This is a genomic window from Deltaproteobacteria bacterium (assembly GCA_035063765.1).
In the GTDB taxonomy this organism is placed as follows: Bacteria; Myxococcota_A; UBA9160; order UBA9160; family PR03; genus CAADGG01.
In genome coordinates this window covers 1-57,041 of record JAPSFT010000020.1, presented here as the reverse complement: position 1 = coordinate 57,041, position 57,041 = coordinate 1, and the positions used below count along the sequence as shown (strand labels likewise).

50 protein-coding genes and 1 other RNA gene (1 of these 51 running past the window's edge) are annotated in these 57,041 nt (G+C 75.1%); 34 read left to right on the top strand and 17 right to left on the bottom strand.

What is annotated here, in order from left to right:
• The 14 genes from OZ948_14965 to OZ948_14900 form a co-directional block, all read left to right on the top strand.
• Positions 1-774, top strand: partial view of a penicillin-binding transpeptidase domain-containing protein gene (locus OZ948_14965; protein ID MEB2346028.1) — the final stretch only. The gene continues 1,182 nt to the left of window position 1, outside the view; only the last 774 of its 1,956 coding nucleotides appear in the window; its start codon lies off the left edge, out of view; the stop codon is at positions 772-774.
• 4 nt (positions 775-778) lie between these two features.
• Complete coding sequence (locus tag OZ948_14960; protein MEB2346027.1) at positions 779-2,344, top strand: UDP-N-acetylmuramoyl-L-alanyl-D-glutamate--2,6-diaminopimelate ligase; 1,566 nt, start codon at positions 779-781, stop codon at positions 2,342-2,344.
• Positions 2,341-3,783 (top strand): UDP-N-acetylmuramoyl-tripeptide--D-alanyl-D-alanine ligase, encoded by a 1,443-nt coding sequence (locus tag OZ948_14955; GenBank protein MEB2346026.1) that lies wholly within the window; start codon positions 2,341-2,343, stop codon positions 3,781-3,783. The genes OZ948_14960 and OZ948_14955 overlap by 4 nt, the downstream gene beginning before the upstream one ends.
• Complete coding sequence (gene mraY, locus OZ948_14950; protein ID MEB2346025.1) at positions 3,783-4,859, top strand: phospho-N-acetylmuramoyl-pentapeptide-transferase; 1,077 nt, start codon at positions 3,783-3,785, stop codon at positions 4,857-4,859. Before OZ948_14955 ends, mraY begins: the two co-directional genes overlap by 1 nt.
• Position 4,860: 1 nt before the next feature.
• A complete protein-coding gene (murD, locus tag OZ948_14945; protein MEB2346024.1) occupies positions 4,861-6,261 on the top strand; it encodes a UDP-N-acetylmuramoyl-L-alanine--D-glutamate ligase in 1,401 nt (466 codons plus the stop codon).
• Positions 6,258-7,454 carry a putative peptidoglycan glycosyltransferase FtsW gene (locus tag OZ948_14940; GenBank protein MEB2346023.1) on the top strand — a complete coding sequence of 399 codons (1,197 nt, stop codon included), beginning with the start codon at positions 6,258-6,260 and terminating at the stop codon, positions 7,452-7,454. The genes murD and OZ948_14940 overlap by 4 nt, the downstream gene beginning before the upstream one ends.
• Positions 7,451-8,566: an undecaprenyldiphospho-muramoylpentapeptide beta-N-acetylglucosaminyltransferase gene (gene murG / locus OZ948_14935; GenBank protein ID MEB2346022.1), complete on the top strand. Its 1,116-nt coding sequence runs from the start codon at positions 7,451-7,453 to the stop codon at positions 8,564-8,566. The genes OZ948_14940 and murG overlap by 4 nt, the downstream gene beginning before the upstream one ends.
• Positions 8,566-9,969 (top strand): UDP-N-acetylmuramate--L-alanine ligase, encoded by a 1,404-nt coding sequence (murC, locus tag OZ948_14930; GenBank protein MEB2346021.1) that lies wholly within the window; start codon positions 8,566-8,568, stop codon positions 9,967-9,969. The genes murG and murC overlap by 1 nt, the downstream gene beginning before the upstream one ends.
• Complete coding sequence (gene murB, locus OZ948_14925; protein MEB2346020.1) at positions 9,966-10,883, top strand: UDP-N-acetylmuramate dehydrogenase; 918 nt, start codon at positions 9,966-9,968, stop codon at positions 10,881-10,883. Before murC ends, murB begins: the two co-directional genes overlap by 4 nt.
• Positions 10,880-11,845 carry an FtsQ-type POTRA domain-containing protein gene (locus OZ948_14920; protein ID MEB2346019.1) on the top strand — a complete coding sequence of 322 codons (966 nt, stop codon included), beginning with the start codon at positions 10,880-10,882 and terminating at the stop codon, positions 11,843-11,845. Before murB ends, OZ948_14920 begins: the two co-directional genes overlap by 4 nt.
• 32 nt (positions 11,846-11,877) lie before the next feature.
• On the top strand, positions 11,878-13,116 hold the full coding sequence (gene ftsA, locus OZ948_14915) for a cell division protein FtsA (GenBank protein ID MEB2346018.1): 1,239 nt from the start codon (positions 11,878-11,880) through the stop codon (positions 13,114-13,116).
• Positions 13,117-13,412: 296 nt separating this feature from the next.
• Positions 13,413-14,711, top strand: coding sequence for a cell division protein FtsZ (gene ftsZ / locus OZ948_14910; GenBank protein ID MEB2346017.1), 1,299 nt, complete (start codon positions 13,413-13,415; stop codon positions 14,709-14,711).
• A gap of 30 nt (positions 14,712-14,741) precedes the next feature.
• Positions 14,742-15,569 (top strand): enoyl-CoA hydratase/isomerase family protein, encoded by an 828-nt coding sequence (locus OZ948_14905; protein ID MEB2346016.1) that lies wholly within the window; start codon positions 14,742-14,744, stop codon positions 15,567-15,569.
• Between the two features lie 137 nt (positions 15,570-15,706).
• Positions 15,707-15,865: a hypothetical protein gene (locus OZ948_14900; protein ID MEB2346015.1), complete on the top strand. Its 159-nt coding sequence runs from the start codon at positions 15,707-15,709 to the stop codon at positions 15,863-15,865.
• Between the two features lie 34 nt (positions 15,866-15,899).
• On the opposite strand, the gene ndk is transcribed toward OZ948_14900, so the two are convergent.
• Together ndk and OZ948_14890 are read right to left on the bottom strand one after the other, a co-directional pair.
• On the bottom strand, positions 15,900-16,340 hold the full coding sequence (gene ndk / locus OZ948_14895; GenBank protein ID MEB2346014.1) for a nucleoside-diphosphate kinase: 441 nt from the start codon (positions 16,338-16,340) through the stop codon (positions 15,900-15,902).
• A 62-nt stretch (positions 16,341-16,402) separates the two neighbouring features.
• A complete protein-coding gene (locus OZ948_14890) occupies positions 16,403-17,383 on the bottom strand; it encodes an NAD(P)H-quinone oxidoreductase (GenBank protein MEB2346013.1) in 981 nt (326 codons plus the stop codon).
• 56 nt (positions 17,384-17,439) lie between these two features.
• On the opposite strand from OZ948_14890, the gene OZ948_14885 reads away from it, so the two are divergent.
• The 5 genes from OZ948_14885 (at position 17,440) to OZ948_14865 (ending at position 25,571) form a co-directional block, all read left to right on the top strand.
• Entirely contained in the window at positions 17,440-20,097 is a 2,658-nt protein-coding gene (locus OZ948_14885) for an ATP-binding protein (protein ID MEB2346012.1), read from the top strand.
• Between the two features lie 343 nt (positions 20,098-20,440).
• A complete protein-coding gene (locus tag OZ948_14880) occupies positions 20,441-22,039 on the top strand; it encodes a tetratricopeptide repeat protein (GenBank protein ID MEB2346011.1) in 1,599 nt (532 codons plus the stop codon).
• Positions 22,040-22,793: 754 nt separating this feature from the next.
• The gene (locus OZ948_14875) at positions 22,794-23,408 is read left to right on the top strand and encodes an RNA polymerase sigma factor (protein ID MEB2346010.1); all 615 of its coding nucleotides are present in this window, start codon (positions 22,794-22,796) and stop codon (positions 23,406-23,408) included.
• On the top strand, positions 23,405-24,091 hold the full coding sequence (locus OZ948_14870; protein MEB2346009.1) for a hypothetical protein: 687 nt from the start codon (positions 23,405-23,407) through the stop codon (positions 24,089-24,091). The genes OZ948_14875 and OZ948_14870 overlap by 4 nt, the downstream gene beginning before the upstream one ends.
• 55 nt (positions 24,092-24,146) lie before the next feature.
• Complete coding sequence (locus tag OZ948_14865) at positions 24,147-25,571, top strand: S8 family serine peptidase (protein MEB2346008.1); 1,425 nt, start codon at positions 24,147-24,149, stop codon at positions 25,569-25,571.
• Between the two features lie 14 nt (positions 25,572-25,585).
• Here the strand turns inward: OZ948_14865 and OZ948_14860 are convergent, their stop codons facing one another.
• Positions 25,586-26,830 carry an acyl-CoA dehydrogenase family protein gene (locus tag OZ948_14860; GenBank protein MEB2346007.1) on the bottom strand — a complete coding sequence of 415 codons (1,245 nt, stop codon included), beginning with the start codon at positions 26,828-26,830 and terminating at the stop codon, positions 25,586-25,588.
• Between the two features lie 41 nt (positions 26,831-26,871).
• Positions 26,872-28,011, bottom strand: coding sequence for an acyl-CoA/acyl-ACP dehydrogenase (locus tag OZ948_14855; GenBank protein MEB2346006.1), 1,140 nt, complete (start codon positions 28,009-28,011; stop codon positions 26,872-26,874).
• 194 nt (positions 28,012-28,205) lie between these two features.
• On the opposite strand from OZ948_14855, the gene OZ948_14850 reads away from it, so the two are divergent.
• The 3 genes from OZ948_14850 (at position 28,206) to OZ948_14840 (ending at position 30,329) form a co-directional block, all read left to right on the top strand.
• Positions 28,206-28,691 (top strand): hypothetical protein, encoded by a 486-nt coding sequence (locus OZ948_14850; GenBank protein ID MEB2346005.1) that lies wholly within the window; start codon positions 28,206-28,208, stop codon positions 28,689-28,691.
• 29 nt (positions 28,692-28,720) lie between these two features.
• A complete protein-coding gene (locus OZ948_14845) occupies positions 28,721-29,497 on the top strand; it encodes a glutathione S-transferase family protein (GenBank protein ID MEB2346004.1) in 777 nt (258 codons plus the stop codon).
• A gap of 76 nt (positions 29,498-29,573) precedes the next feature.
• The gene (locus OZ948_14840) at positions 29,574-30,329 is read left to right on the top strand and encodes a hypothetical protein (GenBank protein MEB2346003.1); all 756 of its coding nucleotides are present in this window, start codon (positions 29,574-29,576) and stop codon (positions 30,327-30,329) included.
• A gap of 72 nt (positions 30,330-30,401) precedes the next feature.
• Here OZ948_14840 and OZ948_14835 read toward each other — a convergent pair whose 3' ends face one another.
• The 3 genes from OZ948_14835 to OZ948_14825 are packed head-to-tail and all read right to left on the bottom strand — an operon-like array spanning position 30,402 to position 33,377.
• Positions 30,402-31,580, bottom strand: a complete 1,179-nt coding sequence (locus OZ948_14835; GenBank protein ID MEB2346002.1) for an acyl-CoA dehydrogenase family protein — start codon at positions 31,578-31,580, stop codon at positions 30,402-30,404.
• Positions 31,581-31,590: 10 nt separating this feature from the next.
• On the bottom strand, positions 31,591-32,700 hold the full coding sequence (locus OZ948_14830) for an acyl-CoA dehydrogenase family protein (protein MEB2346001.1): 1,110 nt from the start codon (positions 32,698-32,700) through the stop codon (positions 31,591-31,593).
• Positions 32,697-33,377: a winged helix-turn-helix transcriptional regulator gene (locus OZ948_14825; protein ID MEB2346000.1), complete on the bottom strand. Its 681-nt coding sequence runs from the start codon at positions 33,375-33,377 to the stop codon at positions 32,697-32,699. The genes OZ948_14830 and OZ948_14825 overlap by 4 nt, the downstream gene beginning before the upstream one ends.
• 177 nt (positions 33,378-33,554) lie before the next feature.
• Here OZ948_14825 and rnpB point away from each other — a divergent pair.
• Both rnpB and OZ948_14815 read left to right on the top strand, forming a co-directional pair.
• Positions 33,555-34,016, top strand: an RNA gene (rnpB, locus tag OZ948_14820) — RNase P RNA component class A.
• Between the two features lie 586 nt (positions 34,017-34,602).
• Entirely contained in the window at positions 34,603-35,664 is a 1,062-nt protein-coding gene (locus tag OZ948_14815; protein MEB2345999.1) for a TIGR03617 family F420-dependent LLM class oxidoreductase, read from the top strand.
• A gap of 3 nt (positions 35,665-35,667) precedes the next feature.
• Here the strand turns inward: OZ948_14815 and OZ948_14810 are convergent, their stop codons facing one another.
• Positions 35,668-36,768 carry a GNAT family N-acetyltransferase gene (locus tag OZ948_14810; GenBank protein ID MEB2345998.1) on the bottom strand — a complete coding sequence of 367 codons (1,101 nt, stop codon included), beginning with the start codon at positions 36,766-36,768 and terminating at the stop codon, positions 35,668-35,670.
• 521 nt (positions 36,769-37,289) lie between these two features.
• On the opposite strand from OZ948_14810, the gene OZ948_14805 reads away from it, so the two are divergent.
• Positions 37,290-38,669 carry a sigma-70 family RNA polymerase sigma factor gene (locus OZ948_14805; protein MEB2345997.1) on the top strand — a complete coding sequence of 460 codons (1,380 nt, stop codon included), beginning with the start codon at positions 37,290-37,292 and terminating at the stop codon, positions 38,667-38,669.
• Between the two features lie 93 nt (positions 38,670-38,762).
• Here the strand turns inward: OZ948_14805 and OZ948_14800 are convergent, their stop codons facing one another.
• Entirely contained in the window at positions 38,763-41,897 is a 3,135-nt protein-coding gene (locus OZ948_14800) for an efflux RND transporter permease subunit (protein MEB2345996.1), read from the bottom strand.
• A gap of 4 nt (positions 41,898-41,901) precedes the next feature.
• On the bottom strand, positions 41,902-43,059 hold the full coding sequence (locus OZ948_14795; protein MEB2345995.1) for an efflux RND transporter periplasmic adaptor subunit: 1,158 nt from the start codon (positions 43,057-43,059) through the stop codon (positions 41,902-41,904).
• Positions 43,060-43,177: 118 nt separating this feature from the next.
• On the opposite strand from OZ948_14795, the gene thrH reads away from it, so the two are divergent.
• From thrH to rfbB, 3 genes are read left to right on the top strand one after another with little or no spacing between them, the layout of a single operon-like run.
• A complete protein-coding gene (gene thrH, locus OZ948_14790) occupies positions 43,178-43,789 on the top strand; it encodes a bifunctional phosphoserine phosphatase/homoserine phosphotransferase ThrH (GenBank protein MEB2345994.1) in 612 nt (203 codons plus the stop codon).
• Positions 43,786-44,613, top strand: a complete 828-nt coding sequence (locus tag OZ948_14785; GenBank protein MEB2345993.1) for a phytanoyl-CoA dioxygenase family protein — start codon at positions 43,786-43,788, stop codon at positions 44,611-44,613. Before thrH ends, OZ948_14785 begins: the two co-directional genes overlap by 4 nt.
• A gap of 19 nt (positions 44,614-44,632) precedes the next feature.
• Positions 44,633-45,751: a dTDP-glucose 4,6-dehydratase gene (rfbB, locus tag OZ948_14780; GenBank protein MEB2345992.1), complete on the top strand. Its 1,119-nt coding sequence runs from the start codon at positions 44,633-44,635 to the stop codon at positions 45,749-45,751.
• 79 nt (positions 45,752-45,830) lie between these two features.
• Here rfbB and OZ948_14775 read toward each other — a convergent pair whose 3' ends face one another.
• Both OZ948_14775 and OZ948_14770 read right to left on the bottom strand, forming a co-directional pair.
• Positions 45,831-46,766 (bottom strand): peptidylprolyl isomerase, encoded by a 936-nt coding sequence (locus OZ948_14775; protein ID MEB2345991.1) that lies wholly within the window; start codon positions 46,764-46,766, stop codon positions 45,831-45,833.
• Positions 46,763-48,163, bottom strand: a complete 1,401-nt coding sequence (locus tag OZ948_14770) for a Gfo/Idh/MocA family oxidoreductase (protein ID MEB2345990.1) — start codon at positions 48,161-48,163, stop codon at positions 46,763-46,765. The genes OZ948_14775 and OZ948_14770 overlap by 4 nt, the downstream gene beginning before the upstream one ends.
• A 20-nt stretch (positions 48,164-48,183) precedes the next feature.
• Between OZ948_14770 and OZ948_14765 the strand changes: the two genes are divergently transcribed.
• Together OZ948_14765 and OZ948_14760 are read left to right on the top strand one after the other, a co-directional pair.
• The gene (locus OZ948_14765; protein ID MEB2345989.1) at positions 48,184-48,636 is read left to right on the top strand and encodes a hypothetical protein; all 453 of its coding nucleotides are present in this window, start codon (positions 48,184-48,186) and stop codon (positions 48,634-48,636) included.
• Entirely contained in the window at positions 48,633-49,463 is an 831-nt protein-coding gene (locus OZ948_14760; protein ID MEB2345988.1) for a protein phosphatase 2C domain-containing protein, read from the top strand. Before OZ948_14765 ends, OZ948_14760 begins: the two co-directional genes overlap by 4 nt.
• Here the strand turns inward: OZ948_14760 and OZ948_14755 are convergent.
• Entirely contained in the window at positions 49,460-50,614 is a 1,155-nt protein-coding gene (locus OZ948_14755; GenBank protein MEB2345987.1) for an NAD(P)/FAD-dependent oxidoreductase, read from the bottom strand. The two genes, OZ948_14760 and OZ948_14755, sit on opposite strands and share 4 nt — an antisense overlap.
• A 10-nt stretch (positions 50,615-50,624) precedes the next feature.
• Positions 50,625-51,563, bottom strand: a complete 939-nt coding sequence (locus tag OZ948_14750; GenBank protein MEB2345986.1) for a carbohydrate kinase family protein — start codon at positions 51,561-51,563, stop codon at positions 50,625-50,627.
• Between the two features lie 125 nt (positions 51,564-51,688).
• Here OZ948_14750 and metF point away from each other — a divergent pair, with 125 nt between their 5' ends.
• Together metF and purN are read left to right on the top strand one after the other, a co-directional pair.
• Entirely contained in the window at positions 51,689-52,555 is an 867-nt protein-coding gene (gene metF, locus OZ948_14745) for a methylenetetrahydrofolate reductase [NAD(P)H] (GenBank protein MEB2345985.1), read from the top strand.
• Complete coding sequence (gene purN / locus OZ948_14740) at positions 52,552-53,175, top strand: phosphoribosylglycinamide formyltransferase (protein ID MEB2345984.1); 624 nt, start codon at positions 52,552-52,554, stop codon at positions 53,173-53,175. Before metF ends, purN begins: the two co-directional genes overlap by 4 nt.
• Before the next feature lie 7 nt (positions 53,176-53,182).
• Here the strand turns inward: purN and OZ948_14735 are convergent, their stop codons facing one another.
• Positions 53,183-54,208, bottom strand: a complete 1,026-nt coding sequence (locus OZ948_14735; protein ID MEB2345983.1) for a hypothetical protein — start codon at positions 54,206-54,208, stop codon at positions 53,183-53,185.
• Positions 54,205-54,624, bottom strand: coding sequence for a lactoylglutathione lyase (gene gloA, locus OZ948_14730; protein ID MEB2345982.1), 420 nt, complete (start codon positions 54,622-54,624; stop codon positions 54,205-54,207). The genes OZ948_14735 and gloA overlap by 4 nt, the downstream gene beginning before the upstream one ends.
• 90 nt (positions 54,625-54,714) lie before the next feature.
• On the opposite strand from gloA, the gene OZ948_14725 reads away from it, so the two are divergent.
• Positions 54,715-55,458 carry a hypothetical protein gene (locus OZ948_14725; GenBank protein ID MEB2345981.1) on the top strand — a complete coding sequence of 248 codons (744 nt, stop codon included), beginning with the start codon at positions 54,715-54,717 and terminating at the stop codon, positions 55,456-55,458.
• Positions 55,459-55,462: 4 nt separating this feature from the next.
• On the opposite strand, the gene OZ948_14720 is transcribed toward OZ948_14725, so the two are convergent.
• The gene (locus tag OZ948_14720) at positions 55,463-56,608 is read right to left on the bottom strand and encodes a hypothetical protein (GenBank protein ID MEB2345980.1); all 1,146 of its coding nucleotides are present in this window, start codon (positions 56,606-56,608) and stop codon (positions 55,463-55,465) included.
• A 47-nt stretch (positions 56,609-56,655) separates the two neighbouring features.
• Between OZ948_14720 and OZ948_14715 the strand changes: the two genes are divergently transcribed.
• Positions 56,656-57,041 (top strand): hypothetical protein (locus OZ948_14715; protein MEB2345979.1); only part of this gene is annotated, 386 nt, incomplete at its 3' end.

The following is a 57,041-nucleotide window of genomic DNA, read 5'->3' as shown; positions in this document are numbered from 1 at the left end:
GCCGCCACCGCGACCTTCGGGCAGGGCATCTCGGTCACGCCGGTGCAGCTCGCGGCAGCGGTCGCGGCGCTGGGCAACGGCGGGGTCTGGATGCCGCCGCGCCTCGTCCGCGCGCGCCGCGCGCCGGGGGGCGCCTGGCAGGCGCTGCCCCTCGGCACGGGACGCCGCGCGGTGTCGCCGGAGGCAGCGGCGGCCGTGATGGACATGCTGGCCGGCGTCGTACACGTGGAAGGCGGCACCGGCCGGCGCGCGCGGCTGCGCGGACTCGCGGTCGCCGGCAAGACCGGCACCGCGCAGAAGCTCGAGCCGAACGGCCGCTACTCGCAGAAGCGCTACATCGGCTGGTTCGTGGGGCTCGCGCCGGCCGACGACCCGCGGGTGGCGATCGCGGTGGCGATCGACGAGCCGACGGGCCTGCACACCGGCGGCATCGTGGCCGCGCCCGTCTTCGCAAAGGTGGCGGCGGCGCACCTGACCCAGCTCGGGATCCCGACCGAGCCCGAGTGGCTGGATCCGACGGCGCCCGCCACGCGGACCGCGGCGGTCCCCGCGCGGGCCGGAGGGGTCGCGAGCCAGGGCGACCGCGTGCTGGTGCCGGACCTGCGCGGGCTCACCGTCGCGGAGGTGGTGGAGCGCACCGCGCGCACCGCCCTGCGGCTCGAGCTGACCGGGCACGGGCGGGCCGTGACACAGGAGCCCGTGCCCGGCACGATCGTCACGGCCGGACGCGAGACGTTGCGGGTGCGCTTCGCGCCGGCGGGAGGTCGAGGCTGACGTCATGAGGCTCGGCGAGCTCCTCGCAGCACTTCCGGCGGGACGCGAGGCGCTGCGCATCGAAGGCGGCGACGCGGCGCTCGGTGTCCCGATCCGGGGGGTCGCGATCGACTCGCGCGCGGTCGTGCCGGGCGACCTCTTCGTCGCGCTGCGCGGGGCGCAGGTGGATGCGCACCGGCACCTCGGCCAGGCGCTCGCGCTCGGCGCGGCCGCGCTGGTGGTCGAGGAGCTGCCGGCCGGGCTCGAGCGCGGCGGCCGGCCGGCGGTGCTCGTGGCCGACACGCGCCGCGCGCTGGCGCCGCTGGCCGCGCGCTTCTACGGCCACCCCTCCGAGGAGCTCGAGCTCGTCGGGATCACCGGCACCAACGGCAAGACCAGCACCACCTACCTGCTCGAGGCGATGCTCGCCGCCGCCGGCCGCCGGCCCGGTGTGATCGGCACCGTCGAGGTGCGCTACGCCGGCGAGCGCCAGCGCACGCTCAACACCACCCCCGAGAGCCTCGAGCTCCAGCGCATCCTGCGGGCGATGCGCACGCGCGGCGTCGACGCCGTGGCGATGGAGGTCTCGTCCCACGCCCTCGCCATGGGCCGCACCGACGAGTGCCGCTTCGCGGTGGCCGGCGTGACGAACGTCACCCAGGACCATCTCGACTTCCACGGCACGATGGAGGCCTACCGCGACGCCAAGCTGCGGCTGTTCGGCGAGCGGCTGCGGCCGGGCGCGGCGGCCGTGGTGAACGCCGACGACCCGAGCGCGCCGCACTTCGAGGCGGCTGCCCGCCAGGCCGGCGCCCGCCTGCTGCGCGTGTCGCGCAAGCCCGGGCCGGGTGTCGACGTCGCGCTCGAGGACGCCCGCGTCGCGCTCGAGGGAAGCCACGCGCGGCTGCGGCTGCCCGGGGGACCGCTCGCGCTCACGCTGCCGCTGCTCGGCGACTTCAATCTCGAGAACCTGCTCGTGGCGGCGGGCTGCGCCGTGGCGCTCGGGCTCGGCCCCGAGGCGATCGCGCGGGGCGCTGCGGAGTGCGCGCAGGTGCCCGGCCGGATCGAGCGCGTCGACCCGAACCGCCCCGGCGTGCCCACCGTGCTCGTCGACTACGCGCACACCCCCGACGCCGTCGACAAGCTCCTGCGCACGGTGCGGCCGCTCGCGCAGGGGCGCCTCGTCACCGTCTTCGGCTGCGGCGGAGAGCGGGACCGCAGCAAGCGGGTCCCGATGGCGGAGGCGGTGGCGCGCTGGAGCGACCGCGTCATCGTCACGAGCGACAACCCGCGGCGCGAGGACCCCGAGCGCATCCTCGACGACGTGGTGGCCGGCCTCACGGGGCTGCGTGCCGTCGCGGCCGGCGCCCTCGACGGCGCCGAGCGCGGCTACGCCCGGATCGCCGACCGCCACGAGGCGATCGCGCTCGCGGTGGCGCTCGCCCGCCCGGAGGACACGGTGGTGATCGCCGGCAAGGGCCACGAGGACTACCAGATCGTCGGCCGCGAGCGGCTGCCCTTCGACGACCGCAGCGAGGCGCGCCGCGCGCTCGCCCACCGGCCCGCGGCCGGGACGGAGGCGGGCGCGTGAGCGGGATCGCGGTCGCCGACGCGCTGCGCTGGACGGGCGGTACCCTGCTCGGCGGCCCGGCCGACGGCCATTTCGGCAGCGTCTCGATCGACTCGCGCCGGGTCGGGCCGGGGGCGCTCTTCGTGGCGATCCGGGGCCCGCGCCACGACGCCCACCGCTTCCTCGCCGACACGGTGCGCGCCGGCGCGGTGGCGCTGCTCGTCGAGCCGGGGGCCTTCGCCGCGGCCGGCGGCGCGCGCGCCCTGCCCGCCCCGGCAGCGCCGCCCGTAGCGGTGATCGGCGTGCCCGACACGACCGCGGCCCTCGCGGCCCTCGCGGCCGGACACCGGCGCCGCTTCGCGGGGCCGGTGATCGCGATCACCGGCAGCAACGGCAAGACGACGACCAAGGAGATGACGGCGGCGATCCTGGCCGTGCGGGCGCCCTGCCTGAAGACGGAGGGCAACCTGAACAACCAGTTCGGCCTGCCGCTCACGCTGCTCCGGCTCGCGCCCGAGCACCACGCCGCGGTGGTCGAGATCGGCATGAACCACCCGGGCGAGATCGCGCCGCTGGCGGCCGTCGCGGCCCCGACCGTGGGGGTCGTCACCAACGTGGGGACGGCGCACATCGAACACCTGGGCAGCCAGGAGGGGATCGCCTGCGAGAAGGGCGCGCTCTTCGCGGCGCTCGGCCCGGACGCCGTCGCCGTCGCCAACGCCGACGACCCGCGCGTGCTGGCGCAGCTCGCCCGCACCCGCGCGCGCCCGCTGCGCTTCGGGCGCTCGCGGGACGCCGACGTACGAGCCGAGCACGAGCGTGCGCTCGAAGACGGCGGCGTGGGCTTCGAGCTGGTGACGCCGGGCGGGCGCCTCGCGGTACGCGTGCACGGGGTCGGCACCGTGCAGGCGATCAACGCCCTCGCCGCCGCCGCGGGCGCACTGGCCGCGGGCGCCGCGCTCGAGGAGGTGGCGACCGGGCTCGCGGCCTGGCGCCCCCCGGCCGGCCGCCTGCAGCGGCTCGCCCTGGCCGACGGCGTCACGGTGCTCGACGACAGCTACAACGCGAACCCGCAGTCGATGGAGGTGGCCCTGCGCAGCCTCGCGGCACTCGCGGGCACGGGCCGGCGCCTCGCGGTGCTCGGTGACATGGGCGAGCTCGGGGACGCCGCGCCGGCCGCCCACCGCGGCGCCGGCCGGCTCGCGGCGGAGCTGCGGCTCGACGGGCTCTTCGCGCTGGGTGAGCACGCGGGCGAGGTCGCGGCGGGGGCGATCGAGGCGGGCCTCGCGCCGGCGCGCGTCTTCGCCGGCAAGGACCCGGCCGAGCTGGCGGCGCGCCTGCGCGAGGCCCTGCACGCGGGCGACCGCGTGCTGGTCAAGGGCTCGCGCTCGATGCGGATGGAGCGCATCGTGCAGGCCCTGGCCGACCCGACGGCGGGCGGCGCCGCGGAGACGCACTGATGCTCTACCACCTGCTCTTCCCGCTGGCCGCGGAGTTCTCGGCGCTCAACGTGGTGCGCTACGTCACCTTCCGCACCGCCGCTGCCACGCTGACCGCGCTCTTCCTCTCCTTCCTGGTCGGGCCGCCCCTGATCCGCCGGCTCGCCGCCCTGCGCGCCGGCCAGCCGATCCGCGAGATCGGCCCCGCGCACCAGGACAAGGCCGGCACACCGACGATGGGCGGCCTCTTGATCCTGCTCTCGCTGCTCACGAGCGTGCTGCTCTGGTCGAACCTCGCGAACCGCCTGGTCTGGATCGTGATCGGCGTCACCGTGGGCTACGGGATGCTCGGCTTCCTCGACGACTACCGGAAGGTGACCCGCAAGCGCAACGAGGCGGGCCTCTCGGGGCGCGCGAAGCTGGGCTTCCAGGTCGCGATCGCGCTGGCCGTGGCGATCGCGATCTACACGGATCCGAGCTTCGACAAGGAGCTCGCGGTCCCCTTCTTCAAGGACTTCACGCCGCACCTCGGCTGGCTCTACGTCCCGCTCGCCGTCCTCATCATCGTGGGCACGAGCAACGGCGTGAACCTGACCGACGGGCTCGACGGGCTCGCGATCGGACCCGTGATGATCGCGTCGGGGACCTTCCTGCTGCTCTCCTACGCCGCCGGCCACGCCGGGATCGCCGAGTACCTCGCGATCAAGTTCGTGCCGGGCGCCGACCAGCTCCCGATCTTCTGCGGCGCGCTGGTCGGCGGCGGGCTCGGCTTCCTGTGGTTCAACAGCTACCCGGCCCAGCTCTTCATGGGCGACGTCGGCTCGCTGGCGCTGGGAGGCGCGCTCGGCACGATCGCCGTCCTGATCCGCCAGGAGATCCTGCTGGCCGTGATCGGCGGCGTCTTCGTGGTCGAGGCGCTCTCGGTGATGATCCAGGTCGCCTGGTTCAAGGCGACCGGCCGGCGCGTGTTCCTGATGGCACCGATCCACCACCACTTCGAGAAGGCCGGCTGGGCCGAGCAGAAGATCGTGGTCCGCTTCTGGATCCTCTCGATCATCCTCGCCCTGGTCGCCCTCTCCTCGCTGAAGCTGCGCTGACGTGGACGAGCTCAGCGGAGCGCGGGTGCTGGTGCTGGGCCTGGGCCGCTCGGGGCGCAGCGCCGCGCGCTGGCTCGCGGCGCGCGGCGCGCGCGTCGTGGCGGCCGAGGAGAACGAGGCCGTCGCCCGGGAGGCCGCCGAGGCGCTGCGCGGCACGCCGGTCGAGCTGCGCGGCGGCGCACCCTTCCCCGATCCCGGCGGCTTCGACCTGGTGGTCCCGAGCCCCGGCGTGCCGCGCGCGCGCTGGGCCGGGCGCGCGCGCCGTGCGCTCGGCGACGTCGAGCTGGCCTGGCGCGCGCTCCCGGTGCCGGTGGTCGCGATCACCGGCACCAACGGCAAGACCACGACGACCGAGCTGACCGCGCGCCTGCTCTGCGCCGCCGGCCTGCGCGCCGAGGCCGCGGGCAACATCGGGCGCCCGGCGCTCGAGCTGGTGGGGCGGCCGCTCGACGCCGCGGTGCTCGAGGTGTCGTCCTTCCAGATGGAGGCGGTCGAGGCCTTCCGGCCGCGCGTCGCGGTCGTCCTCAACCTCGAGCCCGACCACCTCGACCGCCACGGCTCCTTCGCGGCCTACGCCGAGGCCAAGGCGCAGCTCTTCGTGCGCCAGGGTGCGGGCGACACCGCGATCGGCAACGGCGACGACCCCCACGCCGCGGCGCTCGTCGCACGCAGCGGCGGGCGGCGCTGGCTCTTCCGCACCGGTGGCCCGGTCCCGGCCGGCGCCTGGTGGGACGCGGGCCAGGCGGTCTTCCGCGATCCCGCCGGCCCGGCGCTCCGCGCCCTGGGCCACGAGGGCGGCGAGACCCTGCGCGTGGGCCTCGACGCGCTCGCCGCGGCCGGCGCCGCGGCGCCGCCCGTCGACGACGTGCTGGCGGCGCTGCTCGCGGTCCGCGCGCTCGGCGCCGACGTCGCGAAGGCCGCGGAGGGCCTGCTCGGCTTCAGGCCGCCGCCGCACCGGCGCGAGCTCGTGGCGGAGCACGCCGGCGTCGCCTGGGTGAACGACTCGAAGGCCACCAACCCCGCGGCCGCGGCGCTCGCGCTCGCGGCGCTGCCGGGCCCCGCGGTCTGGATCGCCGGCGGGCGCGGCAAGGGCCTCGACCTGCGCCCGCTCGCCGACGTCGCGGTCCCGCGCGTGCGCGCGTGCGTGTTCCTCGGCGAGGAGGCGCCGGCGCTCGAGGCGGCGATCGCCGGCCGCGCGCCCGTGCAGCGCGCGGCCGACCTCACGGCTGCGGTGGCCGCGGCCGGTGCGCTGGCCCGGCCCGGAGACACCGTCCTGCTGTCGCCGGCCTGCGCGAGCTTCGACCAGTTCCGCAACTACGAGGAGCGGGGCGCGCGCTTCCGCGAGGCGGTCCACGACTGGATCGCGGCCCGGCCGGGTCCCCAGGAGGAGGGCAGGCGATGAGCATGGCGGGGCTCCCGGCGGGCAGCGCCGCGGCGGCGGGCGGGGGCCGGCTGGCGCCGCCCCACGGCGGCGTGGTGGCCGCGACCGCGGTGCTGGCCGGCATCGGCCTCGTGATGGTCTGGAGCGCCACGGCGCCGCTCGCGATCGAGTCCCGCGTGCCGCCGCACTTCGCCCGCCACCTCGCGGGCCTCGCCCTCGGCGTGGGGCTCGCGTTCGGCTGCATGACGCTGCCGCTCGCGGCCTGGCGGCGGCTCGCGCTCCCGCTCTGGGCGCTGTCCGTGGCCCTGCTCGGCCTCACGCTCGTGGCCGGCACGACCGTGAACGGCGCCCAGCGCTGGCTCTCGCTCCCCGGCCTCGGGCCGGTCCTCCAGCCGGTCGAGATCGCCAAGTGGGCGACCCTGCTGGCAACGGCCGCGGCGCTCGCGCGCGAGCCGGGCGCGAGCCGCCACGGCCGCCTGCGGCTGCCGGTCCGCGGCCTCGCCCTCGGGCTCGTCGCGCTGCCCGCGGCGCTGGTCTTCGTCCAGCCCGACACCAAGGGCGCCGCGCTGCTGCTGATCCTGGTCGGGCTCCAGCTCTTCGTCGCCGGCACCCCGTTGCTCTTCTTCGCGGTGCCGGCGGCGGGGCTCGCGGCCGTCTTCGCGGTCGCGCTCGCGATCTACCCGCACGTGCAGAACCGCATCGTGGCCTTCCTCGATCCCTGGGCGAACGCCCAGGCGCAGGGCTTCCAGCTCGTGCAGTCCTTCGTCGCCTTCGGGCGCGGCGGGCTCGCGGGCGTGGGCCTCGGCGACGGCCGCCAGAAGCTCTTCTACCTGCCCGAGGCACACACCGACTTCGTGCTCTCGGTGGTGGCCGAGGAGCTCGGGCTGGTCGGGGTGGCGCTGGTGCTGGGCTGCTTCGCCGCGCTGCTGGCGGCCGGCGTGCGCGTGGCCGCGCGCGCGCGCACCCGCTTCGCCTTCCTGGTCGCCTTCAGCATGACGGCGCTGGTGGCGGTTCCCGGAGCGATCAACGCCGCGGTCGTGATGGGCATGGTGCCGCCCACGGGCCTCACCCTGCCCTTCGTGTCCTACGGCCGTTCGTCGCTCCTCGTCTCGTTCGCGGCCGTCGGGATCCTGCTCGGCATCAGCCGGCGCGAAGGCGCGCGCCGCGAGGAGGCGCCGGTACGCGCCGCGCGCAAGGGAGTACGGCGAGGGTGAACGGGACGGGCGCGGAGCGCGTGCGCTGGGTGCTCGCCGGGGGTGGGACGGGCGGCCACGTGACGCTCGCGCTCGCGCTCGGCGAGGAGATCGCGCGCTGCGGCGACCCGGTGCTGTTCGTGGGCTCCGAGCGCGGGCTCGAGGCGAAGCTGGTGGCGCCGGCCGGCTTCGAGCTCGTGACGCTCGCGGCGCAGCCCCTGGCCGGCCGCGGACCCGCCGCGAAGCTCGGCGCGCTCCTCGCGTTCGCGCGCGCCACGCGCGCCGCCATCGCGCTCCTGCGCCGGCGCCGGATCGACGTCGTCCTCTCCGTGGGTGGCTACGCGGCCGCACCGGCCGCCGCCGCCGCGATCGCGCTGCGCCGGCCGCTCGCGATCGTCGAGCCCAACGCGGTCCCGGGCCGTACGAACCTCTGGATGGCGCGCCTCGCCCAGCGCGTCTTCACCGCCTTCGCGGCTGCCGAGCCGGCCTTCGCCGGCCGCGCACCGGTCGAGACCACGGGCGCGCCGCTGCGCCGCGCCCTGCTCGAGGCCTTCGCCGCCGCCGCGCCGCGGCGCACCCCGGCGCCGCCCTTCCGGCTCCTGGTCGTCGGCGGCAGCCAGGGCGCACGCCAGCTCAACGACGCGATGCTCGCCGCGCTGCCCGGCTTCGACCCGGCGCGGCTCGAGGTCTACCACCAGACGGGCCCCGCGGACCGCGCGCGCGTCGCCGAGGCCTACGCGCGCGCCGGCCTGCAGGCCGAGGTGGTCGACTTCGACGCCGCGCTCGCGAGCCGTTATCAGTGGGCCGATGTCGCCCTCTGCCGCGCCGGAGCGCTGACGGTGGCCGAGCTCGCGATGGCGGGCCTGCCGGCCCTGCTGGTGCCGTACCCGCACGCCGCCGACGACCACCAGCGCGCCAACGCGCGCGCGCTCGAGGAGGCGGGAGCCGGCCGGCTGCTCGACCCGGCACGCTTCGACGCCAAGCTGCTCGTGGAGGCGCTCGACGCGCTCTTCGAGCGCCCCGCGGCGCTGCTCGAGATGGGCCGCCGCGCGCGCGCGCTGGCGCGGCCCGACGCGGCCCGGCGCATCGTCGAGGCCGCGCGCGCCCTGCCCGGCGCCGGGCGGGAGGCCTGATGTACCGGCGCATCCAGCGCGTGCACTTCGTCGGCATCGGCGGCATCGGCATGTGCGGCATCGCGGAGCTCCTGCACCACCAGGGAATCCGCGTGTCGGGCTCCGACCTGCGCGAGGGCCCGAGCGTGGCGCGCCTGCGCAGCCTCGGCGTGCCGGTGGCGATCGGGCACGCGCAGGGGCACGTGGGCGAAGCGGACGTGGTCGTCTTCTCGTCGGCGGTGCGACCCGGCAACCCCGAGCTCGTCGAGGCCGAGCGGCGCAAGATCCCGGTGATCCCGCGCGCCGAGATGCTGGCCGAGCTGATGCGGCTCAAGGACGGCATCGCGGTGGGCGGCAGCCACGGCAAGACCACCACCACCTCGCTGGTCGCCCACGTGCTCGACGCCGCCGGCCTCGACCCCACCGCCGTGATCGGCGGGCGCGTGCTCCACCCGGGCGGGCGCTCGACCGCGCGCCTCGGCGCGGGCCCGCTGCTGATCGCCGAGGCCGACGAGAGCGACGGCTCGTTCCTGCGGCTGGCGCCGGTGATCGCGGTCGTCACCAACATCGATCCCGAGCACCTCGACCACTACGGGTCGGTCGAGGCGCTCCACGAAGCCTTCGTGGCCTTCGCGAACCGGGTTCCGTTCTGGGGCCTCGCCGTGGTCTGCCTCGACCATCCGGGCGTGCAGGCGATCCTGCCGCGCCTCACGCGCCGCACCGTCACCTACGGCTTCTCGCCGCAGGCGGACCTGATGGCCGACGAGGCGCGGCTGGACGACGGGGGCATGCGCTTCCTCGTGCGCCGGCGCGGGGAGCTCCTGGGGGAGCTGCACGTCGCGCTGGCCGGCGAGCACAACGTGCGCAACGCGCTCGCGGCGCTCGCGGTGGCGCTCGAGCTCGAGGTGCCCTTCGCGGAGGTCGCCTCTGCGATGGCGCGCTTCCCCGGTATCGAGCGGCGCTTCGAGACCAAGGGCGAGGCGGCCGGCGTGCGGGTCGTCGACGACTACGGCCACCACCCGGCCGAGATCCGCGCCACGCTCGCGGCGGCTCGCCAGCTCCATCCCGGTCGGGTCGTGGTGGTCTTCCAGCCGCACCGCTACTCGCGCACCCAGCTCCTCTTCGACGACTTCGCCACCGCCTTCCACCAGGCCGACGTGCTCTGGGTGACCGAGATCTACGCCGCGGGCGAGGACAAGCTCCCGGGCGTCGACGGCCGCGCGCTCGCCGACGCGATCCGCGCCCACGGCCAGCGCGAGGTGCGTTTCGCGCCGGACCTCGACGCGGTGCCCGCCGAGCTGGCGGCGGTGCTGGCGCCCGGCGACCTCGTCATCACGCTCGGCGCCGGCAACGTGTCGGCGCTCGGGCCGCGCCTGCTCGCGGCGCTCGGGGAGCGGCCGCCGCGGGTGGAGCGGCGCTCGTGATCCCGGCGGCGGCACGGCGCGCGCTCGAGGGGCTGCTCGGCCCGCGGGTCGCCTTCGACGCGCCGCTCGCCCGCCACGTCCCGCTCGGGGTCGGCGGGCCGGCCGACGCGCTCGCCGCCCCCGCGAGCACGGACGAGCTGGCGGCGCTGGTGGCGCTCGCCGCGGAGCACGGCCTCCCGCTGCACGTGCTCGGCGGCGGCTTCAACACCGTCGTCCTCGACGGCGGGCTCGACGGCGTCGCGGTGCGCAGCCACCGGCTGCGCGCGCTCGCGCTCGAGCCCGACGGCACGACGCTGCGCGCCGAGGCCGGCGTCTCGCACTCCCAGGTCGTGCGGCTGTGCGCGGAGCGCGGGCTCGCAGGGCTCGAGTTCGGCGCCGGCGTGCCGGGCACGGTCGGGGGCTGGATCGCGATGAACGCGGGCGTTCCCGGCGCCGAGGTGGGCGCCGTGGTGCGCGACGTCGAGACCGCGGGCCCCGGGAAGGTCCGGCGCACGCGGGCGCACGCCGAGATGGGCTTCGCCTACCGCGGCGCGCGCGGGCTCGCGCCCGGCGAGGTGGTGCTGGCGGCGCGCTTCGCGCTGCGCCCGAGCACCCCCGCTGCCGTGCGCGCGGCGATCGACCGCCATCTCGCACACCGGCGCGCCACCCAGCCGATCGACCAGCCCTCCTTCGGCTCCGTGTTCGTGAACCCGCCCGGCGAGCGCGCCGGGCGGCTCGTCGAGCTGGCGGGCCTCAAGGGCCTGCGGATCGGCGGCGCCCAGATCTCGTCGGTGCACGCGAACTTCATCGTGAACCTCGGCGGCGCGACGGCAGCCGACGTGCTGGCGCTGATGGCGCGCGCGCAGGAGGCCGTGCGCGAGCGCACCGGCATCGGGCTCGAGCCGGAGGTGCGGATCGTGGGAAGGGCGTCGTGAGCGCGCCCTGGCGATCGCGGCGAAGGGGCAACGACCTCCGGCCCACCTGGGAGGAGCGGCACGCCGCGCTGGAGAGCGTCCGCGACCGGCTGCGGAAGCAGGGCGCCGAGGAACGCCGCCAGGCGCTCGTGCGGCGCCTCGCCCCGCTCGCGGCGCTGCTCGCCTTCGCGCTCGGCGCGCTGGTCGCGCCCCCCCTGCTGCGCGCGGGCGCCGCGGCGCGGCCGGAGCTGTTCGCCGTGCGCCGGCTCGCGATCACCGGCGCGGCACAGCTCGACGCCGCCGAGGTGGCGCGCGCCGCCGGGCTCGCGGCGGCGGAGTCGCTGGCGCCCGAGGAGCTCGTGGCGCGACTCGCGCGCCACCCGTGGATCGCCGGAGCGCGCGCCGCGCGCGTGTCGCCCGATACCCTGGTGGTGCGCGTGGTCGAGCGCGTGCCGGCCGCGATCTGGGTGGGCAGCGAAGGCGCCTGGCTGGTCGACGCCGCGGGGACCCCTTTTGCACCGACCGGCCCCGGCGCCGGGCCCACGGGGCCGCCGGACCCGGACCTGCCGCGCCTGCGCCTCGCGGCGCTCGCCGCCGGACCCTGCGCGGCGGGGGCGGAGACCCCGTGCACACCCGACGCGCGGCTCGCCGCCGGCGTCGGCCTCGCGCGCGCGGTCGAGCGCGCCGGCTTCGTCCAGCCCGAGATCGAGCTCGACGGGCCCGACCCCCGCGCGCTGCCCGTGCTCCACCTCGCCGGGGTCGCGCCGCGCGTGCTGCTCGGCGGCGGCGATCTCGCGACCCAGCTCGAGCGCCTGACGCGGGTGCTGGCCGACGTGCCGGCCAGCCGCGCGGCCGCGGAGATCGACCTGCGCTTCGCGGGACAGGTCGTGTTGCGGCCGCCCCCTCCGGAGACGGAGGCGGCGGACGAGGCGGTGCCGGGTGGGGGCCCGGCAGCGCCCGGAACCGGAGGCCGCGCGGGCTAGCGCCGGCGGGCCACACAAGGGGGGAGAGGGAGATGGCGCGCAAGGAGAACCTGGTCGTCGGGCTCGACATCGGCACCACCAAGATCGGCGTCGTGGTGGCCGAGCAGACCGAGGGCGGCGTCGACGTCGTCGGGATCGGCACCCACCCCTCGCGCGGGCTGCGCAAGGGAGTGGTCGTCGACATCGACGCCACCGTCGAGTCCATCAAGCACGCCGTCGAGGAGGCGGAGCTGATGGGCGATTGCGAGATCACCTCGGTGTACGCCGGCATCGCGGGCGGACACATCCGCGGCTTCAACTCGCACGGCAACGTGGCGGTGCGCGACCGCGAGGTATCCGAGGGCGACGTGCGGCGCGTGATCGACGCCGCCAAGGCCGTGGCGATCCCGATGGACCGGGAGGTGATCCACGTGATCCCGCAGGAGTTCGTCGTCGACGAGCAGGACGGGATCCGCGAGCCGCTCGGGATGAGCGGCGTGCGCCTGGAGGCGAAGATCCACATCGTGACCGCGGCCGTCACCAGCGCGCAGAACATCGTGAAGTGCGCCAACAAGGCGGGCCTCAACGTGATCGACATCGTGCTCGAGCCGCTGGCCTCGGCGGAGGCGGTGCTCTCGCGCGACGAGCGCGACCTCGGCGTGTGCCTGATCGACATCGGCGGCGGCACGACGGACCTCGCCGTCTTCGCCGACGGTGCGATCACCCACACCTCGGTGCTGGCGCTCGGCGGCAACCACATCTCGAACGACATCGCGGTGGGGCTGCGCACGCCCTTCGAGGAGGCGGAGCGGATCAAGAAGAAGTTCGGTGTCGCCTCGGCACGGCTGCTCGGCAGCGACGACATCCTGACCGTTCCCAGTGTCGGCGGGCGCCGGCCGCGCGACGTCTCGCGCAAGCTGCTGTGCGAGATCATCGAGCCGCGCATGGAAGAGATCCTGTCGCTGGCGCGCGGCGAGCTCGCGAAGGCCGGGCTCGAGGACCGGATCCCGTGCGGCGTCGCGCTCTCGGGCGGCTGCTCGGCGCTGGCCGGGATCACGGAGCTGGCCGAGGAGGTGTTCGAGGCGCCGGTCCGCCTCGGCACGCCCCAGAACGTGGGCGGCCTGCAGGACGTGGTGAAGGACCCGATGTACGCGACCGGCGTCGGGCTCGTGCTCTACGGGGCGAGCCAGGACAGCGGGCTCGGCCCGAGCCGCTTCCGGATCCGCGACGAGTCGATCTTCCGGCGCGTCCGGCAGCGGATGCGGGAGTGGTTCTACGGGGAGTTCGACTGAGCCGCAGGCCGGACCCCGGGGTCACCGGGAGGTCATCCGGACTCGCAAATCGAGCTCGAAACCCGCTGCTTTCCGGAATCTTTCGTGTAGACTGCGGGCCACATACCGCGATGACAGCCAAAGGGGGGTGAGTCATGGCGCCGCGCCACCGCGATCCGCGGGAGGGAGATCCTTCCGTCTCTTCGACGTCCGTCTCTCCGGCCTCCGTGTCGCCGGTGCTGGCCGAGGCGGCCGAGTCGGGCCCGGGCCGGGCACCGGGCGGGGGCCCGGCGCCGCAGTCGCTCGAGCTGCTCGAGATCGGCGACGGCAGCGACGACCTCCTCGAGTTCGAGAGCCCCTCGAAGCTCCAGGCCGTCATCAAGGTGGTCGGCGTGGGAGGCGGGGGCGGCAACGCCCTCAACACCATGATCGCCGGCGGCCTGTCGGGCGTGGAGTTCATCGCCGCCAACACCGACAACCAGGCGCTCCAGCACAGCCTGGCCCCGCTCCGCCTCCAGCTCGGCAGCGAGGTGACCCGCGGGCTCGGCTGCGGCGCCAACCCCGAGAAGGGCCGCGAGGCCGCGCTCGAGGCCCGCGACCGGATCCGCGAGCTCCTGATCGGCGCCGACATGGTCTTCGTGACGGCCGGCCTCGGCGGCGGCACCGGCACCGGCGCGGCGCCGATCATCGCCGAGGTGGCCCGCGAGGTCGGTGCGCTCACGGTGGCGGTCGTCACCAAGCCCTTCACCTTCGAGGGCAAGCCCCGCTCGAAGCACGCCGAGCGCGGCCTCGACGAGCTGCACCGGGTGGTGGACACGCTGATCACGATCCCGAACCAGCGCCTGCTGGCCGTGGCCGGCAAGAACGCGCGCATGAAGGACGCCTTCCGGCTCGCCGACGACGTGCTGCTCGGCGCGGTGCGCGGCATCTCGGACCTGATCACGGGCCACGGGCTCATCAACCTCGACTTCAACGACGTCCGCACGATCATGAACGAGATGGGCATGGCGCTGATGGGCACCGGCCTCGGCCGCGGTGAGAGCCGCGCCGTCGACGCCGCGCGTTCGGCCATCTCGAACCCGCTGCTCGAGGACCTCTCGATGCAGGGGGCCCGGGGCGTGCTGATCAACTTCACGGGCGGTCCGGACATGACGCTCTTCGAGGTCGAGGAGGCCGCCAAGCTGATCCAGGACGCCTCGCACGAGGAGGCGAACATCATCTTCGGGGCGGTGATCGACGAGCGCCTGGAGCAGAACGCCGAGATGCGCGTCACCGTGATCGCCACCGGCCTCGACGACGGCCGGATCGGCCGCGGTCGCGACCGCGAGGAGCGCGACTTCGCGCCGAGCCTGCGGCCGATCCGGCGCGACGCCGACGCCGGCCGGGCGGCCGCCCCGGCCGCGGTGGCCGCGGCCCCGGAGCCGGAGGCGGACGTCGCCGTGGAGGTCGAGGACTGGAGCGGCGAGCTGCCGCCGGCGCCGGCTCGCGACGAGGCCTTCGCGTCGCCCTTCGACGACGAGTACGACACGCCGGCGTTCCTCCGCAAGAAGGCCGCGCGCGCCGAGCCCGGGGCGGACCGCGAGACGCCGGCCTTCCTGCGCCGATCCGCCGACTGACCGCCGGCGGCTCCGGAGGGCTGCACAGCGGTGGGCTCGGAGGGCGTCACGGCGGGGGGGCTTCGCGTCGAGCAGCGCGACGCGGTCGCGCTGCTCGTCCTCGACGACCCGGAGCGGCGCAACGCGATGACGGAGGCGATGGGCCGCGCCCTCGCCGCCGCCGTCGGGCGCCTCGCGGGCGACGACGCCGTCCGCGCCGTCGTCCTGACCGGTGCCGGGGCCGCCTTCTCGGCGGGCGGCGACCTGGCCATGATCGAGGAGCAGGCGCGCGCCGGGCGAGCCGCGCCGGGCGAGCCGCAGCGCAGCCGCAGCCGCGCCTTCATGCGCGGCTTCTACGGCCTGTTCCTGGCCGTGCGCGAGCTGCCCCAGCCGACCATCGCGGCGATCAACGGTGCCGCCATCGGGGCCGGCCTGGCGGTCGCCCTCGCCTGCGACCTGCGCTTCGCCGCCTGCGAGGCGCGCCTCGGTCTCAACTTCACCCGCCTCGGCATCCATCCCGGAATGGGCGCGACCTGGACGCTGCCACGCCTGGTGGGGCCCGCCCACGCCGCAGACCTGCTGCTCACGGGCCGGATCATCGACGGCCTCGAGGCCGAGCGGATCGGGCTCGTGAGCCGCGCCCTCCCGGCTGGCGAGCTGCTGCCGCACGCCCTCGCCACCGCCGCCGCGATCGCCGGCTGTGCGCCGCACGCGGTGCGGGGCACCCGGCGCGCGCTGCGCGCGGCCGCCACCGCTTCGCTCGACGAGCAGCTCGACCGCGAGGCCGAGCAGCAGGCGCTCTCCTACGAGACCGCTGATCTCGCCGAGGGCCTCGCCGCCGCGCGCGAGCGGCGCACGGCGCACTTCACCGGGCGATGACGGAGCTGGACGCGGCCTGCCCCGCGGTTAGCCTGCGCGTCGCCTGCACGTGTCTGTGGAGTTCGTGAGGAGCCAGGCGGGCGCTCGCACGAGAAGCAACCGCGCGGGGCACTCAAGATGTGGGGGGACCGGGTCGAATGAGTGGACGGGAGACCGAGCTCGGCGATTTCCAAGGGCCGGTGATCGAAGCGGCTCCCGTCGGAGGGATCGTGGTCCGGGCCATCCGCAGCCAACAGCTCTGGCTCACCGTCGGCTACTTCGCGGTGCTGCTGCTCCTCGCGCGCGCCTACTCCTGACCGGGACTCCGGACCCGGAAACCCGGGCCGGGAGTCAGGGCAGCGCCTCGACGGGGCCCTGGATCTCGGTCGCGTCGAAGAAGTAGGCGATCTCGATCCTCGCCGTCTGCGCGGCGTCGGAGCCGTGGACGGCGTTGCGCTCGATGTCGCTGGCCCACGCGGCCCGGATCGTCCCGGGCGCCGCCTTGGCGGGGTCGGTGGCTCCCATCAGCTCCCGGTTGCGGGCGATCGCGTTCTCGCCCTCGAGCACGCTCACCACCACCGGTCCCGAGGTCATGAACTTCACGAGGTCGCCGTAGAACGGGCGCGCCTTGTGGACCGCGTAGAAGCCGCGCGCCTGCTGCTCGGTGAGCTGGATCATCTTGAGCGCGATCGGCCGCAGCCCCGCCTTCTCGAAGGTCGCGAGGATCGCCCCCACGGCGCCCTTCGCGACGGCGTCCGGCTTGACGATCGAGAGCGTGCGCTCCACGGCCATGCGTCGTTCCTCCTCGGCGGGGGGCGCAACCTAGGGAACCGTCCCGCCGCTCGTCCAGCGGCTCAGCCGACCCGGAGGACGATCTTCCCGAAGTGCTCGCTCGCCTTCATCGCGCGGTGGGCGTCGGCCACGGCCTCGAGCGGGAGCACGCGGTCGACGACCGGGCGGATCCGGCCCGCGGCGAGGTCGGCCCCGAAGCGGGCCTGGAAGCCTGCGACGAGCGCCGCCTTCTCCTCGACGCTGCGGGTCCGCAGCGTCGAGCCGATCACGGAGAGCCGGCGCGCGAGGAGCGCCGCGAGGCCGATCTCGGCCCTGGCCCCGCCCATCAGGCCGATCAGCACGAGCCGGCCACCGACCGCCAGCGAGGCCAGGTTGTCGGCGAGATAGGCGGCGCCGATCGGGTCGAGGACGACGTCGACCCCGCGCCCGCCGGTGGCCTCGCGCACGCGCGAGGCCCAGGGCTCGGTCCGGTAGTTGATCGCGAGCTCGGCGCCGAGCGCGCGGCAGCGAGCGCCCTTCTCGTCCGAGCCGGCCGTCACGAGGACGCGCGCGCCGGCGGCGCGGCAGAGCTGGATCGCCGCGGTGCCGACGCCGCTGCCGCCGCCGTGGACGAGCGCGATCCCACCGCTCCCGAGCCGGCCGAGCCCGAAGAGGTTCAGGTACGCGGTGAGGAAGACCTCGGGGACCGCGGCGGCCTCCTCGAGCGAGAGGGTCTCGGGGACCGCCATCGCGGAGCCGGCGTGGACCGCCACCTCCTCCGCGTACCCGCCGCCGGGCAGGAGCGCCATCGCGCGCTCGCCGAGCTGCCAGCCCGTGACGCCCTCCCCCAGCTCCGTGACGGTGCCGGCGCACTCGAGCCCGAGGATCGGGGAGGCCCCGGGCGGGGGCGGATAGAAGCCCTGGCGCTGGAGCAGGTCGGCCCGGTTCACCGCCGTCGCAGCGACCCGCAGGCGCAGCTCGCCGGGCCCGAGCAGGGGAGCAGCCGCCTCGCCGATGCGCAGGACGCTCTCGTCGCCGGAACGGTCGTTCAAGACTGCCTTCACGGCGGCCGAACCTACCCGAGAGGCGCCGCGCACGCCCTACGGGAGGCCCCTGCCGTTTGAGCGAGTTCGTGCTCGTCGCGCCCCTCGGCGGGTTGGCGGTGCTGGCCTTCCTGTACCTGCGGCGGCTGTCCGACGGTCCGGCGGCGACCGCCTGGGGCGGCGCCTGGCTCGCGGCGTACCTGGCGGGCGCGATCTCGACCCTCGACGAGCCCTCGCGCCTGGCCCTGCTGCTCTCGCCGCTCGTCGGCTCGCTGTTCCCGGGCCTGCTGCTGGCCGGCTCCTTCGCCTTCCACCGCGGCCGCTTCGCGTCCTGGCCGATCGCGCTGGGCCTCCTGATCGGCGCCGCACGGGCCGCCTTCCTCGAGGGAGGCCGGCCCGACCTCGCGATCTCGGTCGAGATCCTCTGCGAGCTCCCGCTCACGCTCGGGGCTGCCGGCCTCGCCTGGCACGCGGCCTTCGAGCGGCCGCGCTCGTTTCCCGAGCAGATGCTCGGCCCCACGCTCGTGCTGCTGGCCCTGCTCAACGCCGCGGACCCGCTGGCGCGGGCGCTCGCGCTCCCCACGCTGCCGCTCGTGCTCGCCTGGATGGGGACCTCGCTGGTGGCGGCGATGCTCCAGATCGGCGCCTTCGTCGAGCGGGCCCGCGCGCGCGAGCGCCGCCTCGGCGACGAGCGCGACCTGCTCTACCGCGTCGCCCGGCTCGCCGCGAGCGAGCCGCGCGACGCGCGCGCGGCCCTCGAGTCGATCGTGAGCGAGGTGGCCCTGCTCGCGAGCCTCGACGGCTTCGGCGTCTGGCTCCTCGACGACGAGGGCCGCCACTTCGAGGTGGCGGCACGGCTGCGCCGGGTGGACGCCCCGAGCTACCAGCGGCCGGTCCCGATCGACGACCCGGTCCTCGCCCGCGCCCTCGCCGGTGAGGACCCGGTCACGATCCTCGACATGCGCCGCGAGGGCGAGACCCTGCGCCGCCGGGCCGAGCGGCTGCGGATCGGGGAGGCGGCGGTGGTGCCGCTGCGCACCGGGGACGGCAGCGTCCTCGGCACGATCTTCGCCGCGGTCGGCCCGCGCCGGCACTTCGACGCGTCCGACCGGCGGCTGCTCGCGAGGCTCGCGCAGGAGATCACGCGGGTGCTCGTGCACGCGCGCGTACTCGCCGCGCGCGCCCGCGAGCGGGCGGCGCTCGACGCCGAGCGCCGGACCCTGCGCGCACTGATCGAAGCGGTGCCAGCGGGCATCTGCCTCGTCGACCGCGACAGCCGGATCACCACGCTCTCCCGGATCGGCGCCGAGCAGTTCGGCCTCGATCCGGAGGTCTGGATCGGACGCACGGTGCGCGCCTCCTTCGAGCACTACGCCTCCCGGCTCGCGCCGGGCGAGGCGCGCCGGCTGCTGGCCCGCTTCGCCTGGGATCCCGGCGACGTCGAGAGCTTCGAGCTGCACTTCGTGACCCCCGAGGAGCGCGTGCTCGAGCTCACCTTGCGGGAGGTGCGCGCGGAGGAGGGCGAGCGGCTCGGCCAGCTCTGGGTGAGCCGCGACGTCACCGCCGAGCGACGCCTCGCCGAGCGCCTCCAGCGCGCCCAGCGCATGGAGCTGCTCGGGACCCTGGCCGGCGGCGTCGCCCACGATTTCAACGGCCAGCTCGCCGTGATCCTGGCCCATGCCCGCGCCCTGCTCGAGGACGCGGGGCCGGAGCCGCCGCCTGCATTGCTCGAGGTCGAGCGCGCCGCGGAGCACTGCGCCGAGCTCACGAGCGGCCTGCTCGACTTCGCGCGCCCCACCCGGCCCGAGCCGCGTGCCGTCGACCTCGAGAAGGCGCTACGCGAGGTCGAGAGCGCCCTGCGCGCCACGCTGGTGCCCGAGGTGCGCGTCGAGCTCGCGATCGCGCCCGGGCCCTGGCCGGTGCGGGCCGATCCCGTGCAGCTACGCCGCGTCCTCATGAACCTGGCCGGGAACGCACGCGACGCGGTCGGCGCGCGTGGGACGATCGTACTCGCCGCGCGCAACCTCGAGGCTGCACCCGGTGCGCCTCCGCGCGTCGTGATCGAGGTGCGCGACAGCGGCCCCGGGATGGACGCACGCACGCTCGAGCAGATCTTCGACCCGTTCTTCACGACCAAGCCCGCGGGTCGTGGCACCGGGCTCGGGCTCGCGATCGTCTACGCGCTCGCCGAGGCCCACGGCGCCACGGTGGAGGTCGAGAGCGCGCCTGGCCAGGGGGCCGCGTTCCGGCTCGTCTGGCCGGCGGCCGCAGGGGCATCCGCGGGCGCGGGGGCGCCGGCGCCGGCCGAGCGAGGCGGCGGCGAGACCGTGCTCCTCGCCGAAGACGAGCCCGCGATCCGGCGGCTGGCGCGCCTCACCCTCGAGCGGCGCGGCTTTCGCGTGCTCGAGGCCGAGGACGGCGAGGCAGCCGTTGCGCTCTTCGAGGCGCATCGCGCCGAGATCGCGCTGGCCCTGCTCGACGTCTCGATGCCACGGCGCAGCGGGCTCGAGGCGCTGCGCGCGATGCGTGCGGCCGCGCCGGGGCTGCCCGCCGTCGTCATGACGGGCCGGGTCGACGCGGTCCCGGACGGCGGCTGGCCCGAGCGGACGCAGCTGCTGGCAAAGCCCTTCGGGCCCGACGACCTCGCGGATCGGGTGCGCGCCGGGCTCGACGGCGCTGCGGGACCGCCCGCTGCCGACACGACCGGGCCCGCCGCCGAGCCGGAGCCGTCCTGACGGCAGGCCTCGGCGGGCGGGTGCTGGCCCGCCGAGGGGCGGGAGAGCCGGGCTCGACGCTGCCCGGAAGTCTCTCGCGCCGCTGCCGCCGCCCTGCTGCGTCGACCGCTCCGCTGCCGTGCCTCTCTGTCACCTCTCGAGCCGATCCGGTTCCCGCCGGATGGCGGCCGGACGATGGCGCGCGGGCAGCGATCCGGGGACCATCCGACTCCGTAGGCCCTAGGATGGACCCCGCGCCCGGTGGCCCGGAGTCGCTCGGGAGGCGCTGCCCATCGCCGCAACCGCTCGCGCTCGCCGGATCCGCCTCCGCGCCGCCCCCCTCCTCGGGGCAGGCCTCGTCCTGGTGCTTGCCGGCCGCTCGGCCCTCGGCAGCGAGCCTGCCGCCGACCAGCACGTCCTGCGCGCGCAGGCCGAGCGGCTGGCCGCCGAGGGCCGCTGCGCCGCGGCGCTCGATGCGATCTCCGAGCTGCGGGCTACCGGCACCGTGGATGCAGGGCTCCTGGTGGTCGGCGGCACCTGCGCGAGCCAGGTGCGCCGCTACGACGAAGCCGCCGCCCTGCTGCGCGAGGCGCTCGCGCGCGAGCCCGGCCTCGGCGAGGCGCACCTGCGGCTCGCGATCGCGCTCTATCACCAGGGCGACCTGGCCGGCGCGCGCGCCGAGCTCGCTACGGCGGCCGCGGCGCTCGGCGAGGAGCATGCGGAGGTCCTCCTCTACCGGGGCCTGCTGCTGCTCGAGGCGCAGCACGACGCCGCCGCGGCCGAGACGCTCGAGGCGGCGCGGGCTCGCGATCCGCGCACCGTCGAGCCGGTCGCGTCCTACTACGCGGGCCTCGCCTGGAGCCGGGCGCGGGAGAGGGAACGGGCCGAGGCGGCGCTCGCGCGCGTCGTCGAGGAATGGCCCGGGACGAGCTGGGCGGCCGAGGCCGGGCGGCTGCGCAGCGCGCTCGCCCTCGCCCGGCTGCGGCGCTGGGTGCGCCTGCGGGTGGGAGTCGAATACGACGACAACGCGGTCCTGCAGGGCGCAGGCGCACCGCTCCCGGAGGACATCTCGAACGCCGGCGACTGGCGGGGCCTCTGGTCCGGCGAGGCGGGTGCGGAGCTGTTTCGCACACCGCATTGGTCGGCCGGCGCGCTGCTCGGCTACAGCGGCACGGCCTACGTCGACATCACCAGCTTCGACTCGCACTACCCCGTGCTCGCGCTCTGGCTCGATCGCCGCCTCGACGAGGCCACCACCCTGCGCGGCAGTGTCGACGGCGGCTACGCGTGGGTCGACGAGGACTCGTTCTTCGCGACCGGACGCACGAGCCTGACCCTGCTGCGCTCCTGGGAGGCGCGCGGCGCGAGCGAGCTCTACGCGCGCTTCCGGGTCGACGAGTACTTCGTGCACTCGGACGACGTACCGGGCGGCCCGGGGACCCCCGGCGCTTCGTGCGGGGGGATCCCGATCTGCGGCCCCCCCGGCCTGGACGAGCGGCACGAGCGCGAGCGCGACGGATCCTCCTGGGTGGCCGGCGCCCGCCATTCGATCGGGGTGCCGCTCCTGCGCAGCACGTTCCGGCTCGGCTACGAGTTCGAGCGCTTCGACGCGCGGGGCAGCGAGTACTCGTTCCGGGCGCACTCGCTGGCCGCCGGCGTCCAGGTCGCCCTGCCCTGGCAGCTCGACCTCGACGCCTCGGGCGTCGTCACCTGGCGGCCCTTCGACCACCCGAGCACCTTCCCGGACCCGCCGGCGCCGATCTACGACGTCGAGTACGGGCTCGGCGACGACGACCGCGACGAGCGCTACACCGGGGTCGGGTTGGCCCTCGCCCGGCCGATCGGCCGCGGGCTCGTCGCGTCGGCCGGCTGGCGCTGGGAGCGGAACCATTCGAACGTCGAGGTCTTCGACTATCGTCGGCAGGTGTTCGGCGCGTATCTGACGTGGGCCTGGGGAAACTGACCCGGGCTGCGGACGAGGACCCTGGGACCTGGACCCCGGGACCTGGATCCTCGGACCTGGACCCTGGGACGCGGACCCTGGGACCTGGACCCTGGGACCTGGACCCTGGGACGTGGACCCTGGGACACGAAGCCTGGGGTTGGGGGCACTGACGAGGACCTGGCGAAGGGCCAGGGCCGGAGGGATCCCGATGCAGCCCGCACCGTTCCAATCCCGTCTCGCGCTGGTCGGAGCGCTCGTGTTCGGCCTGTCGCTCGCCGCCGCCGCAGGGGCCGCGGGTCCCCGCCGCTGGCAGGTGGCGCCGGCCGGGCCCTGCGCCGAGAGCCTGGTCCGCGACCCCTGCGCCGGGGGTGCCTGCGCATCCTCACCGGCCCCGGCCCGAAGCCGCTTCGATCCGGCCGACGTCGCGGCCCGGCCCGGCGGGGGCGGTGCGGCTCCGCCCGAGGCCGAGTTCTTCCCGGGCCCGGGCTCGTGCGCGGACCCGGGCACCCCGTGCGGCAGGCCGGCGGAGCCGACGCAGGTCGCCGGGAGCCCTCCGGTGCAGCCCCCGCCCGCCGCTCCGAGCCCGGCGGGTCCCCCGGCCGTCGCGCCGCCCCCGCCACCGGCGCTGCCGCCGGCCCCTCCCGCCCCGTCGCCTCCGACGGTGGTCGAGCCGCCGGTCGGACCGGGGACCCTGCCCGGATTGCCGTAGCGTCATGCCCCCCAGGAGCCCGGGGAAACCGCCCTCGGCCGAGGGGCGACACACGGGACAGCCATGAGCGAACGCCGGCTCTCCGTGCATCCCGGGGCGGACCCGTCCGTCGCGAGCGACGAGGTCCTCCTGGCGCGCATCCGCGAGCGCGACAGCGGCGCCCTGCGGGCGCTGTTCCAGCGCTACCAGGGGAGGATGTTCCACTTCGTCATGCGCAGGCTCCACGATCCCGGGCTCGCCGAAGAGGTGGTGGCCGACGTGTTCTTCGAGGTCTGGCGCAGCATCGACCGCTTCCAGGGCGCCTCGCGGCCTTCCACCTGGATCTTCGGGATCGCGAACTTCAAGGCGACCGGCGCGCATCGCGACCGCTCGCGCCTGAAGCGCGCCGCGGTGGTACCGACCAAGGTCGAGTCGCTGCACCGGGTCGCCGATGACGGCGACGCCGACGGGCGCCTGCTCGCCCGCGACGAGCTGCGGATCGTCCATCGCGCCCTCGACGAGATGCCGGGCGAGCAGCGCGAGCTGCTCGAGCTCGCGGTGGTCGAAGGCCTCGCCTACGACGAGATCGCGCGCCGGCTCGGCGTCCCGGAGGGCACGGTCAAGACCCGCGTGTCCCGGGCCCGCGCCCGGCTGCGCCGTGGCCTCGAGCGGCGCGGGGTGGAGGACGCCGGCCGATGACGGACCGTTCGCCCGACACCTGCCCGGCCGAGATCCTCGAATGGATCGCCTGGTACCCCGAAGCCCTGGGCGACGCGCAGCGCGGTGCGGTCGAGGCACACGCGGCGGTGTGTGCGGCGTGCCGGGAGGAGATCGCGGTGCTCGCCGGCCGCGCCGAAGCGTCCGTGACGCCCGCCGACCCCGAGCAGCTCTTCGCCCGCGTGCTCGCGCTGGTCGAGGCGGACGGGATCGAGTCGGCGCCGCTCGCCGCCTCCCGGGCGCCCCTGTCGGTGCACGCGCCCGCACCCCGGCTCGAGGCGCCGGTACGCCGACGCCGTTCGGTGTGGATGAGGAGCGGCGTGCAGATCGCCGCCAGCGTGGGCCTGGCGGTGCTGGCGGGCGGGCTCGGCGGCTGGGTCGGGCGCGATTGGCTGGGCGGCGAGCCGGTCTACACGGTGGCCGGCGAGACCCCGCTCGCGGCCGAGGGCGCGGTCGCGCTCGACGTGGTCTTCCGCAGCGACGCCACGGCCGAACGCATCCAGACTTCGCTGCGCGGGCTCGGCGCCGAGCTGGTCTCGGGACCGTCCCCGCTCGGGCGCTACCAGGTCGAGCTGCCGCCGGGCGCGGACGCGAGCGCGGCGGCGGCGTTGCTGCGCGCCGAGGGGACGGGTGTCGCGTCCTTCGCCGAACCGTTGCGGCCCTAGCGCGCGGCGCACGGGGGCGGGGCGGACGCGCCGGCGCGCGTGCGCCGGTGGATCCATGGGAGCAGCGCTGCTGGCGCTGCTCCTCGCCGGAAGCGCCTCGGCCGCGAGCCCCGGCGCGCGTGGGGCGCCGCACGTACCGGCGGCGTCCTCACCGGCGGCGGCCGGCGCGCCCGACGGGTGCGGGCCGATCCCGCCCGAGGACGCCGCGGACCCCACCGCGGCTCGCGACGACACCGGGGCCCTCGCAGCGGCTCCCAGGGAGCCTGGCGTCCAGCCCTCGAGCACCGGCGAACGCAGCGGGGGCCCGGGCGCAATCGTCCCGCTGCCGGCCACGCGTCCCGTCGCAGAGCCGGCGGCAGAGCCCCCGAGCGAGGTCCTGCTGGTCCTGCCGAAGGGGCCCGACGGCAAGGTCCCGACCGACTTCGAGCTGGCGCCGGGCGCCTCGGTCGCGAGCTCGTACTTCAGCCCGATCCTGTGCGCGACGGTCGTGCACGTGTCGGGGCCACCCGGGCTCGATCCGGCCGCGCTGGTGACGGATGCCCCCGGCGAGGCGGTGACGGTTCCCAACGACGTCTACACCGGCGCGCAGGCAGAGCTGCGTCCGCTCGCGCCGGCGGCGGGTGACGACCCCTATCGCCCCCTCCAGTGGGGCCTCGACCGGAGCGGCGCCGAGCGCGCCTGGCCGACGAGCGACGGGCGCGGTGCGCGCGTGGCCCTCCTCGACTCCGCGCCGGACGTGGGCCATCGCGATCTCGCAGGCGTCCGTCTCGCGCCGCTGTCCGACGCGCCCGGCGCCCCGGCTCCCGCGGGCCCCGGCACCCACGGCACCTTGATGGCCGGCGTCGTGCGCGCGGTCGCAAGCAACGGCTTCGGCATCGCGGGGATCGCGCCGGGAGCGGAGCTGGTCGGGATCCCCGTCTGCCGCCCGCGCGGCGCGAGCGCCGCCGACGAGTGCCGGCTCTTCGAGCTCCTGCGCGGGGTCGACGTCGCCTGGGGCCAGGGCGCGCAGCTCCTCAACCTGTCGCTGGTGGGCCCTCCGAACCGCCTGCTGCGCAAGGCGATGGACCGCATGGACGAGCTCGGTGTGGTGGTGGTCGCCGCGGCCGGCAACGAGGGGGTCGCGGAGCCCCGCTATCCGGCCGCCTACCCCTCGGTGATCGGGGTCGGCGCCGTCGACCGCAACGGCGCGCCCTACGCGCGCGGCAACCGCGGCGCGTCGGTCGAGATCCTCGCGCCCGGCGTCGAGGTGCTCTCGACGGTGCCGGGCGAGGGCTTCGCCTTCGGCGACGGAACCAGCCTCGCGGCCGCGCACGCAAGCGGAGTCCTGGCGCTCGCGATCGCCGCGAGCGGCGACGCGCGTGCGGCGCGCGCCGCGTTCTTCGAAGCGGCACAGGCGCGCAGCGAGGCGCCCGGCGCGGAGCCCGCCCTGTTGCCCGCCGCCTGCGACGTGCTGGCCGCGCTCGGCAAGCCCTGCCGCTGATCCGCCCTGGGCCCCTACTTCACCGATCCGGTCGGGATCTCGCGGAACGGCCGGTCCTTGTCGACGCGGATCTCGGGCGGCAGCCGCAGCACGCGCTCGGCGATGATGTTCTTCAGGATCTCGTCGGTGCCGCCCGCGATGCGCAGGCCCGGGGTGCCCAGGTACATCTCCTGCCAGACCGCGTCCTGCGGCGCGATCGCCGCGTCGGCGACGGCGCCCATCGCGCCCTGCAGCTCGAGCGCGAAGTGCGCCATCTCCTGGCCCATCGGCGCGCCCACCGCCTTGCCGATCGCCCCCTCCGGCCCGGGCGTGGCGCCGCGCGAGAGCGCCGAGAGCGTGCGGTAGCTCGTGAACTGGAGACCCTTCGACTGGATGTAGAAGTCGGCCAGCTTCTGGCGCACCGCCGAGTCCTCGATCGCCGGGCGTCCGTTGCGGCGCGTCTCCTGCGCGAGCTTGATCAGGTCGCGATAGCGCCCTGCGCCGCCGCCCGCGCCGATCGCGACGCGCTCGTTCATGAGCGTCGTGATCGCGACGCGCCAGCCGTCGCCGACCGCGCCCAGGCGGTTCGCGTCGGGAACGCGCACGTCGGTGAAGAACACCTCGTTGAAGCCCGAGCCGCCGTTGATCTGCTTGATCGGGCGCACCTCGACGCCCTTCGCGTGCATGTCGACGATGAAGTAGGTGAGGCCGGCGTGCTTCGCGGCGTTCGGGTCGGTGCGCGTCACGATCATGCCCCAGTCGCAGAAGTGCGCCCCGGTGCTCCAGATCTTCTGGCCGTTGAGCACCCAGTCGCCGCCGTCCTTCACGGCGCTCGTGCGCAGGCCCGCCAGGTCGCTGCCGGCATCGGGCTCGCTGAAGAGCTGGCACCAGACCACCTGGCCGCGCGCCATCTCGCGGATGTACTTCTGCTTCTGCTCCTCGCTGCCGTGCGCCATCAGGGTCGGCCCGAGCATGCCGTGGCCGATCCCGTAGATGTTCGGCGGGGTCTCGAACTTCCCCTCCTCCTGGCCCCACACCACGGCCTCGAGGCGCCCGAGGCCCTGCCCGCCGTACTCCTTCGGCCAGGTGAGGCACGCCCAGCCCGCGTCGAACTTGGTGGCCTGCCAGTCCTTCGCCTTCTGGATCACGTCGGCGCTCTCGCGCTCGCCGAGCAGGTTCGGGGCGATCGCGTTCGGGTCGCGCGGCTTCGCGTGCTGCTCGAGCCAGGCGCGCGCCTTGGCGCGGAAGGCAGCCTCCTGCGGGGTGTCGTCGAAGTCCATGGCGGGGTTCCTCGCTCGCTTCGCGTTGGAGAAGGGACGGACTACTCGGCGTGGGCGTCGCCGCCGCCCTGGCCCTGGCGCGCGACCAGGCGCGTGATCAGCAGATCGCGCCAGCTGCTCGCCGTGCCGATCGACGCCGCCAGCCAGCGCGCGCGCCGGTAGAACAGGTGGCAGTCGTACTCCCAGGTGAAGCCGACGCCGCCGTGGATCTGGATCATCTCCTGCGCGGCGGACTCGAAGGCGTCGCTCGCCGCGGCGCGGAAGCTGCACGCGGCAAGGGCGAGCTCGTCGTTGCCGCTGCTCAGCGCCCAGGCCGCGTAGTAGCCGTTCGAGCGCGCGATCTCGATCTTCGCGTAGAGGTCGGCGAGCCGGTGCTTGAGCGCCTGGAACGACGCGATCGGGCGGCCGAAGGCGTAGCGGCCGAGCGCGAACTCCCGCGTGATCTCGAGCGCGCGCGTCGCGCCCCCGAGCTGCTCGAAGCCGATCACGACCGCGGCGCGGTCGAGCAGGGTCGCGACGCGCTCGGCGCCGCCGTCCGCACCGCCCAGCAGCTCGGCGCCGGCGTCGCGCAGCTCGAGCCTGGCCAGCGAGTGCGACGGGTCGAAGGACTCGACCCGCGTGCGGGTCACGCCCTTCGCCGAGAGGTCGAGGAGCGCGAGCACGGGACCCCGCTCGCCCTGGGCGACGACGACGGCCAGGCCGGCCGCCTCGCCATCGAGGACCGGGAGCTTGGTCCCGGTGAGCCTGCCGCTCGCGAAGCGCGTCGCCAGCGAGGCGACGTCGGCGTCGCCGGGCCCCTCGGCGAGCGCGAAGGTGCCGATCGCCTCGCCGGCCGCGAGCCGCGGCAGCCACTTCTGCTTCTGCGCCTCGCTGCCGAACTGGAGGATCGCCTCGGTGCAGAGCGCCACCGACGAGGCGAAGGGGATCGGCGCGAGCGCGCGGCCGATCTCCTCGGCGATCAGCACGAGCTCCAGATGGCCGAGCCCCGCGCCGCCGTGCGCCTCGGGCACCGCCGCGCCGAGCCAGCCCATCTCGGCGACGCCCTTCCACAGACCCGGGTCGTGGGTCGCGTCCTTCGTCTCGAGGACCTTGCGGCACACGTCGAGGCCTGCGTTCTTGGTCAGGAACTCGCGGGCCGTGTGCTGGACGAACTTCTGGTCCTCGGAGAACTCGAGGTTCATGCGGGTGGCTCCTGTCGGCGATCGGCTCCCGGGCGATCGGCTCCCGGGCGGTCGACCCCGGGTCGGTTGACTCTGGAGTCAAGGCGGCCGCAGCATAGCGCCAGCGCCGCGAGCGGGGCCAGCGCCGGGGGGACGGGCGGGATGTCGGCGGCAGGCGGGTACCTTGTCGCGCGGCCGCAGGCGGAGGCAACCCGATGGCGTCACGCGTGCTCCCCTCGCTCCTGGTCGCCCTCGGCTGCTGCGCCGGAGCCGCGCTCGCACGCGCGGACACGGCCGGGGTGACCGCGGCCCTCTCCCCGCCGCTGCGTGCCGCGCTCGTGGCCGAGATGCAGCACCTCGACGGCGGCCTCCAGCGCGCCGTGTCGGCGCTCGCGCGAGCCGACTGGCCGGCCCTCGAGCGCACCGCCCGCGAGATCCGGGGCTCCTTCATCCTGGAGCAGCGGCTCGCTCCCGAGCAGCGGGCCGAGCTGCACAGGGCCCTCCCCGCCCCCTTCCTCGCGCTCGATCGCCGCTTCCACACGCAGGCGGAGCGGCTCGCCGACGCCGCGGCAGCCGGCGATCCCGAGCTCGCGGCCTTTCGCGTCCACCAGCTCGTCGAGAGCTGCCTCGGGTGTCATGCGCAGTACGCGCCCACGCGCTTCCCCGGGCTCGCGCCGGCTGCCGGCGACCATCGGCACTGACCGACGGCGCGCCGATCGGAGGACCCCGCGTGCTCACGCTCTACGACAACCCCTTCAGTCCCTTCGCACGCAAGATCCGCATGGCGCTGTCCTGGAAGGGCGTCGCGTTCGAGTCGATCGACGCGCTCGCGCTCGCGGAACGCGACCGGCTGGCCGCGGTGAACGTACGCGCCGAGGTCCCGGTGCTCGCCGACGGGGACCTCGTCATCGTCGACTCCGCCGACATCGCAGCCTACCTCGAGGACCGCTTCCCGGAGCCGCCCTTGCTGCCGCGTTCGCCCGCGTTGCGCGCCCGAGCACGATACTGGCAGCGGATCGCCGACACGGTGCTGGACGCGATCGTGCACGACATCTCACTCTGGATCTGGCCCACCCACGCGCGGGCCGACGCGCCGCCTGCCGGCCTCGTCGAGGCCGGGCGCCGCGACCTCGGAGCGCTCCTCGCTCGCCTCGACGGATCGCTCGGCGCGGAGGGCTTCGTCTGCGGCGGCGAGCTCTCGATCGCGGACCTCGCGCTCTTCCCGCACGTCTCGTCGCTCGGGCTCCTCGGCGTGGCGCTCGACCCCTTCGCGCGCGTGCGTGCGTGGAGCCGGCGGATGCGTACGCTTCCCGCCGTGCGCGCGGATCTCGACCACGTGAAGCGGAGCGTGAGCGAGACGTTCGGCGCGGGCGCCTCGCCGTACGAGGCGGAGCGGGTGGTCTGGCGCGGGGATCGCATCGAGTGGCTGCTCGCGCAGGGATTCGCGGACTGGTTCCGGGCCGAGCTCGCAGCGGGCCGCGCCGTGCTCCCTCGCTCCGTCCGCTGACCACCCGCCACGGCCTCGGCGCTCCGGGCCTCAAGGGAGGATCCCTCGCGGCCGATAGGGAGCGCCGGGGAACCGCATGCTCATCCTCGCAGGCTCGCTCCTCCTCCTCTACGTGCTGTCGGCCACGGCGTGCAGCGCGCGCCTGCTCTGGGTCGTGCGCCGCACGAGGCGGGCGCCCGAGCTCCTGCTCGGCGCCGGCGTCCTGCTCGTCACGACCGTCTCGCTGCCGCTGAGCCTGGCGTCGGGCTTCGGTGGCGCCGCGGACCGCGTCCACGTCGGCCTGTGGGGCGTCTCCGAGCTGATCACGCAGGTCGGGATCCTCTGCCTGTACGGCTTCGCGCAGCAGACCTTCCGTCCCGCCGTCGGCTGGGCGCGGGGGATCGTCGGAGCGGCGGCGCTCGTCATGCCGATCGCCCTTGCCGGGGCCCTACGCGGCCTCGCCGCCGCACCGCCCGGAACGCTCTCGGTCGCCGCCACCGGCGCCTGGCTGCTCGTCTGCCACCTCGGCTACGCGGGGGCCTTCGTGTGGACGGCGATCGAGGCCTTCGCCCACTTCGGGCGCGCCCGGCGGCGCCTGGCGCTCGGGCTCGCCGATCCCGTCGTCACGAATCGCTTCGCGCTCATCGCGATCTACGGAGTCGCCTGCACCGGCATCTCGCTCGCCAACGCGGCGGCCGTGGTGCTCGAGCGCAACATCGCGACCTCGCTGGTGGTCGTGCTGCCGGCGGGCCTGCTCGCCCCGGTCGCGTCGGGAGCCATGCTGCTCGCGATCCTGCCGCCCGCCTGGTACCAGGCGCGCCTGCGCGCGGCGACGGGCCTCCGCACGGACTAGAGGACGGGAGGCATCGGTCCACCCCCGCGCGAGGGTGGCCCGCGGAGCCGCGGCGCCCCGCGGGCCGTCCGATCACTTGAGCTCGTTGCGGCCGTAGCCGAGGATGTCGCGCGCGATGATGAGGCGCTGGATCTGGCCCGTGCCTTCGTAGATGTCGGTGATGCGCACGTCCCGGAACCACTTCTCGAGCAGGTGTTCGCGCGACGCCGCCATCGGTCCGACCAGCTCGATGCAGCCCTGGGTGATCTCGCGGACCGCGGCGCCCGCCTTGGCCTTGCAGATCGAGGCCTCGAGGTTGTTGGGCTTGCCGTTGTCGGAGAGCCAGGTGGCGCGCAGCACCGTCAGCATGGCAGCCTCGTAGAGCGCCTCGAGCTCGAGGAAGCGCTGCGCCGCCGCCGACTGGGCCGCGATGCCGGGTCCGTACTCGATCGCCACGCCCGCCGCGCGCAGCGCGTCACGCGTGAAGTCGAGCGCCGCCTCGGCGATCCCGAGCCCGATCGCCGCCACCCCGGGCCGTGTCATGTTGAAGGTCTTCATGACGCCCCGGAAGCCACCCGAGCTCTGCTTCGGGATCTCCTCGTTGCCGCCCAGCAGGTTGCCACGCGGGATCCGGCAATCCTGGAACACGTAGGCCGCCGTGTCGTCGGCGCGGATCCCGAGCTTCTTCTCCTTGTGCGCGACGACGAAGCCCGGTGCGCCCTTCTCGACCAGGAACGACTTGATGCCGGCGCGGCCGGCGCTCCGGTCGAGCGTGGCCCACACGACGACCCCGTCGGCGCGGCAGCCGGTGGTGACGAAGATCTTCTCGCCGTTCAGGACCCACTCGTTCGCCTGCTCGTCGAGCACCGCGGTCATCTGGACGCGTGAGGGATCGGAGCCGCAGCCGGGCTCGGTGATCGCCATCGCGAGCGTGAGCTCCCCCCACTGCTGCTGCTGCTCGGGGGTGCCGGCGGCTCGCAGCGCGGCGTTGCCGAGGCCGCCCTTGCCGCGCCGCATGCGCACCGAGTAGTCGCCCCAGCTCTGGGCCGCGGCCACCAGCATGCTCATCGTGCCGAGCCCGGTGTCCTCGGCGCTGCGGCCCGCGAACAGGCTCATCAGCGGCGCGAAGTCCTTGGCCTCGGGCAGCTCGTCGGGCGGGAACTCGTGTTCGTTCTCGTCGTAGTGGCGCGCGTAGGAGCGGCACACGAGCGCCTCGCGGCGCAGCTCGTCGAGCACCTTGCGGTCGTTCGGCGTGAGGCTGAAGTCGATCATCGGGGGTCTCCTAGAGCGTGACGGCGCCTTCGAGGACGCCGAGGGTGCGGGCGTTTCGGTACCAGAGCTCGACCGGGTGCTCGCGGATGAAGCCGTGGCCGCCGAGCACCTGCACGCCGTCGTCGGCGATCTTCATCGCCTGGCGAGCGCAGTAGCCGCGCGCGAGGTGCGCCTCGCGCGTGGCGTCCTGGCCCTGCTCGAGCCGGCTCGCCGCCTTCCAGACCAGCCAGCGCATCGCGTCGACCTCGATGCGCATGTCGGCCAGCGTGAACGCGATCGCCTGCTTCCTCGCGATCGCCTCGTCGAAGGCCTCGCGCTCCTTCGCGTAGGGGATCGCGTACTCGAGGACGGCACGCGAGATCCCGACCAGCACCGCGCCGAGTGCCGTGCGCGAGAGGTTCAGGATGCGCCGCGCGTCGCAGCCGGCGTCGCCGCCGAGTTTCGCACTGCCCGGCAGCTCGACCCGCTCGAGCGCGAGCGAGCCCGTGGGCAGCGCCTTCAGGCCGAGCTTCGGCTCGGGCGCCGAGATCACGAGCCCGGCCGCGTCGCGCGGGACCACGAAGGCCTGCACGGCGTCGAGGCCCGCCCCGTCACCGGCGCGTGCGAGCACCAAGAAGTGGCTCGCGCGGTCCGCCATCGGGACGAAGCCCTTGGCGCCCGAGAGCACCCAGCCGTCGCCCTTGCGCTCGGCCACCGTGCGCAGCCCGATCGGGTCGAAGCAGGGGCCCGGCTCGACGAGCGCCAGCGACGCCGCGTGGTAGCGCTCGCCGCAGAAGAGCGGCAGCAGCTCGCGCTGCTGCGCCGGGCTCCCGAACTCGACGACCGGCATCGCGAAGAGCGACGGCGCCAGCGCCGCCAGCGCGAGCCCGGCGTCGCCGTGGGCCAGCTCCTCGAGCACCAGCGCGTTCGTGACGGGCGAGCGCGCCTCGCCGCCGCCGCCGAAGGCCTCGGGGATCTGGGTCGACGTGAGGCCGAGCTGCCAGGCCTGCTCCAGGAACTCCGCGGGCACCGCGCCCGCCTCGTCGCTCGCGCGTGCCTGCGGGCGCATCGCGCTGGCGGCGAACTCGCGCATCGCCTCGCGCGCGACGTCCTGCTCCTCGGTGGGTCCGAACGAGATCACGGGGTTCTCCTTCTGCTCCGGCCGCGCCCCGCGCCCGGACGATCGCCGGGCTGCGGGCGGGGGATCTGGTGGAAGTAGTGGTCGAGGGCCTCGCGGCCGCCATCCTTGGTGAGCAGGCCGCGCTTGACCGCGTCGCGCGGGTCGAGGAGTCCCAGCGCGACGCCGCACCAGACGCGCGCCTCGGCCGTGTAGCGGACGTCAGCCGCCTCGGCGAAGCCGCGCGATACCGTGCAGTGCCCATCGGCGATGCGTACCGTCCAGACCCCGCCGCCCGCGCCCGAGAGGCGGATCTCGAAGGTGACGTCGGCGCCGCGCGCGTTCTCCTCGCGCAGCAGGAACGGCAGCGACTCGAGGATCGACTGCGCCGAGGTCTCGCTGAAGGGGCCCACGTCGGCCACGTGGTCCTCCATCGCGTGGTGCACCCACCAGCGGGCGATCGCCGCCACGATCGGCTCGAGCGTGCGGCCGCGCGCGGTCACCGCGTAGAGCGAGCGGGCGCCGGCGGCGACGGGCTCGACCCAGCCCTCGTCGGCGAGCTTCTGCAGCCGCGCCGAGAGCACGCGCGGCGCGATCCCGGTGCGCTGGCGCAGCTCCTGGAAGCCCTTCGGCCCGCCGAGCAGGTGGCGGATCAGGACCAGCGTCCAGCGGTCGCCGATGCGCTCGAGCGCGCGCGCCACCGGGTCGAAGATCTGGCCCGGGCGGGGAACCTCGCGCTCTCCGGGAGGTGCGATAGGAGATTCCTTGGAGGGCACGGCACCAGTATTCACTTGATACTGGGCTGCTGTCAAGGTGCCGGTGCGGGCGGGCCCCGGGGCTGGCCAGCGGTGGGCGTGCGCCTACCTTGGCCGGCGACCGGAGCTGGACGGAGGATCGCCGGTGGGCAACGACCGCCCACGGGAGGAAAGTCCGGGCTCCACAGGGCAGGGAGGTCGCTAACGGCGACCCGGGGTGACCCGAGGGAAAGTGCAACAGAAACACACCGCCGATGGCCGTCGAAGCCGCGGGCCTGGTGAGGGCTCGCGGGGGAGGCACAGGCAAGGGTGAAATCGTGGGGTAAGAGCCCACGCGCCGTCCGGGCGACCGGCGGCGGTGCAAACCCCTCCCGGAGCAAGCTCGAATAGGGACGTCGCCGAGGGTGGCCCGCCCGAGGCCCCGCCCGCGGCCGCCGCCTCGCGGTGGCGGCTCTCGGAGGGGACCGGCGTCCGGGTGAGAGCGCTCGAGCGGCGCAGCAATGCGCCGCCTAGACGAATGATCCTCACCGGTGCCGGAGCGATCCGGCGCCGGGACAGGACCCGGCTTACAGGCCAGCTCCGGTCGCGGCCTGCGAGGCCCGCCGTCGTCGCGACCCCGTCGCGACGACGGCGGCCACCACGCCCGCGACGACCACGAGTGCGCCGAGGGCGTGGAACCCCCGCGCCACGCCGGCGTCGTGCTCGAGCAGCCCGCTGCGGGACAGCAGCCAGTGCCAGTCGTGGATCTCCCCCCCGACGCGGGGCAGCACCCGGGCGCGCGCATCCGCCACGTACAGGGCCACGTTCATCAGGTTCTCGCCGAGCCAGACGGCGGCGGCGGCCGCCTCCACGACGCTGCGCCGGAGCAGGAAGTGCACGAGGCTGGCGACCGGGAAGACGAGCTGCCCGAGGGTCCCTCCCAGGATTCCGATCGTGGTCCCGAACACGCCGAAGAAGACGTGCCCTGCTTCGTGGAAGAGCAGGTTCGCGCCGTCCACGAAGTGCCACTGGTAGGCGAGCACCAGCCAGACGCCGTAGAGGACGAGCCCGGCGGTGAGCAGGGTCTGCGCCATGCCTCCGTCTTCGGTCCGCCGACAGGTTGCCGTGAGAGCCGCGCGCACCCGAGCCCCGCCGTGCCGACGCGTATACTGGGCTCCTCCCGGAGGTCCCCATGCGCATCGAGACCGTGATCCCGCTCGGCGACTGGCGCCGCGTCGCCGCTGCGGCGCAGCGCGCCGAGGCGCTCGGCTTCGATGGGGTCACCACCCCCGAGATCGCCAACGACCCCTTCGTCCCGCTCGCGCTCGCCGCGCTCGCGACCGAGCGGCTCCAGCTCGGCACCGCGATCGCGGTGGCCTTCCCGCGCAGCCCCATGGTGACCGCGAACCTCGCCTGGGATCTCCAGGTCGAGTCGCGCGGGCGCTTCGTGCTCGGGCTCGGCCCGCAGGTGAAGGGCCACAACGAGCGGCGCTTCAGCGTGCCGTGGAGCGCGCCGGTGCCGCGCATGCGCGAGTACGTCGAGTCGCTGCGGGCGATCTGGCGCTGCTGGGAGCTCGGCGAGCCGCTGCGCTACGAGGGCGAGCACTACCGCTTCACGCTGATGACGCCCGAGTTCTCACCACCGAGGAGCGGCCTGGCGCCCGTGCCGATCACGATCGCCGCGGTCGGCCGGGACATGATCCGGCTCGCGGGCCGCGTGTGCGACGGCGTGCGCCTGCACGGCTTCTGCACGCGCCGCTACCTCGAGGAGGTGGCGCTGCCGCAGCTCCACGACGGGCTCGCGCAGTCCGGGCGCGACCGCGAGCACTTCGAGGTCTGGGGTGGCGGCTTCGTCGCGACCGGCCCGAACGCCGACGAGGTGGCGAAGCAGCTCGAGTGGTGCCGCTACCGGATCGCCTTCTACGGCTCGACCCGCACCTACTCGCCGGTGCTGTCGTTGCACGGCTGGGACGAGCTCGCCGCGAAGCTCCACGCGATGTCGAAGCGCGGGCAGTGGAGCCAGATGGCGGCGGAGGTGCCCGACGAGGTGGTGCACGAGTTCGCCGCGGCCGCACCCTACGACCGGCTGGTGGGCGCCGTCGAGAAGCGCTTCGGGGGACTCGTCGACGCGATCGCGCTCGGCTTCGGCGAAGGCACGCCCGAGGGCCTCGCGCGCGAGCTGGTGCAGGATCTGCGGCGCATCCCGCAGGCCTTCGCGGCGTTCCCGAACACCTGGTCCCGGGATCGGGCGTGAGGGTCAGGCGTGCGGCGCCCGCCGGCGCCGCACGTCGCGCTGGTAGCAGAGCAGCCGGCCCCGCCGGCGGCGGTCGTAGCCGCGCCAGCGGCTCGCCGGCACCCCGTCGAGGGGCACCTGCTCGAAGCCGAGGCGTTCGAAGAAGGCGCCGACGCGCGCCTGGGTCGTGAGCCCGTAGACCGAGTGCAGCTTCTGCGCGCGCGCGCGGCGCAGGGCGAAGGCGACGAGGTGCTGGCCCACGCCCTCGCCCAGGAAGCGCGTCAGCGTGTAGAGCGCCGCGATCTCGCCAGTCCGGGGCGCGTCGGGGAAGGTGAGCAGCGCGCCGATGCCGGCCAGGTGCGTGCCCTCCACGAAGGCGCCGAAGCCGTGGGCCAGCACCTCGTCGACGGCGCGCGCCGGGCGCGGCGCCAGGTATCCCTCCGCGACGCCGCGGCCGATCAGGTCGTAGGCGGCGTCGAAGTCGTCGAGGCCGAGCTCGCGCACCACCACGTAGCGCTTGCGCGTGAAGAGCGTCCCCGCGCCGGCGTAGGTGAAGAGCTCGCGGTCGAGGCCGGCCGCGTCGCAGACGTTCACCGCCGGCACCCCCCCCTCGACCATCGCGGCGATCTCGCGCAGGAGGGCGCGCCGGCGCTTCGCCAGGCGCCGGCTTGCCGCCAGGAGCTCGTGCAGCTCGTCGAGGTGCACGAAGGAGAGCCGGCGTCCGCTCCGGTCCCGGAACCCCCCGCCCGGGTCGATCCACACCAGCTTGCAGACCCCGAGCCGGAGCGCGAGCTCCCGGACCTGTCTGGCAAAGGGCTCCCGCCCTCCGGCCACGATCCCCACCCGCGCGGACTGCCGCAGGCTGCGCCAGACCACGGTCTCGAGGGCACGGGTGGAGGCCGGGATCACCCGCTCGCCCGCCAGCCCGTCGAGGGCGGCCCGGCGCGAGGAGATCAGCAGGACCCGGCTGCCGTTGCGGGCCAGGGTCGAGACCACCGCCCCCACGGCCTCGGGCTCCCGGAGCAGCTTCTGGTGGGGGCAGGCGATGGCGAGGGTCCGTCCCCGGAAGCCCTGCAGGTAGAACTCGCGCTCGGAGAAGCCGGCGCCCTCGCCCGGGTGGATCACGGCCGCGCATTGTGGCGCATCCGGCCCTCCTTCACCGGCATCGAACCCGCAGGCGCAGGCCCGGCTGCGCCGCCCTCGAGCCCAGATGCAACCGCTCCTGCTGGATCGGGTACCTACCATATGGAGGCTCCTGCCACTGTATCGGCTTCCCTACGGTCGCCGGAACCGCCTTCCGATACGGCTTCCGAAGCTCCCCGGAGGCAGGGTCTGCCGCGCGGAGCGCCGGAAAGGAGCTTGCCGGGCCCGAAAAAGGGTGACGGATCGTCACCGGACCCAAAAAAGTTGTGGAAATGGCCGCTCGATCTGGAGAGAATGCCGGGCTGCTCGGACGCCCCCCGAACAGCCGGAGAGAAGAGGCCGTCCCAAGCGCGAAGAGCGTGCGGGCCGCCCCGGACTCCCCGTCGCAAGCCGGACACCGCGCCGATTCTCCACCGAGCGCGGCCCGAGGGACGAGGCGACGGCCATCGATGGTTGTGAGTAGCCCCCGGGGTGCCCACCCGAGGTCCCCTAGAGGAGAGGGAGTGAAGCTGGACGATCGGCAGACGACGGCGATGGTGGAGGTCGATTCCCGCGGTCCGACCGGAGCCACTGCGGCCTACGCCGCGGAGGACCTCGACCCGGGGCGGGAGCGACGGCCGCTCGAGTCGTATTTCCAGGAGATCGGCGGGACCCGCACGCTGCGCCGCGAGGAGGAGGTGTACCTCGCGAAGGAGCTCGAGGCGTCGACCCAGGCCCTGCGCACGGCCCTGTACCTGCTGCCCTGCTCGCCGCGCCACGTGGTCGAGCGCTGGGACTCGCTGCGCGCGCTCTCGCACACGGGGGCCAAGCTCTCGGAGTCGATGGGCGACGAGGAGACCGGCGAGATCGCGGCCCGCGTCGAGCGTGCCGTCAAGCGGCTGCGCGACCTGCTGCGCGAGCGCGAGAGGTCGGTGAAGCGGAACGTCTCGCAGAAGACGCTCGAGAAGGCGGACCAGAAGATCGCCGCCGAGCTCGACAAGGCCCAGCTCTCGCTGGCCCTGCTCGCCGAGCTGCGCGACCGCGCCGTCGCGATCGCCGAGGAGATGAAGAAGGAGAAGCGGAAGACCAGGCGGCTCGCGGAGCTCGAGAACGAGGCCGGCCTGCCGAAGCTCCTGATGATCGAGCGGGTCGAGCTGGTGCTCGACGCGCACGAGCGCATGACGCGGGTCAAGAACCGCTTCATCGAGCACAACCTGAAGCTCGTGGTGGCGATCGCGAAGGACTACCGGAACCTGGGCCTCTCGTTCCCCGACCTGATCCAGGAGGGCAACCTGGGCCTGATCCGGGCGGTCGAGAAGTTCGACCACCGGCGCGGCTTCAAGTTCTCGACCTATGCCGTGTGGTGGATCCGCCAGGCGCTGGTGCGGGCGATCCAGAACCACTCGCGCACGATCCGCCTGCCCTCCCACGTGCACGACCGGCTGCAGCGCAGCCAGCGCGTGCGGGCGGAGCTGACCGGCAAGCTCGGCCGCGAGCCCACCGCCGCGGAGCTCGCGCCTGCGCTCGGCACCGACATCGACTCGCTCGAGTCCCTCGACCGGCTCTCGCGCGAGGCGATCTCGCTCGAGTCGTCGGTGGCGGGCACCGAGAAGCGGCTCGAGGAGTTCGTGGCCAACCCGGACGCGCTGACCCCGGACGGCGGCATCGACAGCGACCGGATGCGCTCGGGCGTCGGCACGCTGATCTCGAGCCTCACGGACCGCGAGCAGCTGATCCTGCGCCTGCGCTACGGCCTGGGGGGCGAGGAGGAGCACACCCTCGAGCAGATCGGGCAGTCGCTCGGCCTCTCGCGCGAGCGCGTGCGCCAGCTCGAGGCCCGCGCTCTCAAGAAGCTGCGCGAGACGATGCCCGCCCAGCGCCTGCACCCGATCCTCGAGCCGTAGCCGGTCGGGCTTCGCCGGCCCGTGGCACCGGGCGGCCTCCCGCCCGGCGGCACCGGCTGCGCTGGTAACGATCCCCCCGCCGGTCGGAGGGCATCAGCGCGCGGCTGCTGCCTTCGCGTCACCGCGCGCGGGCTCGACGCGCGCCACCCAGCGCTCGCGCAGCGTCTCCACGGCCACCCACGCGGCCGGCACGACCAGGAAGGTGAAGAGCGTCGAGAAGAGCACGCCGCCCACGACGGCGATGCCGAGCGGGGCGCGCAGGTCGCCGCCGGTCCCGACTCCGAGCAGGCGGCCGAGCTCGCGGCTGCCGCCGAGCGCCACCGGCAGCATGCCGACCATCGTCGAGAGCGCCGTCATCAGGATCGGGCGGAAGCGCACGCGGGCGGCCTCGAAGCCGGCTTCGACGACGCCCTGGCCGCGCTCGCGGAGCTGGTTGGCGAACTCGACGATCAGGATCGAGTTCTTGCTGACGATGCCGACCAGCATCACGAGCCCGATCTGGCTGAAGAGGTTCAGCGTCTGGCCGAGCGCCCAGAGCGTCACGAGTGCGCCCGTGAAGGAGAAGGCGACCGCGATCAGGATCGTGAGCGGATGGACGAAGCTCTCGAACTGCGCGGCCAGCACCAGGTAGATGATCACGATCGCGAGCAGGTAGGCGAAGACGATCGCCTGCCCCGACTCGTAGAACTGCTCGGACTCGCCCGACCAGGTGGTGCCGTAGCCGCCGCCCGCGGGCAGAACCTCGCTGGCGATCGCCTCGATGCGTTCCAGCGCGTCGCCTTGCGCGATGCCCTCGCCGAGGTTGGCGGTGATGGTGGCCGCGCGCAGGCGGTCGAAGTGCGGGACGCCGCGGGCCGCCGTCGTCTCGCGGATCGTCACGACCGAGGAGAGCGGAATCAGCTCCCCGTCGCGCCCGTGCACGTAGAGCAGAGGGATGTCGCCCGGCCGCGCGCGCTCGTCGCTCTCGAGCTGGACGATCACGTCGTAGGTCTGGCCGTCCACCTTGAAGGTCGAGACGTCGTCGTCGCCGAGCAGGGCCTGGAGCGTGGTGGCGACGTCTCGCACGCCGACCCCGAGGTCGCTTGCGCGGTTGCGGTCGATCTCGATGTCGAGCTGCGGCTTGTTGAGCAACAGGTTGCTGCGCACGTTGAAGGCGCCCGGCATCTCGCCCGTGATGCGGCGGGCGATCTCGTCCGCGTAGCCGGCCAGGCCCGCGATCTCGGGACCCTGCACGACCAGCGCGACGGGAGCGGCGCCGAAGCCCCGCCCGAGCGAGGGGAACTCGGTCGGGAAGGCCTGGCTGCCAGTCACCGACCACAGCTCGCCGCGCAGCGATTCGACGATCTCCCGGGCGCTGCGCTCGCGCTCCTCCGAGAGCGAGGCCATCACGATCCCCTCGTTGACGAGCCCCGGCGCGCCGATCCCGAGCGCGATCACCGAGAAGTAGCGGTCCATCTCCGGGGTCGCTGCCTGCGCCACCTCCTCGACCTGGCGCTGGTAGCGGTTCGTGTACTCGATGGTGCTGCCCTCGGGCGCACGCGTGAAGATCATGAAGCCGCCGCGGTCGCTGGCCGGGATGAACTCGCGCTCCACCGCGCCGGCGAAGAGCATCAGCAGCCCGAGCAGGAACCAGAGTCCACCGACCGCGATCGTGAGCCCGCGCCGGCGGAAGCTCGTGCGCAGCGTCGTGGTGTAGAGGTCCTCGAGCCCCTGCGAAGCGCGCGCCAGCGCCCGCGTCACGCCTCGCTCGGGCTCGGCCGCACGAAGCACGCGCGCGCACAGGGCGGGCGAGAGCGTCAGCGCCACGAAGCCCGAGATCGCGACGGCGGCCGCGACCGTGACCCCGAACTCCCCGAACAGCTGCCCCGTCGTGTCGCTCAGGTACGCGAGCGGCAGGAACACCGCGACCACCGACACCGTCGCGGCGACGACCGCGAAGGAGATCTCGCGCATGCCCTTCACCGCCGCCTCGCGCGGCGGCGTGCCGGCCTCGATCCAGCGCACGATGTTCTCGAGCACGATGATCGCGTCGTCCACCACCAGGCCGATCGAGAGCGTGAGCCCCATCAGCGTCAGCACGTTGATCGTGAAGCCCGCGAAGTAGAGGATCGAGAAGCTGCCGAGGATCGAGACCGGGATCGCGACGGCGGGGACGATCGTGGCGCGCAGGGTGCGCAGGAACAGCCAGATCACGACCAGGACCAGGACGACCGCCTCGACCAGCGCGTGGATCACGCCCGCGATCGAGTCGCGGATGAAGGTCGAGCCGTCGAAGGCGACCGTGAGCTCGACGCCGGGCGGGAGCTCCGAGGCCAGCCGCTCGAGCTCCGCGTGCACCTCGTCCGCCACGGCCACCGTGTTGGCCTTCGCGAGCTTCACGACGCCCAGGCCCACGGCCGGCTTGCCGTTGAAGCGCACGATCTTGCGCTCCGTCTCGGGACCGACCTCGACCCGCGCCAGGTCGCGCAGGCGGACCGGCCAGCCCTCCACGTCGGCGATGATCAGCTCCTCGAAGGCCGCCGCCGTGTCGAGCTCGCCGAGCGTACGGACCGTGAACTCGCGCTCGCTGCCTTCGATCCGGCCCGACGGGATGTCCACGTTCTCGCGGCGCAACGCCGCCGTCACGTCGGCCACCGTGAGCTGGTAGGAGGTGAGCCGGTCGTTGTCGATCCAGATCCGCATCGAGCGGCGGCGCTCGCCGGCGATCATCACGACGCCGACGCCGGGCAGCTTGGCGAGCCGGTCCTGGACCAGGTTCTCCGCGATGTGGGTGAGCTCGATCTGGTCCCTGCCGCCGTGGAGCGCCAGCCACACCACCGGGCTCGCGTCGGCGTCCTGCTTGGCGACGATCGGCTCGTCGACGTCCTCGGGCAGCCGGCTGCGCGCGCGCGCCACCCGGTCGCGTACGTCGGCGGCGGCCAGGTCGGGATCGCGCGAGAGCTCGAACTCGATCGTGATGCTGGAGACCTGCTCACGGGAGTTCGAGGTCAGGTGATCGATGCCCTCGATGCCGATCAGCTCGTCCTCGAGCGGCTCCGTCACCGACGCCTCGACGACCTCGGATGCCGCGCCCGGGTAGACGGTCGTGACCGACACGACCGGGGCGTCGACGTCGGGCAGCTCGCGGTTGGGCAGGCGCCAGAGCGCGATCCCCCCGAGCAGCGTGATCAGGATCGAGAGCACGCTCGCGAAGACCGGGCGCTCGACGCAGATCTCGGAGAGCCGCACGCGTTCAGGCCCCGCCCGGCGCGCCCGCCGCGGCGCGCGGCGCGGCCGGCCCGCCGCTGGCGGCCACCGGCGTCACCTTCTCGCCCGCGCGCACCTTGTGGACGCCGGCCGTGACGATGCGGTCGCCCGGGCGCAGCCCGGCCTTGATCTCGACGCGCGCGTCCGCGCGGCCGCCGAGCTCGACGGGCACGCGCTCGGCGCCGTCGTCGCTGTCGATGCGCCAGACGTAGAAGCCCTCCGGATCGCTGACGACCGCCTCCTCCGGCACTAGGAACGCCTCGCGCACGCCGAGCTGCGCCTGCACGGTCGCGAACATCCCGGGCAGCAGCAGGTGCTCGGTGTTCGGCACGCGGCCCTTGACCAGGATCCGCCGGTTCGCGCTGTCCACGGTCGGCGCGACGAACGAGATCGTTCCCGGGAAGCGGCGCCCCGGGTACGCGGCCACCTCGAGCTCGAAGCCGGCGCCGGTCCGGACCTGCGGCAGCACCGCCTCGGGGATCGTGAAGACGAGCTCCATCGGATCGACGGCGTCGATCCGGACCAGCTCGTCGCCAGGCGTCACGCGCGCGCCGGGCGACACCAGGCGCGCGCCCACCCGGCCGTCGAAGGGCGCGCGGACCCGCGTGCGCTCGAGCTCGGCGCGGTAGCGTTCCTCGCGGGCGCGCGCGACGGCGAGCTCGGCGCGGTCGCGCTCGAGCTGGATCTCGGCGGCGACGTTCTCGCTGGCGAGCCGCCGGGTGCGCTGGAACTCGTCCTCGGCGAGCGCGCGCTCGGCGATCGCCTCGTCGAGACGGGCCGCCTGCTCGTCGTCCCGCAGCTGGAAGAGCACCGCGCCCTGCTCCACCGCCTCGCCCTCGCGGAAGCCCACGGTCTCGACCACGCCCGCGATCTCGGGCTTCAGTACCACCCACTCGTCGGCCTGCAGCTCTCCGAGCAGCGCGGCCGTCTCCTGGAACGGCTCGGGGCGCAGCGTCACCACCTCGACGGCGGGCGGACGCGGCCCGGGCCCGCCCGACGCGCCGGCCGCCGGTTCCTCGCTCCCGCAGGCGCACACGAGCGCGAGCGCCAGCGCCAGCGCCGAGAGGAGGCCGGGAGGGGGAGGTGCCGAGCGGGGCACGCCGCGGGGGCCGACCCGAGCGCCCCCCGGTGCCAGGTGGAACACGGGGCAAGGCTATCGAAGGCCCGCACGGGTCGCCCCCCATCCCGCGGACGCAAGAGGCCACCCGCCTCCCCCGCGTTATGATTCGCGGCCGCTCGCCCCCCGGAGGTACACCGCTCCCGTGCACGTGCTCTGCCTCGACCTCGAGGGCGTCCTCGTCCCGGAGATCTGGATCGGCGTCGCCGAGCGCACGGGAATCGCCGAGCTGCGCGTCACCACCCGTGACGAGCCCGACTACGACAAGCTGATGCGCCGCCGCCTCGCGATCCTCGAGCGCGAGGGCCTGGGACTCCCCGACATCCAGGCCGTGATCGACGCGCTCGGGCCCCTGCCCGGCGCGCGCGACTTCCTCGACTGGGCGCGCGAGCGGCTCCAGGTGTTGATCCTGTCCGACACCTTCTACGAGTTCGCCCGGCCGCTCATGCGGGCGCTCGGCTGGCCCACCCTGCTCTGCCACCGGCTGGTCGTGGCGGAGGACGGCCGCATCGCGGACTACCGGCTCCGCCAGCCCGACCAGAAGCGCGAGGCGGTGCGGGCCCTCCATGGCCTGCGCTTCCGCGTGGTCGCGGCCGGCGACTCCTACAACGACACCGCCATGCTGGCCGAGGCCGACGCCGGCATCCTGTTCCGCCCGCCCGACAACGTGATCCGCGAGTTCCCCCGGTTCCCGGTGACCCGCGACTACGCGGAGCTGCGCGCCGCCGTCGAGAAGGCAACGGCGGAGTTCCCGTGAGCGACGGCTTCGCGCTGCGCGACGACGAGCGAGGCTCCTGGGAGCGCGACGGGTTCTTCCTGCGCGCGCGCGTCTTCTCCGGACAGGAGGTCGAGACGCTGCGCGCCGCCGCCGAGCGCGTAGCCGTCGTCGCGGCCCGGATCGCCGCCAGCGAGGGCCGCGCCTACGAGGTCGACGGCAACCGCTACGCCGACGCCGGAGACATGACGGTGCAGTACGAGCACGGACCCGGCTCCGGTCCCAAGGGGCACGGCGGCACGCCGGCCCTGCGCGTGGTCGAGCCCTTCCATCACCTCGACCCCGTCTTCGAGCACCTCGTCGCGGATCCCCGCCTCGTCGAGCCGATGTGCGGCCTGGTCGGCGCCGAGCGCGTGGCGCTGTGGACCGACAAGCTCAACTTCAAGCGGCCCGAGGAGGGCTCGGCCTTCCGCTGGCACCAGGACTCGCCCTACTGGGCCCACGTGAGCCGCCATCTCGACCGGCTCCCGAACCTCATGCTCGCGCTCGACGACGCCGACGAGGGCAACGGCTGCCTGCGCGTGGTGCGCGGCAGCCACCGGCGCGGGCTCCTGCCCGGCCGGCAGGGAGACGGTGTGCTCGGTCCCCTCTTCACGGATCCGCACGCCTTCGACGAGCGCGAGCAGGTCGCTGCGGTGATGCCCGCCGGGAGCCTGCTCTTCTTCAGCCCCCACACCGTCCACGGCTCGCAGCCGAACCGCTCGCACCGCGCGCGCCGCGCCTGCGTCATCACCTACCAGCCGCCCGGCTTCGACATGTTCAAGCTGCGCGGGCGGCGCGAGCTGGGGGTCGGAACACCCGCGTGAGCCGGCAGGAGCCTCGGGCATGACGGAGCTCAGCGACGCGCTGGTCGTGACCGGCGGCGCCGGCTTCATCGGCTGCAACTTCGTGCGCACCGCGCTGGCCCACGGCGCGCCCCGCGTGGTGGTGCTGGACCTGCTCACCTACGCCGGCAGCCTCGAGAACCTGCGCGGGCTGCTCGACGACGGGCGCGTCGCCTTCGTGCGCGGCGACATCGCCGATCCCGAGCTGGTGACGCGGGTCTATCGCGAGCACCGCCCGCGCGCAGTCGTGAACTTCGCCGCCGAGAGCCACGTCGACCGCTCGATCGACGGGCCGGCGCCGTTCCTGCGGACCAACGTGATGGGGACCTTCCAGCTCCTGGACGGCGCGCGCGCGCTGCTCGCCGGGGCCGACGCCGCGGCGCGCGAGCGCTTCCGCTTCCTGCACGTCTCGACCGACGAGGTCTTCGGCTCGCTCGGGCCCGAGGGCGCCTTCCGCGAGGACACGCCCTACGCCCCGAACTCGCCCTACTCCGCCACCAAGGCCGCCGCCGACCACCTGGTGCGCGCCTGGCGGGAGACCTACGGCGTGCCCACGCTGATCACCAACTGCTCCAACAACTACGGCCCCTTCCAGTTCCCCGAGAAGCTGATCCCGCTGATGCTGCTCACCGCGCTCGAGGGCGGCGCGCTGCCGATCTACGGCGACGGCGGCAACGTGCGCGACTGGCTGCACGTCGAGGACCACTGCGAGGGCATCTGGCTCGCGCTCGGGCGGGGCCGGCCGGGCGAGAGGTACAACATCGGCGGCAGCAACGAACGCACGAACCTCGAGCTCGTGGACCTCCTGTGCGCCGAGCTCGAGGCGCAGCGTCCAGCGCGCGACAACGCGGCCCTGCGCAGCAAGGGCATCGCCGACTACGCGGCGCTCCGCACCTTCGTCGCGGATCGGCCCGGGCACGACCGCCGCTACGCGATCGACTCGACCCGGATCCGCCGCGAGCTCGGCTGGGCGCCACGCCACGACCTGGCGAGCGGGCTGCGCCACACCGTGCGCTGGTACCTCGAGAACGGCGACTGGTGTCGGGCGATCCAGCGCGAGCGCTACCAGCGCCAGCGCCTCGGGCTCGGCGATCCGGCCTCTGCCGGCGCCGGCCCGTAGCGCAGCGCCGCCCTCCCTGCCCGAGCGTCGCAGGCTCGAGAAGACACGCAGCGCAGCCGGCGGCCTCTGGGCCCCGCGGCTAGAGCCCGTCCTGGCCGGACGGCGGATCGCGCGGCTCGGCGACCCGGATCGGCACGCGAGCGCGGAGCTCGTCGAGGTGCGCGCGGACCGCGCGCTCGTGCTCCCGTTGCAGCCAGAGGTTGCGCAGCTCGGGGCGGATCTCCTCGAAGGACGGGAGCGCGCCGTCGCCGCGCGCGACGACGCGGAGCACCCACCAGCCCTCAGCGCTGCGCACGGGCTCGCTCACCTCCCCGGGCGCGAGCCCCGCCAGCGCCTCGACGGCCGGCGCCGCGAGCCGCGAGCGCAGCAGCGCCTGCGGAAGCGGCGCGGCCGGCAGCGGCGGATCGAGCTGCGCCCCTTCGGCCGCGGCCAGCGCGCCGAGCGCCTCGCCCGCACGCGCGCGACCGGCGAGCGCGAGAGCCCGGGCGCGGGCCGCGGCCTCCTCCGTGCTCCCGCTGCCCGGCGCGACCCGGACCAGCGCCGCCTCCACCTGCAAGCCACCCGGCCGCCGCCACTGCTCGCGGGTCTCGGCATGGAGCGCCTCGAGCGCCGCGTCGTCGGGCTCCCGGCCGCCGCCCTGCGCGCCGATCCCCTCGAGCACGGCCGACACGATCGCACGTCGGGCGGTGGGCTCGCGCCGGGCGAGCCCGAGCGCCAGCCCCTCGCGTAGCAGCAGCTCCTCGTCGATCAGGCGCTCGAGGAGCTCCCGGCGCGCGGCGGCATCGAGCTCGAGCTCGCCGCGCTGGCTCGCCACCGCCGCGGCGAGCCGCGCGAAGGCCTCCTGCGAGATCGGCTCGCCGTCCACCCAGGCGACCGCGTCATCCTCGGGTGCGGGCGCCGTCCCCGGCGGAGCCGGCGGCCCGCCCCGGAGCAGCGCCAGCGCCGCCAGCACCACCCCGGCCAACGCCCCGGCCACGAGCCGGCGCCGCGCGCGTGCCGTCGGGTCGTCGCTCACGAGCCCGGCGGCTCCGCCTCGCGACCCCGCGGGCCAGATGCTGCGCACCCTGCGTCATGACCCAGAGGGCCAGGTGCTGCGCACCCTGCCTCATGACCCAGAGGGCCAGGTGCTGCGCACCCTGCGTCCGCATACGCCTCGGCTCGGAACGCCTCGACGTCCACGACCGCGCCCGTCTCCCGCGCGCGCTCGGCCGCGAAGCCGATCAGGTGGCTCCCGAGCGCGGAGCGGCCCGACGCGCGCACCGCGTCGCGGCGGCCGCCGGCGACCAGCGCGCTGAAGTGCGCCATCAGCCCCTCGTCGCCGCCGAAGTGGCCGAGCACGCCTCCGCCCACCTCGTGGTGCTCGACGCCGATCACGCCCGGGTGCGAAACCTCGATCACGCCGCCGTCGAGCAGGCCGCGCAGCTCGCCGCGGGTGCCGGTCACCCGGATCGTGCGCTGCTCCCGGGCGGCGAGGCCGTGCAGGGCGAAGCTCGCGGTGAGGCCACCTGCGAACTCGAGCGCCACGACCTGATGGTCGAGCACGTCGTTGTCGCAGCGGTACACGCAGCGGCCGTAGCGGCCCCCTTCGAGGGCGCGGCGGCGCGCCGCGCGGCTCGGATCCGCGGACACGTCGACCCACGGCCAGTGCCGCGCCAGCGCGTCGTCGGGGTCGACGTAGAAGCGCACGGCGTCGTGGGGGCAGCGCTCCCTGGCCGGGCAATCGTCGGTGCAGCGCTCGGGCGCGCCCGGCGGCGCCTGCTCGGGCCGGTAGTGGGAAAGTGCCCCGAACGAGGCGACGCGCCGCGCCGGCCGGCCGGCGAGCCACGCGATCAGATCGAGGTCGTGGCAGGCCTTGGCGAGCAGGATCGGCGCCGCGATGGCGCGGTTGCGGAAGCGGCCGCGCACGAAGGAGTGGGTCATGTGCCAAGCCGCCACGTGCTCCTTCAGGTCGAGGTGCAGCAGCTCGCCGAGCACGCCCGAGGCGACGATCTCGTGGACCTTCTCGTAGAAGGGCGTGTAGCGGAGCACGTGGCCGATCTGGAGCAGCCGCCCCGCGCGCTCGGCGGCCTCCACCACCCGCACGCACTCGGCCGGGGTCGGCGCGATCGGCTTCTCGAGCAGCACGTCGTAGCCGCGCGCGAACGCCGCCAGGGCCGGCTCGGCGTGCAGCGTGTCGCTGGTGGCGATGATCGCGATGTCCGCGAGGCGCGGCGACCCGAGGCATTCCTCCCAGTCGCGGAAGCACCGCTCGGGAGGAATCCCGTGCCCGGTCGCGACGGCCTCGCGGCTGTGCTCGTCGGGCTCGGCGACGGCGACCACGCGGAGCCGATCGGGGTGCCGGTGCGCCCAGTGTGCGTAGACGAGGCGGCCGCGGTTGCCGGCACCGATCACGACGGCGCTGGGAGCGCTCAAGTGCTAGTCCTTCGCGGCTCATGAGCGACGTCCGGGACGACGAGAGACCCGCGGATCCGATCGACGCCGGCGCCGCGCCCGAGCCGGACGTGCGCCGCGTCGTCGAGAGGCTCGGGATCGGCAGCTACGGGCGCCACCTGTTCCTGTGCACCCATGGCGATTGCGCCTCCGACGAGCAGGCCCGGACGTCGTGGAAGTACCTGAAGCGACGCCTGCGCGAGCTCGGCCTCGAGCGCGCGCCGGGCGGAGTCTACCGGACCCGGGCCAGCTGCTTCCGCATCTGCCGGGACGGTCCGATCGCGCTCGTCTATCCCGACGGGATCTGGTATCGCGCCTGCACGCCCGAGAACCTCGAGCGGATCCTCCAGGAGCACCTGATCGGCGGCCGGCCCGTGGAGGCGCTCGTGATCGCGCGCAACCCGCTGCCCGCGCCGCCGGGCAGCGCCGGCGCCCCGGCGGGTGGGAGCGCATGAGGGCGGTGCTGCTGCGCGGGCGCGAGTACCCCGCGCTCGACGCGGTCGGCGAGACCGGCGCGGAGGGGGTGGCAGCCGCGATCACCCGCGGCGGCGCCGTCAAGCCCTACCCCCACACCGACCCGAACGAGGACGCTGCCCTGGTGGCCGGGGGCACGCGCGGGGCGCTGGTGGCGGTGGCCGACGGGCACTGGGGGTTCCGCGGCGCGGAGGCTGCGCTCGAGGCGCTGCTCGCGGCGGCGGGCGCGTGGCTCGACGGCCCGCCGCTCGGCACCGACGGCTGGTACCAGGCGGCGCTGCACGCGCTGGTGCTGGCCAACGACGCCGTCCTGGCCGAGCAGCGCGAGAAGGCCCGTGCGCGCACGACGCTGTCCTTCGCGCTCGCACGTCCGGAGGAGGACCTGCTCGTGCACGCGGCGCTCGGCGACAGCCACCTCTTCGTGGTCGACGCGATCGTCGCGGCGGAGATCCCGCGCGCGCGCAAGCCGACCTTCCTCGGCGCGGGGCCGCTGCGCGCCTCGGTGGCGGAGAAGCACGCGCGGATCGGGGTCCGGGCACTCGACCGCCCGCTCGCGATCGTCGCGGCGACCGACGGCCTCTCCGAGCGCGCCATCGGCGTCGCCGACCCGGCCGGCGCCGTCTTCGCCGCCGTGGCCGCCGCCGCTCCGCAGCCGCCCGCCCGCCGCGCCGCCGCCGCCGCCCGCGGCGTCGTCGACGCCGCCCTCGCCGCCCACCGCGCCCACGCCGCCGGCGACAACGTCGCCGTCGCCTGCGCCTGGCTGGGGACAGGCCCGGCGATCCGGCGATTCTCGCCGGATCCCTCCTAGGCGGGGCCCCCGGAATCGCCGGATCGCCGGGACTGTCCCCGGAGCAGGGAGGCGACGCGGGCGGCGATGGCGGGGGCGGCGGTGAGGCCGGGGGACTCGATCCCGATCAGGTTGACGAGGCCGGGCAGGCCGTCGGCGGACGCCTCCTCGACGACGAAGTCGCGGAAGCCCTCACCGGGCCCGGCGAGCTTCGGGCGAACGCCGGCCTGGTCGGGGCGCAGCCACTCGGCGCGCAGGCCGGGCAGGTAGCGGCCGGCGGCCGCCGCGAAGGCCTGTGCCTTGGCCGGATCGACGTCGTAGCGCGGGCGCTCGACGTACTCGGCGTCGGGCCCGAAGCGGATGCGACCTCCGAGGTCGAGGGTCACGTGGACGCCGAGGCCGGCGCCGGCCGGCAGTGGATAGACGAGCCGCCCCACCCGCAGCGGCGCGCCGGGCGCCAGCGCGAAGTAGTCGCCCTTGCAGGGTCGCAGCCGCCAGCCGCGCGCGTCGACGTCGATGCCGGCGAGCGCCGCCACGCGATCGCTCTCGAGCCCCGCCGCGTTCACGAGGGCCCCGCACGAGAGCGTGACGCGCAGGCCACCCGGGTCGATCGCCTCGACCCGGAAGCCCTCCGGGTGCCTCTCGATCGACACGACCTCGTGTCGGAGCGCCAGCCAGGCGCCATGGGCCTCGGCCTCGGCCAGCCACGACAGGCAGAGAGCGTGCGCGTCCACGATCCCGGTGTCGGGCGAGACCAGCGCCGCCACCGCACGCACCGCCGGCTCGAGCCGGCGCACCACCGCGCCGTCGACGAGCTCGAGGCCGGGCGCACCGTTCGCGGTGCCGAGCGCGTGCAGCCGCTCGAGCGCCGCGCGCTCGCCCTCCTCCACCGCCACCACCAGCTTGCCGAGGCGCCGGCAGGGGATGCGCAGCCGCTCGCAGCGCTCGTAGACGCGCTCGCGCCCCTCGCGGCACAGGCGCGCCTTCCACGAGCCAGCCGGGTAGTAGAGACCCGCGTGCAGGACCTGCGAGCTGCGGCTGGTGGTCTCGCGGGCGATCCCCGCGCCCCGCTCCAGCACCGCGACCGTGTGCCCCGCCGCAGCCAGCGCCGCCGCCGTCGCGAGCCCGACGGCGCCCGCTCCGGCGATCGCGACGTCGAGCTCGGCCCGCACCCGGCCCCGGCTAGAGCGGCGCCGGGCCGAAGGCACCCGCGTAGCGCGCCCGGATCGTCGCGAGATCCGCGCTCACCGACTGGGTGCCGCGCTGCTCGACCGCGAGCGTCCCCATGACGCTGCCGAGCCGTGCCGCGGTCTCGAGAGGCAGGCCGCGCTCGAGGCCGACCAGGAGCCCGGCACGGAAGGCGTCGCCGCAGCCGGTCGGATCCACCACTTGCGCGGCCTTCACGGCCGGCACGTCCGTGCGCGCACCGCCCTCGAGGATCGTCGAGCCCTCCGCGCCGCGCGTCACCACGATCGCGCCCGCGCGCGCCGCCAGCGCCTGCTCGCCGAGGCCCGTGCGGTCGAGCGTCACCGCCCACTCGTAGTCGTTCACGACGTAGACGCGCGCGCCGGCCAGGAACTCGAGGAGTCCGGGACCGTCGAAGTTGATGAGCTGCTGGCCCGGGTCGCAGACGAGCGGCACCCCGCGCGCCTTCAACGTGGCCGCGTGGCGGCGCATCGCCTGGTTGTCGTCGGGCCCGACCAGCGCCACCGACACGCCCGGCAGGAAGCGCTCCACGTCGATCCCGCTCGCGCGCTCCATCGCGCCCGGGTGGAAGGCGACGATCTGGTTGTCGTCGAGGTCGGTGGTGATGAAGCACTGCGCCGTGTAGGCATCCTCGAAGACCGCGATCCCGTCGCGGCGGATGCCGCGCGCATCGAGCGACTGCGCGTAGGGGCCGAAGTCACGCCCCGCCGCCGCGACGATCAGCGGGTCCCCGCCCAGGAGCTTCACCCCGTGGGCGATGTTGCCGGCGCAGCCGCCCTGGAACTCGTCGAGCGTCGGCACGTGGAAGCTGATGCTCAGGATGTGCAGCTTCTCGGGAAGGATGTGGTTCTTGAAGCGGTCCTGGAAGACCATGATGCGATCGATCGCGAGCGAGCCGGTGATCAGGATCGACATGCCGGGGCCCTCCGAGCCGCGCAGTCTGCCAGCCGCGGGCATCGGGAACCAGAGGGGCGCTCGTGCCCGTGGGCCCGCCGCCGGCGCCCCCGGCGGAGCCGAGGTGCCGCCGGTAGACTGCGCCCGTGCGCATCTCGGAGCTCTACCGCCGCGGCGGCCCGGTCGTCTCCTTCGAGTTCTTCCCGCCGAAGACCGAGGCGGGCTACGACTCGCTCTACCGCACGATCGCGGACCTGAAGCGGCTCGGGCCGGGCTTCGTGTCGGTGACCTGGGGCGCGGGCGGCTCGACGCGGCGGCGCACCGCGGAGCTCGTGGTGCAGATCCAGCGCGAGCTCGGGCTCACGGCGATGGCGCACATGACCTGCGTCGGCTCGCCGGCGGAGGAGCTCGCCGAGACCCTCGACGCGCTGGCGCGCGAGGGCATCGAGAACCTGCTCGCGCTGCGCGGCGACCCCCCGCGCGACCAGCCCGATTTCCGCCCCGTCCCGGGCGGCTTCGCCTACGCCGACGAGCTCCTGCGCTTCGTCCGCTCGCGCTGGGGCTTCTGCCTGGGCGGCGCCTGCTACCCGGAGACGCATCCCGAGGCCGCGAGCCCCGAGGCCGATCTCGCGAACCTGGTCCGCAAGGTCCACGCGGGCGCCGAGTTCCTGATCACGCAGCTCTTCTTCGACCCCGCCGACTACTTCGCCTTCGTCGCGCGCGCCCGCGCCGCCGGCATCGAGGTGCCGATCGTGCCCGGCATCATGCCGGTGATCTCGGCACACAACGCCCGGCGCATGGCGAGCCTGAACGGCGCTGCGATCCCGCCGGCGCTCGAGGCACGCCTCGCCGCCGCCGGCGAGGACGAGGCCGCCACGCTCGAGGTCGGGGTTGCATGGGCGACCGAGCAATGCCGGACCCTGCTCGAACACGGCGTGCCGGGCCTGCACTTCTACACGCTCAACCGCTCGCCGGCGGCGCGCCGCGTGTACGAGAACCTGTTCGGCCGATGAAGCCGCTGCGAATCGCCGTGCTGCTCTCCGGGGAGGGCACGAGCCTCGAGAGCCTCTGCGAGCGTATCGACGCCGGCGAGGTACCGGCCCGGGTGGTGGTCGTGATCGCGTCGAAGGAGGACGCCGGCGGGCTGCGCCGGGCGGCGCGGCGCGGGATCCCGGCGCGCGCGCTGCCGCGCAAGTCGTTTCCGGACGCGCGCGCCTTCGACGACGCGATCCACGCCGAGCTCGCGCGCCACGAGGTGGACCTCGTGGCCCTGCTCGGCTTCCTCTCGATCTTCGAGCTGCGCGGCCGCTTCGAGGGCCGCTGCATCAACGTCCATCCCGCGCTGATCCCCGCCTTCTGCGGCCGTGGCATGTACGGCCACCGCGTCCACGAGGCGGTGCTCGCCGCCGGCGTGAAGCTCTCCGGCGCCACCGTCCACTTCGCCGACGACCACTACGACAGCGGCCCGATCCTGCTCCAGGAGGCCGTGCCCGTGCTCGAGGACGACACCCCCGACACGCTGGCGGCGCGCGTCCAGGCGGTCGAGCGCCGCCTCGTGCCCGAGGCGATCCGCCTGATCGCGGCGGGCCGGGTCACGATCGAAGGCCGGCGCACCCGCATCGCGCCCGCGTAGGGCCAGCTCAGCGCGGGCTCCCGCCGCACACGGGGCGTGCGGATCCCGCTCGCCTGGCGAGCATCGCGAGCGCGCCCGCAGCCGCGAGCCCCGCGAGCGGCGGCGAGGGCTCGGGCACCTGGTAGTCCACGAGGACGCTGTCCTCGCCCACCGTGACCTGGCGCACGCGCGCCGGCACGCCGGCGCCCGCGAACGCGACTTGGAAGGTGCCGGGGCTCGTCACCGGGATCGCGAAGCCGCCGCCCGCGGCGGTCACGGCGAAGAAGCCGCCCGCGTCGGGCACGACGCCGACGCCGCCGAGGCCCTCGCCGGGGTCGTAGCCGCCGTCGCCGTCGAGGTCCTCCCAGACCGTGCCGACCAGGAAGCGGTCGTGGTGGTCCGCGAACAGCGGGTTCGCGTCGGCGTGGCTCGCCACCGCGACCAGCGGGCCGAGCAGGTCGCCGGCGTCCGGATCCGGGAGCACGGCGATCCCGACGTTCGAGAGCGCGCCGAGCAGGATCGCGCGGTTCGGGCGGCCGTCGGCCATGCCGCCGGGGCCCGCGCCCCAGTTGGCGGCCCACGCGGCGTGGCCGTGGACGGGGTTCGCCGCGAAGCCGTAGGCGTTGCCTGCGACCGCTCCGATCGAGGGATAGACGAAGCCCGCCGGCAGGATGCGGTCGAGCTGGCCCGGCACGAAGGCGGCGTCGGCGTCGATCATCGCCTGGGCGTGGTCGCGCGACGCCGTCCACAGGCGGCGGTCGAAGGCGGCCGGCGGGCTCGGCGGCAGCGCCGCGAGCTCGGCCTCGAGCAGGTCGAGGTCGGTCGCGAAGACGTCGTAGGAGAGCTGCACCAGCGGGTCGTCGAGCGCAGGCAGCCGGGCGCCCTCGGCGGCGGGATCCTGGCGGGCGCGGTTCATCTGCCAGAGCCAGGCCTGCTCGAGCCCGTCGGGATGCGCACCGTCGGCCGTCCGGTGGAGCGCCCACTCGACCTGCGGCGCAGCGGCGGCCTCGCTGCACGGGACGAGGACGAGGAGGAGCGCCGCGGCGGACCTCACGTCCGCTCCTCGATCAGCTCGACCTTGTAGCCGTCGGGATCCTCGACGAAGGCGATCACCGTGGTCCCGTGCCGCATCGGGCCCGGCTCGCGGGTGACCCGCACACCGCGCGCGCGCAGCGCCTCGCAGGTGGCGTGGATGTCGGGAACCCCGATCGCGACGTGGCCGAAGGCGGTGCCGAGCTCGTAGTCGCGGGCGCCCCCCTCCTGCGCCGCGGAGCGCTCTTGCGCAGGCCAGTTGTAGGTGAGCTCGAGGACGGCGGTCTCGGACTCGGGGCCGTAGCCGACGAAGGCGAGGGTGAAGCGGCCGCCCGGGTAGTCCTTGCGGCGCAGCAGCTCCATGCCGAGGCCGTCGCAGTAGAAGCGCAGCGCGCGGTCGAGGTCCCGGACCCGGAGCATCGTGTGCAGCAGCCGCATGGCCCGGGGGAGTCTAGCCCCAGCGTTGCAGCGCTCGACCCGTCGGGAAGATCGATTGACGGATGGCGAAAACAGAGCGAAAGTACGGCCATGTCGTTGCCCGGGCCGCGCTCCGATTCTTCCGTCCGGCGGGCCCGGCTCGTCCGGCTCCACCCCACGCTCCGCACCGGCAGCCGGCTGGCCGAGGACCTGGCCGAGCAGGCCCGGACGCCCCGGCTGGCAACCGGCCATGCCGCGGTCGATCACCTGCTCGGCGGCGGCTTCCTGCGCGGGCGGCTCGCCGAGATCACGGGTCCGCTCTCCTCGGGCCGCACCTCGCTGGCCGTGGCGCTCGCGGCCACCGCCACCCGCGCCGGCGAGGTGGTCGCCTGGATCGACCCCTCCGACGCGCTCGACCCCGCCTCGCTGGAGGCGGCGGGCGTCGTCGGCGAGCGCCTGCTCTGGGTGCGGCCCACCCGGACCGGCGACGCGCTGCGCTGCGCCGAGCGCCTGCTGCTCGCGCGCGGCTTCGCCCTGGTCGTCCTCGATCTCGACGTCCCCGGCGCCCGCACCGGCGCCTGGCTGCGCCTCACCCGCTGCGCCTCGGCGAGCGCGACGGCGCTGGTGCTGCTCGGCCGGGAGCCGGCGCTCGGCTCCTTCGCAGCACTGGCCGTGGACCTGCGGGTGACCCGGCTGCGCTTCGCAGAGCGCCCGGCGTGGCTCGAAGGGCTCGAGGCGCGTCTGGCGCTGGTGCGGCGCCGTTCCGGAGCCACCGGGGGCGGCTTCGCCCCCGTCTGCTGGAAGGTCCCCCCCGTTGCCCGTGATCCCCTCGAACCCGGCGCGGACGCCTCGTAGCCTCCTACCGCAATCGGTGTCGGCGAGCACGGAACCGCGCGGCACGCGCAGCCAGCACGACCAGGGTGAGGCTGGCACCCAGGCCCGACGCGGTGCTGCCCGGCGCAGGCACCACGACGGCGGACGCGAGGTCGTAGTCGACGAGCAGGCTCGTCGCGCCCACCGTCGCCTGGACCGTGTGGAGCGGGACGCCGCCGCCCGAGAACTCCACCGTCACGGGGCCCGGCTCCAGGATCGGCAGCGCGTAGCCGCCGCCGGCGGCGGTCACCGCGAACCAGGGGCCGCGCGACGGCACGACGGTGACGCCCTCGATGCCCTCGCCCGGGTCGTAGCGATCGTCCTCGTCGAGATCCTGCCAGACCGTCCCGACCAGGAAGCGGTTGTAGTGGTCGGCGGCCGCCGTCGAGGCGCGGGCGTAGTTGCCCGTCACCACCGAGCTGCCCACCCGCGTGACGGGATCCAGCTCCGGCACCGCGGCGATCCCGACGTTCGTGTAGTCGCCGTCGATGCTCATGATCGCCTTGCGATGGCCGCGCCCCGCCTGCATGCCGGTGCCGTCGCTGCCGCCCCAGTCGATGTTGAAGGCGGCGTGGCCGTAGAGCGCCTCGCGCGCGTAGGAGAACACGTTGCCGCGCAGGGCCTGGGCGTGGAAGCCGGCCTCCTCGACCCGGTCGAACTGCCCCTGGTGGTCCTGGGCGTCGCGCGCGATCAAGCCGAGGGAGTGCGCGAGCGCGGCCTCGTAGAGGCGCGCGTCGAAGGCGGCCGGGGGCTTCGGCGCGAGTGCGGCGAACTCCTGCTGCAGCAGCGCGAGGTCCACCCCGAAGTAGACGACCGCCTGGGCCACGCCGAACTCGTCGAGGCCGGCCAGGAAGACGCCCTCGGCCGGTGGATCCTGGCGGGCGCGGTTCATCAGCCACACGTAGGTCTGCTCGACGCCGTCGGGGTGCGTGCCGCCGGCGGTCTTGTGCAGGGTCCACTCGCCCAGGAGCTCCGCGCTGCCGCCGCCCGCGCGCGGAGCGGGAAGCGGGGGCGCAGGCTCGGGCACACCCTCGAACCGGGGCGGATCCGGCGCCGGGGCCTGCTGGGCTCCGGCAGCGGGCGCCAGCCAGGCGGCCGCGACCAGGGCGGCGATCCCGCGTGCACGCACCATCCCCCGCCCCTCCCGCGGAACCCATCGGCCATCGGGATGGCGGCCCGGTGACCGGCGTCACCCGCATCGGAAGCCGCCGGGTGGCATGCCTGCTGGCGCCCGACCTGCCGGTGGCGGCGGCGCTGCGGGCCCGGCCGGAGCTGGCCGGGCTGCCGCTCGTGATCGCCTCGGAGCCGGGGTCGCGCGGGATCGTGCTGGCCGCGGCGCCGGCCGCGGTGCGGGCGGGCGTGCGGGCGGGCGACGCGCTCTCCCACGCCCGCGCGCGCTGCGCACAGCTCTGCGTACGGACGGCCTCGCCCGCGCTCGAGCGCGCGGCGCGCGGCGCGCTGCTCGACGCCGCGCTCTCGACCTCACCGCGCGCGGCGCTCGCGCCGCCGCACGCCGCCGGCCCGCGCACCGGCGAGGCCACCATACACATCGATGCGTCGGGAAG

Excerpts from the sequence above, each read along its gene's own strand:
- OZ948_14960 (MEB2346027.1), top strand. The coding sequence starts at position 779 with ATGAGGCTCGGCGAGCTCCTCGCAGCACTTCCGGCGGGACGCGAGGCG.
- mraY (MEB2346025.1), top strand. The coding sequence starts at position 3,783 with ATGCTCTACCACCTGCTCTTCCCGCTGGCCGCGGAGTTCTCGGCGCTC.
- OZ948_14940 (MEB2346023.1), top strand. The coding sequence starts at position 6,258 with ATGAGCATGGCGGGGCTCCCGGCGGGCAGCGCCGCGGCGGCGGGCGGG.
- murC (MEB2346021.1), top strand. The coding sequence starts at position 8,566 with ATGTACCGGCGCATCCAGCGCGTGCACTTCGTCGGCATCGGCGGCATC.
- ftsA (MEB2346018.1), top strand. The coding sequence starts at position 11,878 with ATGGCGCGCAAGGAGAACCTGGTCGTCGGGCTCGACATCGGCACCACC.
- OZ948_14900 (MEB2346015.1), top strand. The coding sequence starts at position 15,707 with ATGAGTGGACGGGAGACCGAGCTCGGCGATTTCCAAGGGCCGGTGATC.
- ndk (MEB2346014.1), bottom strand. The coding sequence starts at position 16,340 with ATGGCCGTGGAGCGCACGCTCTCGATCGTCAAGCCGGACGCCGTCGCG.
- OZ948_14875 (MEB2346010.1), top strand. The coding sequence starts at position 22,794 with ATGAGCGAACGCCGGCTCTCCGTGCATCCCGGGGCGGACCCGTCCGTC.
- OZ948_14870 (MEB2346009.1), top strand. The coding sequence starts at position 23,405 with ATGACGGACCGTTCGCCCGACACCTGCCCGGCCGAGATCCTCGAATGG.
- OZ948_14865 (MEB2346008.1), top strand. The coding sequence starts at position 24,147 with ATGGGAGCAGCGCTGCTGGCGCTGCTCCTCGCCGGAAGCGCCTCGGCC.
- OZ948_14860 (MEB2346007.1), bottom strand. The coding sequence starts at position 26,830 with ATGGACTTCGACGACACCCCGCAGGAGGCTGCCTTCCGCGCCAAGGCG.
- OZ948_14855 (MEB2346006.1), bottom strand. The coding sequence starts at position 28,011 with ATGAACCTCGAGTTCTCCGAGGACCAGAAGTTCGTCCAGCACACGGCC.
- OZ948_14850 (MEB2346005.1), top strand. The coding sequence starts at position 28,206 with ATGGCGTCACGCGTGCTCCCCTCGCTCCTGGTCGCCCTCGGCTGCTGC.
- OZ948_14840 (MEB2346003.1), top strand. The coding sequence starts at position 29,574 with ATGCTCATCCTCGCAGGCTCGCTCCTCCTCCTCTACGTGCTGTCGGCC.
- OZ948_14835 (MEB2346002.1), bottom strand. The coding sequence starts at position 31,580 with ATGATCGACTTCAGCCTCACGCCGAACGACCGCAAGGTGCTCGACGAG.
- OZ948_14815 (MEB2345999.1), top strand. The coding sequence starts at position 34,603 with ATGCGCATCGAGACCGTGATCCCGCTCGGCGACTGGCGCCGCGTCGCC.
- rfbB (MEB2345992.1), top strand. The coding sequence starts at position 44,633 with ATGACGGAGCTCAGCGACGCGCTGGTCGTGACCGGCGGCGCCGGCTTC.
- OZ948_14765 (MEB2345989.1), top strand. The coding sequence starts at position 48,184 with ATGAGCGACGTCCGGGACGACGAGAGACCCGCGGATCCGATCGACGCC.
- OZ948_14760 (MEB2345988.1), top strand. The coding sequence starts at position 48,633 with ATGAGGGCGGTGCTGCTGCGCGGGCGCGAGTACCCCGCGCTCGACGCG.
- OZ948_14750 (MEB2345986.1), bottom strand. The coding sequence starts at position 51,563 with ATGTCGATCCTGATCACCGGCTCGCTCGCGATCGATCGCATCATGGTC.
- purN (MEB2345984.1), top strand. The coding sequence starts at position 52,552 with ATGAAGCCGCTGCGAATCGCCGTGCTGCTCTCCGGGGAGGGCACGAGC.
- gloA (MEB2345982.1), bottom strand. The coding sequence starts at position 54,624 with ATGCGGCTGCTGCACACGATGCTCCGGGTCCGGGACCTCGACCGCGCG.
- OZ948_14725 (MEB2345981.1), top strand. The coding sequence starts at position 54,715 with ATGTCGTTGCCCGGGCCGCGCTCCGATTCTTCCGTCCGGCGGGCCCGG.
- OZ948_14720 (MEB2345980.1), bottom strand. The coding sequence starts at position 56,608 with ATGGTGCGTGCACGCGGGATCGCCGCCCTGGTCGCGGCCGCCTGGCTG.